At 67.1% G+C, this 54,867-nt stretch carries 56 protein-coding genes, 2 tRNA genes and 1 pseudogene (2 of these 59 running past the window's edge); 18 read left to right on the plus strand and 41 right to left on the minus strand.

Features of this window, described 5'->3' with window-relative positions:
- From ACNTAO_RS01975 to ACNTAO_RS12470, 6 genes are all read right to left on the minus strand, one after another.
- Nucleotides 1-388, minus strand: the 5' portion of a protein-coding gene (locus tag ACNTAO_RS01975) for a ribonucleotide-diphosphate reductase subunit beta (RefSeq protein WP_435160269.1). The gene continues 623 nt to the left of window position 1, outside the view; the window shows 388 of its 1,011 coding nt (coding positions 1-388); its start codon is at nt 386-388; its stop codon lies beyond the left edge, outside the window.
- A gap of 27 nt (nt 389-415) precedes the next feature.
- A complete protein-coding gene (nrdR, locus tag ACNTAO_RS01980) occupies nt 416-904 on the minus strand; it encodes a transcriptional regulator NrdR (protein WP_435160270.1) in 489 nt (162 codons plus the stop codon).
- Between the two features lie 274 nt (nt 905-1,178).
- Nucleotides 1,179-1,352 (minus strand) — tRNA-Trp (locus tag ACNTAO_RS01985).
- A 63-nt stretch (nt 1,353-1,415) separates the two neighbouring features.
- A complete protein-coding gene (locus tag ACNTAO_RS01990) occupies nt 1,416-1,640 on the minus strand; it encodes a DUF5795 family protein (RefSeq protein WP_435160271.1) in 225 nt (74 codons plus the stop codon).
- Nucleotides 1,641-1,734: 94 nt separating this feature from the next.
- On the minus strand, nt 1,735-2,772 hold the full coding sequence (locus ACNTAO_RS01995; protein WP_435160272.1) for a DUF5794 domain-containing protein: 1,038 nt from the start codon (nt 2,770-2,772) through the stop codon (nt 1,735-1,737).
- Complete coding sequence (locus tag ACNTAO_RS12470; protein ID WP_496923235.1) at nt 2,773-3,087, minus strand: DUF8099 family protein; 315 nt, start codon at nt 3,085-3,087, stop codon at nt 2,773-2,775. It lies immediately after the preceding gene.
- A gap of 102 nt (nt 3,088-3,189) precedes the next feature.
- On the opposite strand from ACNTAO_RS12470, the gene guaB reads away from it, so the two are divergent.
- The 3 genes from guaB to ACNTAO_RS02010 all read left to right on the plus strand — a co-directional run bounded on the left by guaB (nt 3,190) and on the right by ACNTAO_RS02010 (nt 7,491).
- Nucleotides 3,190-4,677: an IMP dehydrogenase gene (guaB, locus tag ACNTAO_RS02000; protein WP_435160273.1), complete on the plus strand. Its 1,488-nt coding sequence runs from the start codon at nt 3,190-3,192 to the stop codon at nt 4,675-4,677.
- A gap of 114 nt (nt 4,678-4,791) precedes the next feature.
- Nucleotides 4,792-5,376, plus strand: coding sequence for a HalX domain-containing protein (locus ACNTAO_RS02005; protein ID WP_435160274.1), 585 nt, complete (start codon nt 4,792-4,794; stop codon nt 5,374-5,376).
- A 114-nt stretch (nt 5,377-5,490) separates the two neighbouring features.
- Nucleotides 5,491-7,491 (plus strand): DEAD/DEAH box helicase, encoded by a 2,001-nt coding sequence (locus ACNTAO_RS02010; protein ID WP_435160275.1) that lies wholly within the window; start codon nt 5,491-5,493, stop codon nt 7,489-7,491.
- A gap of 53 nt (nt 7,492-7,544) precedes the next feature.
- On the opposite strand, the gene ACNTAO_RS02015 is transcribed toward ACNTAO_RS02010, so the two are convergent.
- From ACNTAO_RS02015 to ACNTAO_RS02070, 12 genes and pseudogenes are all read right to left on the minus strand, one after another.
- Nucleotides 7,545-8,612 carry a phytoene/squalene synthase family protein gene (locus ACNTAO_RS02015; protein ID WP_435160276.1) on the minus strand — a complete coding sequence of 356 codons (1,068 nt, stop codon included), beginning with the start codon at nt 8,610-8,612 and terminating at the stop codon, nt 7,545-7,547.
- Nucleotides 8,613-8,710: 98 nt separating this feature from the next.
- Entirely contained in the window at nt 8,711-10,288 is a 1,578-nt protein-coding gene (locus ACNTAO_RS02020; protein ID WP_435160277.1) for a PH domain-containing protein, read from the minus strand.
- A complete protein-coding gene (locus tag ACNTAO_RS02025) occupies nt 10,285-10,749 on the minus strand; it encodes a PH domain-containing protein (protein ID WP_435160278.1) in 465 nt (154 codons plus the stop codon). Before ACNTAO_RS02025 ends, ACNTAO_RS02020 begins: the two co-directional genes overlap by 4 nt.
- A 174-nt stretch (nt 10,750-10,923) precedes the next feature.
- Complete coding sequence (locus ACNTAO_RS02030; protein WP_435160279.1) at nt 10,924-11,607, minus strand: YqjF family protein; 684 nt, start codon at nt 11,605-11,607, stop codon at nt 10,924-10,926.
- Between the two features lie 149 nt (nt 11,608-11,756).
- Nucleotides 11,757-12,701, minus strand: a complete 945-nt coding sequence (locus ACNTAO_RS02035) for a cation diffusion facilitator family transporter (RefSeq protein WP_435160280.1) — start codon at nt 12,699-12,701, stop codon at nt 11,757-11,759.
- An 11-nt stretch (nt 12,702-12,712) separates the two neighbouring features.
- Nucleotides 12,713-13,591, minus strand: coding sequence for a DUF7289 family protein (locus tag ACNTAO_RS02040; protein ID WP_435160281.1), 879 nt, complete (start codon nt 13,589-13,591; stop codon nt 12,713-12,715).
- Entirely contained in the window at nt 13,588-14,100 is a 513-nt protein-coding gene (locus ACNTAO_RS02045; RefSeq protein ID WP_435160282.1) for a DUF7266 family protein, read from the minus strand. The genes ACNTAO_RS02040 and ACNTAO_RS02045 overlap by 4 nt, the downstream gene beginning before the upstream one ends.
- Nucleotides 14,084-15,070: a hypothetical protein gene (locus ACNTAO_RS02050; RefSeq protein WP_435160283.1), complete on the minus strand. Its 987-nt coding sequence runs from the start codon at nt 15,068-15,070 to the stop codon at nt 14,084-14,086. The genes ACNTAO_RS02045 and ACNTAO_RS02050 overlap by 17 nt, the downstream gene beginning before the upstream one ends.
- A complete protein-coding gene (locus tag ACNTAO_RS02055) occupies nt 15,058-15,702 on the minus strand; it encodes a DUF7288 family protein (protein WP_435160284.1) in 645 nt (214 codons plus the stop codon). The genes ACNTAO_RS02050 and ACNTAO_RS02055 overlap by 13 nt, the downstream gene beginning before the upstream one ends.
- Before the next feature lie 2 nt (nt 15,703-15,704).
- A complete protein-coding gene (locus tag ACNTAO_RS02060; protein WP_435160285.1) occupies nt 15,705-16,316 on the minus strand; it encodes a DUF7287 family protein in 612 nt (203 codons plus the stop codon).
- The gene (locus ACNTAO_RS02065) at nt 16,313-18,331 is read right to left on the minus strand and encodes a type II secretion system F family protein (protein WP_496923236.1); all 2,019 of its coding nucleotides are present in this window, start codon (nt 18,329-18,331) and stop codon (nt 16,313-16,315) included. Before ACNTAO_RS02065 ends, ACNTAO_RS02060 begins: the two co-directional genes overlap by 4 nt.
- A gap of 25 nt (nt 18,332-18,356) precedes the next feature.
- Nucleotides 18,357-20,564, minus strand: a pseudogene (locus tag ACNTAO_RS02070) (type II/IV secretion system ATPase subunit); the annotation flags it as partial.
- 203 nt (nt 20,565-20,767) lie between these two features.
- On the opposite strand from ACNTAO_RS02070, the gene ACNTAO_RS02075 reads away from it, so the two are divergent.
- Nucleotides 20,768-21,442: a DUF1405 domain-containing protein gene (locus ACNTAO_RS02075; RefSeq protein WP_435160286.1), complete on the plus strand. Its 675-nt coding sequence runs from the start codon at nt 20,768-20,770 to the stop codon at nt 21,440-21,442.
- A 159-nt stretch (nt 21,443-21,601) separates the two neighbouring features.
- Here the strand turns inward: ACNTAO_RS02075 and ACNTAO_RS02080 are convergent.
- Together ACNTAO_RS02080 and ACNTAO_RS02085 are read right to left on the minus strand one after the other, a co-directional pair.
- A tRNA-Arg gene (locus tag ACNTAO_RS02080) sits at nt 21,602-21,674 on the minus strand.
- A gap of 40 nt (nt 21,675-21,714) precedes the next feature.
- Nucleotides 21,715-21,981, minus strand: coding sequence for a Sec-independent protein translocase subunit TatA/TatB (locus ACNTAO_RS02085; RefSeq protein WP_435160287.1), 267 nt, complete (start codon nt 21,979-21,981; stop codon nt 21,715-21,717).
- A 115-nt stretch (nt 21,982-22,096) separates the two neighbouring features.
- Here ACNTAO_RS02085 and ACNTAO_RS02090 point away from each other — a divergent pair, with 115 nt between their 5' ends.
- Nucleotides 22,097-22,561 (plus strand): redoxin domain-containing protein, encoded by a 465-nt coding sequence (locus ACNTAO_RS02090; RefSeq protein ID WP_435160288.1) that lies wholly within the window; start codon nt 22,097-22,099, stop codon nt 22,559-22,561.
- A 308-nt stretch (nt 22,562-22,869) separates the two neighbouring features.
- On the opposite strand, the gene gyrA is transcribed toward ACNTAO_RS02090, so the two are convergent.
- The 3 genes from gyrA to aroC all read right to left on the minus strand — a co-directional run bounded on the left by gyrA (nt 22,870) and on the right by aroC (nt 28,545).
- Complete coding sequence (gene gyrA, locus ACNTAO_RS02095) at nt 22,870-25,335, minus strand: DNA gyrase subunit A (protein WP_435160289.1); 2,466 nt, start codon at nt 25,333-25,335, stop codon at nt 22,870-22,872.
- Nucleotides 25,332-27,248 carry a DNA topoisomerase (ATP-hydrolyzing) subunit B gene (gene gyrB, locus ACNTAO_RS02100; protein ID WP_435160290.1) on the minus strand — a complete coding sequence of 639 codons (1,917 nt, stop codon included), beginning with the start codon at nt 27,246-27,248 and terminating at the stop codon, nt 25,332-25,334. The genes gyrA and gyrB overlap by 4 nt, the downstream gene beginning before the upstream one ends.
- Before the next feature lie 106 nt (nt 27,249-27,354).
- Complete coding sequence (gene aroC, locus ACNTAO_RS02105) at nt 27,355-28,545, minus strand: chorismate synthase (RefSeq protein ID WP_435160291.1); 1,191 nt, start codon at nt 28,543-28,545, stop codon at nt 27,355-27,357.
- A gap of 171 nt (nt 28,546-28,716) precedes the next feature.
- Here aroC and ACNTAO_RS02110 point away from each other — a divergent pair, with 171 nt between their 5' ends.
- The 3 genes from ACNTAO_RS02110 (at nt 28,717) to ACNTAO_RS02120 (ending at nt 30,392) form a co-directional block, all read left to right on the plus strand.
- Complete coding sequence (locus tag ACNTAO_RS02110; protein WP_435160292.1) at nt 28,717-28,938, plus strand: hypothetical protein; 222 nt, start codon at nt 28,717-28,719, stop codon at nt 28,936-28,938.
- 54 nt (nt 28,939-28,992) lie between these two features.
- Nucleotides 28,993-29,562: a hypoxanthine/guanine phosphoribosyltransferase gene (gene hpt, locus ACNTAO_RS02115; RefSeq protein ID WP_435160293.1), complete on the plus strand. Its 570-nt coding sequence runs from the start codon at nt 28,993-28,995 to the stop codon at nt 29,560-29,562.
- Between the two features lie 155 nt (nt 29,563-29,717).
- Nucleotides 29,718-30,392 (plus strand): DJ-1/PfpI family protein, encoded by a 675-nt coding sequence (locus ACNTAO_RS02120; RefSeq protein WP_435160294.1) that lies wholly within the window; start codon nt 29,718-29,720, stop codon nt 30,390-30,392.
- A 15-nt stretch (nt 30,393-30,407) separates the two neighbouring features.
- On the opposite strand, the gene ACNTAO_RS02125 is transcribed toward ACNTAO_RS02120, so the two are convergent.
- Complete coding sequence (locus ACNTAO_RS02125; protein ID WP_435160295.1) at nt 30,408-30,683, minus strand: transcriptional regulator; 276 nt, start codon at nt 30,681-30,683, stop codon at nt 30,408-30,410.
- A gap of 808 nt (nt 30,684-31,491) precedes the next feature.
- Between ACNTAO_RS02125 and ACNTAO_RS02130 the strand changes: the two genes are divergently transcribed.
- Nucleotides 31,492-32,466, plus strand: coding sequence for a nucleotidyltransferase family protein (locus ACNTAO_RS02130; protein ID WP_435160296.1), 975 nt, complete (start codon nt 31,492-31,494; stop codon nt 32,464-32,466).
- 94 nt (nt 32,467-32,560) lie between these two features.
- On the opposite strand, the gene ACNTAO_RS02135 is transcribed toward ACNTAO_RS02130, so the two are convergent.
- The 4 genes from ACNTAO_RS02135 to ACNTAO_RS02150 form a co-directional block, all read right to left on the minus strand.
- Nucleotides 32,561-32,848 (minus strand): DUF8145 family protein, encoded by a 288-nt coding sequence (locus ACNTAO_RS02135; protein WP_435160297.1) that lies wholly within the window; start codon nt 32,846-32,848, stop codon nt 32,561-32,563.
- Between the two features lie 89 nt (nt 32,849-32,937).
- Nucleotides 32,938-34,461: an o-succinylbenzoate--CoA ligase gene (menE, locus tag ACNTAO_RS02140; RefSeq protein ID WP_435160298.1), complete on the minus strand. Its 1,524-nt coding sequence runs from the start codon at nt 34,459-34,461 to the stop codon at nt 32,938-32,940.
- A 30-nt stretch (nt 34,462-34,491) separates the two neighbouring features.
- Nucleotides 34,492-34,926, minus strand: coding sequence for a universal stress protein (locus ACNTAO_RS02145; protein ID WP_435160299.1), 435 nt, complete (start codon nt 34,924-34,926; stop codon nt 34,492-34,494).
- A 140-nt stretch (nt 34,927-35,066) separates the two neighbouring features.
- Nucleotides 35,067-36,020 carry a transcription initiation factor IIB gene (locus ACNTAO_RS02150; RefSeq protein WP_435160300.1) on the minus strand — a complete coding sequence of 318 codons (954 nt, stop codon included), beginning with the start codon at nt 36,018-36,020 and terminating at the stop codon, nt 35,067-35,069.
- Nucleotides 36,021-36,252: 232 nt separating this feature from the next.
- Between ACNTAO_RS02150 and ACNTAO_RS02155 the strand changes: the two genes are divergently transcribed.
- Complete coding sequence (locus ACNTAO_RS02155) at nt 36,253-36,876, plus strand: METTL5 family protein (RefSeq protein WP_435160673.1); 624 nt, start codon at nt 36,253-36,255, stop codon at nt 36,874-36,876.
- A 39-nt stretch (nt 36,877-36,915) separates the two neighbouring features.
- Here ACNTAO_RS02155 and ACNTAO_RS02160 read toward each other — a convergent pair whose 3' ends face one another.
- The 3 genes from ACNTAO_RS02160 to ACNTAO_RS02170 form a co-directional block, all read right to left on the minus strand.
- Complete coding sequence (locus ACNTAO_RS02160) at nt 36,916-38,781, minus strand: rhomboid family intramembrane serine protease (protein ID WP_435160301.1); 1,866 nt, start codon at nt 38,779-38,781, stop codon at nt 36,916-36,918.
- A gap of 67 nt (nt 38,782-38,848) precedes the next feature.
- A complete protein-coding gene (locus ACNTAO_RS02165) occupies nt 38,849-39,127 on the minus strand; it encodes a UPF0058 family protein (RefSeq protein WP_435160302.1) in 279 nt (92 codons plus the stop codon).
- A 73-nt stretch (nt 39,128-39,200) separates the two neighbouring features.
- Nucleotides 39,201-39,416, minus strand: a complete 216-nt coding sequence (locus tag ACNTAO_RS02170; RefSeq protein ID WP_435160303.1) for a DUF7120 family protein — start codon at nt 39,414-39,416, stop codon at nt 39,201-39,203.
- 186 nt (nt 39,417-39,602) lie between these two features.
- On the opposite strand from ACNTAO_RS02170, the gene ACNTAO_RS02175 reads away from it, so the two are divergent.
- Together ACNTAO_RS02175 and ACNTAO_RS02180 are read left to right on the plus strand one after the other, a co-directional pair.
- Nucleotides 39,603-40,214, plus strand: a complete 612-nt coding sequence (locus ACNTAO_RS02175; RefSeq protein WP_435160304.1) for a molybdopterin-dependent oxidoreductase — start codon at nt 39,603-39,605, stop codon at nt 40,212-40,214.
- 68 nt (nt 40,215-40,282) lie between these two features.
- Nucleotides 40,283-41,704, plus strand: a complete 1,422-nt coding sequence (locus ACNTAO_RS02180; protein ID WP_435160305.1) for an isochorismate synthase — start codon at nt 40,283-40,285, stop codon at nt 41,702-41,704.
- 14 nt (nt 41,705-41,718) lie between these two features.
- Here the strand turns inward: ACNTAO_RS02180 and ACNTAO_RS02185 are convergent, their stop codons facing one another.
- Nucleotides 41,719-42,459, minus strand: coding sequence for a proteasome assembly chaperone family protein (locus tag ACNTAO_RS02185; RefSeq protein ID WP_435160306.1), 741 nt, complete (start codon nt 42,457-42,459; stop codon nt 41,719-41,721).
- 90 nt (nt 42,460-42,549) lie between these two features.
- On the opposite strand from ACNTAO_RS02185, the gene ACNTAO_RS02190 reads away from it, so the two are divergent.
- Together ACNTAO_RS02190 and ACNTAO_RS02195 are read left to right on the plus strand one after the other, a co-directional pair.
- Nucleotides 42,550-43,506, plus strand: coding sequence for an RsmB/NOP family class I SAM-dependent RNA methyltransferase (locus tag ACNTAO_RS02190; protein WP_435160307.1), 957 nt, complete (start codon nt 42,550-42,552; stop codon nt 43,504-43,506).
- Nucleotides 43,503-44,030, plus strand: coding sequence for a DUF7122 family protein (locus ACNTAO_RS02195; protein WP_435160308.1), 528 nt, complete (start codon nt 43,503-43,505; stop codon nt 44,028-44,030). The genes ACNTAO_RS02190 and ACNTAO_RS02195 overlap by 4 nt, the downstream gene beginning before the upstream one ends.
- 35 nt (nt 44,031-44,065) lie before the next feature.
- Here the strand turns inward: ACNTAO_RS02195 and ACNTAO_RS02200 are convergent, their stop codons facing one another.
- The 4 genes from ACNTAO_RS02200 to ACNTAO_RS02215 all read right to left on the minus strand — a co-directional run bounded on the left by ACNTAO_RS02200 (nt 44,066) and on the right by ACNTAO_RS02215 (nt 47,943).
- Nucleotides 44,066-44,326 carry a hypothetical protein gene (locus ACNTAO_RS02200; RefSeq protein ID WP_435160309.1) on the minus strand — a complete coding sequence of 87 codons (261 nt, stop codon included), beginning with the start codon at nt 44,324-44,326 and terminating at the stop codon, nt 44,066-44,068.
- Nucleotides 44,327-44,340: 14 nt separating this feature from the next.
- Nucleotides 44,341-44,874, minus strand: coding sequence for a DoxX family membrane protein (locus tag ACNTAO_RS02205; protein WP_435160310.1), 534 nt, complete (start codon nt 44,872-44,874; stop codon nt 44,341-44,343).
- Nucleotides 44,875-45,014: 140 nt separating this feature from the next.
- Entirely contained in the window at nt 45,015-46,520 is a 1,506-nt protein-coding gene (locus ACNTAO_RS02210) for a DUF790 family protein (protein WP_435160311.1), read from the minus strand.
- Nucleotides 46,521-46,581: 61 nt separating this feature from the next.
- A complete protein-coding gene (locus ACNTAO_RS02215; protein ID WP_435160312.1) occupies nt 46,582-47,943 on the minus strand; it encodes a DEAD/DEAH box helicase family protein in 1,362 nt (453 codons plus the stop codon).
- A 49-nt stretch (nt 47,944-47,992) separates the two neighbouring features.
- Here ACNTAO_RS02215 and lipP1 point away from each other — a divergent pair, with 49 nt between their 5' ends.
- Complete coding sequence (lipP1, locus tag ACNTAO_RS02220; RefSeq protein WP_435160313.1) at nt 47,993-48,940, plus strand: LipP1 family hormone-sensitive lipase; 948 nt, start codon at nt 47,993-47,995, stop codon at nt 48,938-48,940.
- A gap of 72 nt (nt 48,941-49,012) precedes the next feature.
- On the opposite strand, the gene mvaD is transcribed toward lipP1, so the two are convergent.
- Entirely contained in the window at nt 49,013-50,011 is a 999-nt protein-coding gene (gene mvaD, locus ACNTAO_RS02225) for a phosphomevalonate decarboxylase MvaD (protein WP_435160314.1), read from the minus strand.
- Between the two features lie 88 nt (nt 50,012-50,099).
- Between mvaD and ACNTAO_RS02230 the strand changes: the two genes are divergently transcribed.
- From ACNTAO_RS02230 to ACNTAO_RS02240, 3 genes are all read left to right on the plus strand, one after another.
- The gene (locus tag ACNTAO_RS02230) at nt 50,100-50,468 is read left to right on the plus strand and encodes a hypothetical protein (protein WP_435160315.1); all 369 of its coding nucleotides are present in this window, start codon (nt 50,100-50,102) and stop codon (nt 50,466-50,468) included.
- Between the two features lie 239 nt (nt 50,469-50,707).
- Complete coding sequence (locus tag ACNTAO_RS02235) at nt 50,708-51,631, plus strand: sulfide-dependent adenosine diphosphate thiazole synthase (RefSeq protein WP_435160316.1); 924 nt, start codon at nt 50,708-50,710, stop codon at nt 51,629-51,631.
- Nucleotides 51,632-51,771: 140 nt separating this feature from the next.
- Nucleotides 51,772-52,104 (plus strand): 2Fe-2S iron-sulfur cluster-binding protein, encoded by a 333-nt coding sequence (locus ACNTAO_RS02240; RefSeq protein ID WP_435160317.1) that lies wholly within the window; start codon nt 51,772-51,774, stop codon nt 52,102-52,104.
- Here the strand turns inward: ACNTAO_RS02240 and ACNTAO_RS02245 are convergent.
- The 4 genes from ACNTAO_RS02245 to ACNTAO_RS02260 all read right to left on the minus strand — a co-directional run.
- A complete protein-coding gene (locus ACNTAO_RS02245) occupies nt 52,101-52,223 on the minus strand; it encodes a hypothetical protein (protein WP_435160318.1) in 123 nt (40 codons plus the stop codon). The genes ACNTAO_RS02240 and ACNTAO_RS02245 overlap by 4 nt on opposite strands.
- A 152-nt stretch (nt 52,224-52,375) precedes the next feature.
- Nucleotides 52,376-53,029: a cytochrome c biogenesis CcdA family protein gene (locus ACNTAO_RS02250; protein ID WP_435160319.1), complete on the minus strand. Its 654-nt coding sequence runs from the start codon at nt 53,027-53,029 to the stop codon at nt 52,376-52,378.
- Nucleotides 53,026-53,694, minus strand: coding sequence for a TlpA family protein disulfide reductase (locus ACNTAO_RS02255; protein WP_435160320.1), 669 nt, complete (start codon nt 53,692-53,694; stop codon nt 53,026-53,028). Before ACNTAO_RS02255 ends, ACNTAO_RS02250 begins: the two co-directional genes overlap by 4 nt.
- A gap of 144 nt (nt 53,695-53,838) precedes the next feature.
- Nucleotides 53,839-54,867, minus strand: the 3' portion of a protein-coding gene (locus ACNTAO_RS02260) for an NAD(P)/FAD-dependent oxidoreductase (protein ID WP_435160321.1). The gene runs 291 nt beyond the window's last position; the window shows 1,029 of its 1,320 coding nt (coding positions 292-1,320); its start codon lies off the right edge, out of view; its stop codon occupies nt 53,839-53,841.

A 54,867-nucleotide genomic window follows, 5' to 3' on the forward strand; every position in this document is an offset into this window, starting at 1 on the left:
CGAAGTCGTCTTCGATGCCAAGTATCTCGAGCAAGTGGCTGTAGGCATCCATATGTCGCACCTCGCTCTCTGCGAAGGTCATCCCGACGTTTCCGACTTCGGCCTTGGGCATTTCTTCGTAGATATCACTCCAGAAGGTTTTCACCTGCACTTCGATCTGTGCGATAGCCAGCATCGTCCGCTTGATGACGGTCTTCTCGGTGGACGTCGTATTGACCTTGAAGTCTTGGACGTCGCCTGAGAAGTTGAACTCCGTATGGACCCAGTAACTGTTCCGTATCGCGTCAGTGTAGTCGCAGAAGTCGCCGTACTCGTACGGTTTCAAGTGCGTGCGCTCTGAGAAGATGTCGGACTCTTCTTCTCCACGTGTGGTTTCGGTCTTACTCATCGTGTGTCTGTTTCGTGTGCGTCTGTCTCATTGTGATCTGTTCGGATCGTCGAAGTCGTCTATCTCTGCATCTAAGACCGCATCGAGCTCTCTGAGGAACTCTTGCGGCTCAGAGAACGCCTTGTACACTGAGACGAACCGGATGTAAGCTACCTGATCGAGCGTGCGGAGGTTCTCGGAGACGAGGTCACCGATCAAACTCGACGCGATAATCCGTTCGCCTTCGTCCTGCAGCTCTGTCTCGACGGTCTCTAGCAGTTCTGTAACCTGCTCGTCTGTTATCGGCCGTTTTTCTACGGCGCGAGCGATGCCAGTACGGAGTTTCTCCTTGTCGTATGGCTCAATGTCTCCGTCCCGCTTTTTCACTTGGAGCGAGTCCCACTCTGGTCGCTCGTACGTGGTAAATCGGAACGAGCACCGACAACATTCGCGCCGCCGCCGCACAGTGTCCCCACTCGCGTTCGAGCCAGTATCGAGGACGCTCGTGCGGTCATTATCGCAGTCTGGGCAGTTCATGCGGGTACTGGTCGGAGTATTCGGCCTATTGCTGCTGTATATGTGGGGTCTCTGAGTCCGCCACGATATATGCCATGTCGGGCCCAGTACTAAATACTACTGGTCCGATTGCACTAGTTCAAATAAATTTGTTATCCGGCCCGTGTGGCACCACCACGGACAGGAGTCGTCTGATCGAGTTTGTCAAACTCGTCGGTCATCTGTGCACCTCCGCGGTGACGGTGCACTGTGCGCGGAACGTGTCAGATAACTCTAAAAAGTGTACGATATGTAATGGGGCCGGAGGGATTTGAACCCCCGATCGACTGATATCTCCGGCGCGCCTCGGAACTCCAGAGGGTCGTCAACACGAGCGATGATCAGTCGCCCGCTCGGTATATCAGTCTGGAGTGTCGTCCCGGGCGCGGCCTCTGGAGTCAGTCGCCATGCCTGGCTTGGCCACAGCCCCGTCGTGTGTCGCGTCTGAACGGTATGGAAACGCGGGTAAATGAATTTCGATCGGGCCTCGTCGTCATTCCCGGTCGTCGTCGCTCCAATCGCACTCTTGACACTTGTAGCCGGTCACGAACTCGGTGACGCTCGGCATGTAGCCGACAGAGATGACGTCCCCACCGCAGTCGGGGCACGCGCGGTCGGCGTCCGTTATCGCCTCTGCTTCGAGAACGTCGCCGCCTTCGATCAGCTCGGCGAGCTTCCCCGGCGTCACCATTCGACCCTGCACGACGCGATTGCTCATACCAGTTGTTCCGGCCGCGGCACCTAAATCCCGTCGGAGCCCGTCTACCGACTCCGGTCGAAGGCGAGCGCCAGACGCGTCGTCTCACCGCAGCTCACATCCACGGCGCTCGGGAGTCGTCGTCGGCAAACGGATCGTCACCGTCGTCGTCTGCCGGCTCACTGGCGGCGCCGACGTGCTCGTCGACGAGCCCACCCGGGTACGGGGTGCCAGCCGGCGCGTCGTCGACGTCAGTGTCTCCGTTTCCGTCGTCGTCGTCTCGCGTGCCACCGTCCTCGTCGTTCCGATCGGGAGCGTCTTCGCCCGTATCGCCGTCGTCGCCGACTCCTTCCGGGTCTCCTCCGTCACCGACGGCCGGAGTGTCGCCACCGGCCGGGCGGGCCGCAGTCGCGTGTTCGGCGTTCGGATCGTACGCGAAGAGCGCAGTGACCGCGAGCACCGCCAGTGCGACCGGTACCTCGGTTTGCATCATCCCGAACGGCCGCAACAGGATCGGCAGTGCGAGCACGCCGAGGGCGACCGACGAGCCGAACCGGAATCGGTCGATGTCGACCCGGCCCCGCAGATGCGGCGACAAGATGGCGACGACGAGTGCGAAGCCGACGCCAACCGCGGCTGCCGCAGTCCCGTTGAGCACGTACTCGGTCGAGGTCTCGATCGCGAACCCGCTCGGGTCGAGGCTCGCGACGAGCCCGAGCCCGATGATCACGGCCGGTCCGGGGAGGTACCGGCCGAACTCGGCACTCGCGGTTCGAGCCGCGATAGAGAGGATCACGAGTCCGGCGAACCGCTCGAAGATGGCGAGCTCCAGTACGCCCCTGAGCGTCGGTGCGAGGGCGGCCTCCACGGCGGCGATCGGGATGATGATCGCCCCGATGGTCAACACCGACACGACCATCTCTCGGCGGCTGCCATCCATCTCGGCGAGGATCACGGCGATCGTCGCCGACCCACCGAAGATGAGGATTCCGGTCTCGAGCACGCCAACCGGTGAGGCCAAGACGCCAGCGACGACGAGCGCGGCGAAGATGCCGTCGACGAGCGGCAGCGCCATCACCGTCGCCAGGAGCTTCGTCGCCCCGCCGACGCGCTGCTCAAGCTGGAGGGCAACCGGGTGTTTCGAGACGCTCATTCAGGGACGATGCCCGTACCCGCGGGGCGCGCGGTGAGACGCGGACGACCGCCGATGGCCGCCGCTGCGGCCACCGACGTCGGCGCCGACGAGGGCCCGACCAGTCCACGGTGTAAACGCGCACGCATTGCCGGGTGTAAAGCGTCCGCCGAACTCGAGCGTCGGCTGACCGGCGATACGGGCGTTTTTGGGACTGTCGGAGTCCATACGGGTATTACCCGTTCCGGTGATGTTAAGTATTGTGTGAGTCTCATCCGCACGACGTTCAGACCAGTGGTCGATCTGCGTCGTCGAACGGCACCCGACGCGAGCCATCGACGGGCACGAACGTGGATATCGGGTCCCCGTAGAGTGAGACACCCACGCACGGATGTGCTGACTCACAACGCTTTTGCCGACGCCCTCACGACGGCTTACATGGCGACGGAACCCGACCCGTTCTCTGCGAAACTCGAGGTCCCCGAGGCGTTGACCTTCGACGACGTACTGCTCCGGCCACGCGAGAGTCGCGTCGAGCCCGACGATGCCGACCTCACGACGACGGTCTCGAAACACGTCGAAATAACCCTCCCGGTGCTCTCGGCGGCGATGGACACGGTCACCGAAAGCGAGATGGCGATAGCGATGGCTCGAGAGGGCGGACTCGGCGTGCTTCACCGAAACATGACCGTCGAAGAGACGGCAGCCGAGGTCGAACGCGTCAAGCGTGCTCACGAGCTGATCATCCGGCGCGACAGCGTCGTCACCGTCGCCCCGGAGAACACGGTCCGGGAGGCAGACGAGCGCATGGAACGCGAAGGCGTCTCGGGAGCGCCCGTCGTCGACGACGACGACGTCGTGCTCGGGATCATCTCTGGGACCGACATTCGACCGTACCTCGAAGTCGGCGAGGAGGACGCCGTCGGCGAGGCAATGACCGACGAAGTCATCACGGCACCAGAGTCCGTCGACGCGCGTGAGGCGCTCGAGTTGATGTACGACCACAAGATCGAACGCGTTCCCGTCGTCGACGACGATGACCACCTCTCCGGGCTCGTGACGATGCAGGGTATCCTCCAGCGACGCGAACACGAGCAGGCCGCCCGCGACGACGCCGGACGGCTGGTCGTCGGCGTCGCCGTCGGACCGTTCGAGGAGGCGCGTGCGGTCGCAGCCGACGAGGCCGGCGCCGACGTCCTCTTCATCGACTGTGCACACGCACACAATCTGAACGTGCTCGAGTCGGCGGAGGCGATCAAGTCGACGGTCGACGCCGACGTCGTCGTCGGTAACGTCGGCACGCGAGAGGCGGCCGAGGCCGCGGTCGGCTTCGCCGACGGACTGAAGGTCGGCATCGGTCCGGGATCGATCTGCACGACGCGCGTCGTGAGCGGCGCGGGAATGCCACAGGTGACCGCCGTCGCAGAGGTCGCCGACGTCGCCGCCGACCACGGCGTACCGGTGATCGCCGACGGCGGAATCCGGTACTCCGGCGACGCGATCAAAGCTATCGCTGCAGGAGCGAACGCAGTGATGCTCGGATCGTACTTCGCAGGAACCGAAGAAGCGCCCGGTCGGGTGATCACCATGCAGGGGAAGAAGTACAAGCAGTATCGCGGGATGGGCTCTGTGGGTGCGATGAAGTCCGGCGGCGGCGACCGCTACCTCAAAGACGACGACGGCGACGAGGAGTTCGTGCCGGAAGGCGTCGAGGCGGCGACGCCGTACACGGGGACACTCGCCTCGGAACTGCACCAACTCGTTGGAGGGATGCGGTCGGGAATGGGGTACGTCGGTGCAGAGACGATCCCCGACGTCCACGACCGCGCCCGGTTCGTCCGTGTCTCGAGTGCCGGACAGACCGAGGGCCACCCGCACGACGTGATGATCACAGACGAGGCACCGAACTACAGTCCGAACGAGTGACGGTCCGTGCCGGCCCGTCACCCGGCTGCCGCCGTGCGGTTGCCCGGAAGGGGTATCTTCATATGTCTCGCGGCCAGTGTGTGAATGTGAGCGAACTCGTCGCTCGGGTGAGGCATGAGTGAATCACAGCCGCTCGTCTTGGTCGTCGAAGACGAACCCGACTTAGCCGATCTGTACGCCGCGTGGTTGGGCGACGAGTATCGGGTTCGGACGGCGTACGGCGGCCACGAGGCGTTGGACGTCCTCGACGACGTCGACGGCACCGTAGACGCCATCCTCTTAGACCGTCGGATGCCGGGGCTCTCCGGTGACGAAGTGCTCGCCGCCGTCAGAGAGCGTGGTGTCGACTGCCGCGTCGCGATGGTCACCGCCGTCGAACCCGACTTCGACATCCTCGAGATGGGGTTCGACGACTATCTCGTCAAGCCGGTCGCGAGCGACACCCTCCGTGAGACGGTCGAGGGGCTGTTACAACGCGGCGAGTACGACACGGGCGTCCAGGACCTCTTCGCGTTGACCTCGAAGAAAGCGATGCTCGAAGCAGAAAAGAGCGCGAGCGAACTCGCCGACAACGAGGAGTATCAGGCACTCACCGAGGAGATCGAGACGCTTCGCGCGGACGTGGACGACTCGCTCGAGGCAGTCGCAGAGACCGACGACTTCGAAGGGCTCTTTCGCGAGTTCGACGTCGACGCCTGATCACGTCACACCGAACGCTGGTCGTGACGCCGAACGTCCCGTCGGTGTCCCGAAATCGACCGGTAGACGTCGCTGGCGACGGCTTAAGTACGATCACGGCGAACGTACACACAGATGCGTCTCACCTCGTTACCGCTCGCCGCGCCCACGGTCGACCACCTCCACGAGCGTGGGATAACCGAGCTCTATCCCCCACAGGCTGCGGCCGTCGAGGCGGGCGTCTGTGAGGGTGAGAGCGTCGTGGCCGCGATGCCGACGGCCTCTGGAAAGACGCTCGTCGCCCAGCTAGCGCTCGTCACGGCCGACGGTCCGGGGTTGTACGTGTGTCCGCTCCGTGCGTTGGCTCGCGAGAAGTACGAGACGTTTGCGTCGCTACCGGACGTCGACGTGGGTATCTCGACGGGTGACTTCGACGCGAGCGCAGAGGAGCTGGCCGGCCACGACCTCGTCGTCGCGACAGCAGAGAAGGTCGACTCGGCGATCCGGAACGGCGCGACGTGGGTCGACGACCTCGCGTGCGTCGTCGTCGACGAGGTCCATCTCCTCGACGCGGAGCGGCGCGGACCGACCCTCGAAGTCACGTTGGCGACGCTTCAGCGGCGCAACCCCGGTGTGCAGGTCGTCGCGCTCTCGGCGACCGTCGACAACCCCGAGGCGATTGCCGACTGGCTCGACGCGACGCTCGTCGAGTCCGACTGGCGGCCAGTGTCACTGCGTACCGGCGTCTGTGTCGGAGACAGCGTCACGTTCGACGACGGCACCGAGACGGCGGTCGACGTCCCTGCGCCGACGGCACGTGCCGAGACGCCCAGTGGAGCCGACTCGACCGAGGATGTCCCCTCGATTGAAGCGGACGCAGCGGTCGACGAGACGTCGATCACCGCCGCACTCGTCGCCGAGACCGTCGCAGCGGGCGGCCAGTGTCTGGCGTTCGTGCGGTCGCGGGCCGAGGCGGCCCAACTCGCAGAGCGGCTCGCAGCAGACGACCTCGCCGAGACGATGGGAATCGAGTCGGTGGCGGCGACGGCCGCAGACGCCGTTCGAGACGTCGACGGCACGGTAACGGGGCGGACGCTCGCCGAGTGCGTGCAGTCGGGCGTCGCGTTTCACCACGCTGGACTCCGCTCGGGACATCGAGCAGCCGTCGAACGGGCCTTCCGGGACCGCGAGATCGCGTGTCTGTGTGCTACTCCGACGCTCGCTGCCGGCGTGAACGTCCCCGCTAGACGCGTCGTCGTCCGCGATCAGCGGCGCTACACGGGGTCGTCGATGGAGTGGCTGCCGACGCTCGAGGTACATCAGATGTGCGGTCGCGCTGGCCGCCCCGGACTCGACCCGCACGGGGAGGCGATCCTCGTCGGAGAGGCGTCGAGCCGTGACGCACTCGTCGACCGGTACGTCGAGGGCGATCCCGAGGCCGTAGAGTCGACGCTCACCGAACCGGCTTCGCTCCGTACTCACGTCCTCTCGGGCATTGCGACCGGGTTCGCAGCGACCGAGGCGGAGATCCTCGACGTCTTCGAGGGGACATTTTACGCCCGCGAGACGGGTGCCGGAGGATTAGCCGACGACGTCGCCGAGGCCGTCGACGACCTCGTCGAGATGGGACTCGTTCGTCGAGCCGGCGGGGTCGACGACTACCGACTGGTCGCCACCTCGATCGGCGAGACGACCTCGAAACAGTACGTCAGACCCGAGACGGGCACTACACTCGTCGACGGGCTCCGAACGGCGAGCCACATGGAGGCGGCGACGACGCTCACGGCCTTCGAGGTGATCTGTGTCACCCCGGACATGCAGGAGACGTACCTCGGCAGCCGTGAGCGGGCGTCGATGTATCGGTTCGCCAGAGCGAACGCGTCACACCTGACGACGAACATGGGCGAGACGGCCGACTTCGAGTCGTGGCTCGAGTCCGTCAAGACCGCCCGCATCCTCGACGAGTGGATCGACGGCGCGACGATCGAAGAGCTGGTCGAATCCTACCGGCTCGGGCCGGGTGACCTCGACTCACGGGTCGAACGCGCCGAGTGGTTGTTGAGCGCGGCCGGCGCGCTCGCGGAGACGATCGACGTGTCGGTTCCGGCGATAGCACGGGCGCGGTCCCGGCTCTGAGGGCATTCGCAGGCGCGCGCACGTACTCGCGTGACACCCGATCGATCGGGGAGTCAGTTGGCCGGCTCGGCCGCTCGGTGGTACGGGGTCCGAGCGATCGTCTCGCGAAGCTCTGCGAGTGACTCGCGGCTGACGTCGCTGGCAACGGCCATCACGGCGAACACCTCCTGGCGTGAGACTTTCACGCCGGCTTCGGTGAGCGCGTCCTCTGGCCGCGACCGGAGCTCTCTGAGCGTTCCGACGGCGAGGAGGTATGGGACCGTCCACGCCTCCATCGTGTTTCCGTGTGTGAGCGGCATACTCTCGAGGTACATCTGTGCGTCGTCGAGGAACGATCGGGCGTACTCGGCCGTGCGGCCGACCACTCGGGCAGCCGAATCCCGGTGTGCCGGGTCGACGACCGACTCTTGATCGACGCCCTCGGCGGCCAACCACTCTGCGGGGAGGTAGACGTTGTTCTCCTCGGTGTAGTCGTCGTAGACGTCCTTCGAGACGTTCACCAGCTGTAAGAGGAGACCGAACTCTTCGGCGGTGTCGCGGAGCCGTGAGACGCGTTCGTCGGCGACGTCGCCGCGCGTGAGGAGGTTCGTGATGAGCGTTCCGACCGTCCCGGCGGCGTAGTAACAGTACTGTTCGAGCTCGTCGCGGTCGTCGATCCGGAGCCCGCCGCAGTGTGCGTGACGGTCGACGAACATGGCCATGCCGTCGACCATCTCCACCACGGGCGGGACGATCGCCGACCGTACCTCGGGAGCGAACTGCTCGAAGGTCGCGACGATCGTCGGCGACTCTGCGACGACGACCCAGTCGTCGGTACGCTCACTCGGCGCGGGGAGCCACTCGTCGACCGCCGACCGGAAGGCAGCGATGTCTGTCTGCTCGTCCGGATCGACCGCGTCGCGGTACGTCTCGAGCAGCGATCGCTGTGTCCCCGGCGGGATGTGTCCCGCGTCTTCGACGGTGTCGGCGACCCGACAGAGGAGGTATCCGAGACAGATGTGTGATGCCATCGGCTCTTCGAGCACGTCGACGGTCAGCGCAAACGTCCGAGACACGCCCTGGACCGCTTCGTGGCACCACTGGAGGTCTGCGTCGGTGGGGCCGTATTCTCGTCCGCTCATTCAGTTACGTCTGTTTACGTCACTACCCATAAAAAAGCCTCGTGGGACGCACCGCAGACCGACGGGTCGGGTGAGACGGTGCGATCGCCGCCACGCCGTCACTCTCGCTCGCGCGCCGCGTCGCCGGAGCCGTCCTCCTCGGGTTCGTTCGCGTCTGATTCGGCGTCCACAGACGCGGACGTCTCTGCAGAGACGGTCTCGGCGTCGACCCACTCGAAGCCGGTCTCTCGTGAGCGACGGTCGTGGAGCGACGCCTGTAACCGCGTCGTGAGCGCGTCGCGGAGGGCGACCGCGTCGTCGGTGTCGACGTCGACCGCCGCGGCGTCGTCGCCGACGAGGGAACTCGTCCCGGCGGTATCGGCGACGACCGAAGCGACGTTCCACCGGCGCTGAAATAGGCTCCGCCGGTCGATCACGTTCTGGATCCGGTAGTACGGAACGGCCTTCACGCTCCGACTCCAGAAGCCGTTTCGCGTCAGGAGGTGATCCTCGCCGAGCCAGTACCCGCGGTGCCGCCACTGTAGGTGCGCTGCCGGTGGCACCGCGAGCAGCAGCAGGGCCGCCGCGTACCAGGGGGCGTCCACGCTGGAGAGCCGGTCAACGCCGAACGCGACGCTGGTGAGCACGCTCACGACGATCAGATACCGGATACCGTAGCGCCACCGAACCCGTCGCGGTGGACGGGCGAACGTCGGGTCACCGAACGACTCTACCTCTCGAGCCAGGTCGTACACCCGGTCGCGTCTCGCGATCGGGATCGCCGCCTGGTTCCCGTTCTCACCGCCTTGCCCCGGCGCGTACCCGGCCGTCTCGATGGTGAGCGTCGCGTAGCCGAGTGCACGCTTCGCCGGATTGTCGGTGACGGTGAGCGTCTGGACCTTCTCGACCGGAATCGAGCCGCTGTATCGGCGAAACAGGCCGCGTTCGTACCGGAGTTCGTCGCCGGCCCGCGAGAGCCGGAAACCGTAGTAGTTCGAAAACGACACCGCCGCACCGAGCACCCAGGAGACGACGACCAGCCCGCCGACCCCGGCGACCACCACCCCGCTGAGTGCCACCGCCGAGGCGTCTGGCAGGAGCCCGGAGATCACGGGCACAGAGCCCGAGCCGACGAACACGAGGAGTCCGATGAGCCGGCCGTCGAACGACAGCGCTCCGACGAGCGCGAGCTCGCGGGGAGAGAGTTCGAACAACAGCTCCTCGTCGGGCGCCGGCGACGCCGCGGTCTCTGTGCCGTCTGCCGACGCAGTATCGCGTTTCAGCCGCTGTACCTCGCGCTGGAGGCTCGTGGCGGCCTCGGGGGTGACGAACCGAATCGCCCCCTCCGTCTCCGAGCCACCCGCCGTCTCGAGGTCGACGGCGGCGACGCCGATAGCCCGTTGGAGGACGCTGCGGCTCACGTCGACGTTCTGTATCCGGCGATACGGGATCTCGCGCTCTCGTCTCGAGATCACCCCCGACCGAATGTCGAGCGTGTCGGCGGTCAACTCGTACTCGAACCGCCGATAGTACGCGACCTCGTAGGCGACCGCGGCCGCGAGTACGGCTGCGGCGAGACCGATCGCCGGCAGTACGCCGAATCGAGCAGAGTCGTTCACGACGAAGACGATCACGAGGACCACACCAGACACCTTCTGCAGGGCTCGGTACGGGATCGACTGGGGTGCGAGTTTCACACCGCGTCCTCCCCCTCTGCGCGTATCGCGAGTCGTTTCAGCTCCTCCCGGAGGTCGCTCGCACCGGCCGGCGTGAGCCCCGGGATTCGCACGTCGGCACCGCGCGACCCGGCCGTGTACACCACACAGGAGGCCAAGCCGGCGGTACGCTCAACGGGGCCACGGCGCGAGTCGACGTGCTGGATCCGGACGAGCGGAACCGTGGTCCTGACCTGCGTGATCACACCCCGGTCGAGATACAGGGCGTCCTCGCGAATCTCGTAGCGCCACCGCCGGTACCGCGCGATCGCGTGTCCAGTGCCGAGCGTGAGGAGGACGCCGCCGACGGCGATCGGGGCCCACGACGGGAGGAACTCCAGGTACGCGGCACCCCCGACCGGTGCCGAGAGCACGACTGCGACGAGCACCGCGCGAAGGATCCAAACGACCCGCACGCGCGGGTGGAGTCGTTGTGTCGTCATCGACGCCCCTCTGATGCGTGTCCGGATCGCATGTGAATTCGTTAGGCGTGGCCCGATATAAGATCCCGCGGAACGGACGACCGACTCCGGTGTCTCGTGTCGTCGCTCACGGCGGCACGCGGGTGGTGACCGACGGGGTCGTCGGCGCTCGGATCGCGCCGACGACCCCGTCGGTCACACGGCGCGGAGACGGTCAGCGGTCACCTCGATCGGCTCGGCGTAGTGCGCGACCGGCTCGCCGCTCGGCACGTCGAAGCCGTTCGCTTCGAAAAGAGAGTTCGTCCTGACGGTCGCCGTGGCCGGCCGGAGCGTCCACGGCTCGTGTGCTATCTCGCCGCGATACAGCCGCCGCCCAGCCGTGTAAAACCGGTAGTTCTCAAGTAAGAACGCCGGGAGCGAGCCCGACACTGGCGTGAACGAGTCACCGGTCGGCTCGTACGTCGCGTCGAACGTCGCCCGGCTGGCGTCTCCGTGCGTCCGGTCGCTGGTGATCGTGACTGCATCCCCGTCGCGGTCGACGCGCATCTGTGCCCGGTAGTACGGCAGTGAAAAGAGGCGTCTCGCGATCCCTACGCCGACCGCGTCGGCCGCGTCAAGGCTGTAGAAGTAGACGCCGGGACCTGCCGGACCCGTCACGTACGTTCGTAGGTTGAGCTCGGGAAACGACCGGCCGATCGGCGACCCTCGCGGCCGGATCGACTCCATGACGAACGGCACGACCCCGAGGTAGGCGTCGCCGTCGTGGGTCGCAACCGCGAGGCCATCTGGCAGTGTCTCCGCGACCACAGACGGGTCGACGGGCCAGTGTAAGAACAGTCCGTCACGCCAGGTCATCTCCAGCCAGCGACGACCGAACATACGCGACGTAGCGCTCCGAGGGGTATAATCCGCACGGCTTCACCGGTCTCATCGGGCCTCGGTGTGTCGACGGCGCCGTCGCATCGGACGATCTCGTTTCTCTACCGGCTCGCGTCGACGGCGCCGTCGCATCGGACGATCTCGTTTCTCTACCGGCTCGCGTCGTCGGTCGGCGCTCGCTCGGACGGGGGCGTCTCTCCGGCCTCTTTCCACTCGCCGACGCCCGACGGGTCGAGGTGGACGTGGACGTCACCGACTCCGACCAGCGACTGCAGGCGGGTGACGAGTTCGGTCTCTATCTCGTGGGCTCGTCGAAGGGTCATCTCGCCGTCGACCTCCGTGTGGACCTCCACCTCGAGGTCGGTCCCGTCGTAAAACACCTTCAGGTCGTGAACGCCGACGACCGCCGGGTGGGCCCGAAGGGTCTCGACGACCCGGTCACGGTCTGCTGGCGGCGGTGCACCGCCGACGAGGTACGTCACGTTCTCGCGGGCGATCTCGACGCCCTGGTAGACGACGACGAGACTCACGAGCGCCCCAGCCAGCGGGTCGAGCACCGGAAGGTCGAAGAGGACGCCCGTGACACCGACGACCGCGGCCACGCTGGTGTAGATGTCGTTGAGACAGTCGGCAGCGAGCGCGTCGAGTGCGGTCGAGCCGAGGTCGGTGTTCACCCGGCGAGTATACCAGTAGAGGAGGTACATATCTGCCATCGAGAACGCCAGCGCGACGAAGAGGAGCCCGCTGAACTGCACGTCGCTGCCGAACCGAAGTCCCTCCACCGAGCTCCAGAGGAGGTTGACGCCCAAGACCACGATCACGGCGCCGACGAACAGCGCGGTCAGGGGTTCGATCCGCTGGTGGCCGTGTGGGTGTTCGGCGTCCGGATCGTCGTACTGAGTCCCACCCCACACCAACACCACCACGCTCGCGACGAGGTCTGCGACGGAGTGAGCCGCGTCCGCCAACAGCGCCACGCTCCCGAAGGCGAGTCCGGCAGCTCCCTCGGCGGCGATCTTCACCGCGTTGCCGAGCACGTTCACCCCTGCGGCGCGTCTGAATCGCCGCTTCTCGTCGGAGACCGGTGCTGTCATCGTACGAGTACTCACCCGTCACCGGTGTTAAGTGGCACGTCCGTTGACGCCGGTGGAATCGTCGGTCCGCCGCCGACGGCGGAGTCGACGGCGACCTCGACGACGATCACCCGAACCGATACGTCGTCGTCCCGATCGAGTGTCGCCACCACTTCTGTAGGCGTCGTCGCCGACTCGTCGACGGTGACGCCGTCGACCGCATCCAGTGCGTCCGCCCACGCTTCCGCACGAGGGGACTCGACGCGAAGCCGAACGGCGGTGTGGGCGGCGACCGCTGGGAGCTCAAGTCGACGACGGTCGACGACCGACGTCCGCACTCGAACCGTTCCAGAACGAGCGATAGCGGCCGCTTCAGCAGCGGATCGCACGACGACGACGGAGACGACGGTTCGGTTTGCCGGCCCACCTAGCGTGGCGATCGGTGGGCGGTCACGTGGGGCCGACCCGACGCTGTCCGTCCGAAATCGGAGTCCCGACTCGTAGCCGCTGACAGCGCCGTCGTAACGGTACACGACGGACCCGACTCGACGCGTCACGTGCGTCTGAATCCGCCGACCCGCCGCGTCGACCGCTGCTACCGTGACCGTCGTCGTGGGTTCGACGGCGAGCTCGCCGCCGCCGAGTCGCATCAGGGTCTCTCCCTGCTGCGCTTCAGACCGCTCGATCGCGCCCATCTGCTCGTCGAAGGCCGCGACCGCCCGCTCGCCACCAGTGGCGTGTACGCGGTCGCGTCTATCCTCGAGCGCCGGCGAGCCGACGGCGAGGATCGGAAGCGTCGTTCCGACGATCAGCGCGAACACCAGCACGTAGCCGACTACGTCGCTGACTCCCCGCATGCCGAGTGCCTTCGGCGGTGGCACCGTCGACTCGCCGACGCGCTCGTCGATCATCGCTCGACCACCACGAGTCTGCCCGCCGCCGGATCGAGGGTGTCGGGCCGATACGCTACCACGACCCGTCCGCCACGAACGCTTCGTTCGGCCACCGACGTCCGTGAGCGGTGTGCGACGCTGACCGTTACCGCTGGGCGGCGGCTCTGTACGACGACCGCGTCGGCCGTCACGGTGACCGTGTACGCGGAGCCACCGACGCTCCTCGGCAGACCGATCGTCGTCTCGACGCCGAGTGAGACGGATCGGGGGTGGAGTCCAGTCCCGACACGATCTGCTTCTGCGATCCGAGCGAGCCGGTCCGTTCGTTCGAGTGCGGCCGCCGTCGTCTCCCCGATCACGGTGAGCTGGTCTGTCACTACTCGGTCGGTGTAGGTGGTCGTGACCCCGCCAAGACTGATCGTGAGGGCGGCGAGGAGGAGCGCGCTCACCGCGAGTGCGGCGACGTAGTCGACCACCGTGCTCGCCGCCCTGTCGCCGCTGACGGCCGACTCACACACGGGGCTCACCCGGAGCTACCCGAACGGTCGTCTCGAAACGGTGTGTCTCGCTCGCGTAGCCGACGACGACCGTCGCATCGTACACACCCGGTGAGACACCGCTGTGGTCGGCGGTCGGCGGCGATTCGGGTGTCCTCGCCGTTTGCACGACCATCGTCAGTGTTCCCTCGGCGGCGTCCGCATTCTCGACGCCAATCCGGTACGTTCGCGCGTCCGCGAGCGACGCCGCCGGCCACAGGTCGGGGCATCGGACCGTCCCGAGTCGCTCTTCGCTCAGGGCCAGTCGAAGTTCCTCGCGCTCGCTCACGTCGGAGACGGCACACACCACCCGCGGCGTCTCCGCGTCGGTTCCCGCCGCGACGACGACGTCTCCGGCCGTTCGATAGACGTACACCGCGTTCGTCGTCGTCTGCGTCTCGAAGACGACGCGAAAGGCCTGTTCGATCGCGTCGTGTCTCGTCGTCCGCTCGAGTCGCGTTGGATCGACGACGAGCACGACCCGTCGCGATCGGTCGACGTCGGCGGCGACGGTGTACGCACCCGCCCCGCTCGCGTTCACGAGCGATCCGTCCATGCCGCCGGTCGATACGATCCATCCGGGCGTCGTCCGTGCGACGTTCGACCCGAGGTACGCTACCGACCCGCTCTCTGTGGCGATTTCAGACAGGTCGTCGTTGAGGGTCGTGAGCCCGTCGACGGCGGCCACGCGTGCCGACCGAGTCGTCTCGTGGCTGGCTCGATTCACCGTCTCGAGGATCCGCTCCGTGCCGTCGACGGCCATCGCTCGGTACCGACCGGCATCGTCGCCAGGCGACGGCTCGTTGGTCGTCTCGACGACCGTGTACGCCGCCGCGTTCACCAGTGCCACGAGCGTGAGGAGCATCGCGGCGACGACGACGGCGGTCACCGCGAGCAGCTGTGCACGCGCCGGTCTAGACCCGGCCGAGGAGACGCCGACGGGTCGTGTCACGAACGCCATACGACGAGTTCCACCTCCACAGCCGCGTACACCGCTCCGTCATCGGACGGTGGCACGTAAAATCGCTCACCCGAACTGGCGTCGAGCGCGTCGAGCCGTCTGTCTTCGACGCCCGGTGCGGTCAGCGACGCGTTCTTCGGTATCGTCACGACACGACTCGCGGCCACCGCGCTCGCGTGCGGGACACCCGATTCCACGATCGGCTGGCGCACGACTGTTGGACGCCCAGCCGTGTGCTCGGTGTGGTACACTACCGACAGGGTGAAGCCGAGCCCCCGACGCACGAGGGTACGTTCGAGGGTCCGTCCGAACGCGGTCGGCAGCCGCGTCGCGTCGCCAGAAGGGTGATCGGCGGCAGTGCTGGCGAAGGTGCCTGCGACCGGGTCCCAGTACAACACCGTCTCGAGGAGCGCACCGGTGGCCGCACCCGTCTCGAGCAGGTCGACCGCACTCGTCCGGTAGAGCGGGTCGTCGTCGACGGCCGCGGACGAGGCGGGCACTGCCGTGGGGGGCGTCACCTGCATCGCCGCGCCGATCGCCGAGACGACGATCAGCGCCGCCAGCGCGACCTCGATCGTGTGTGCCTGTCCCCGACCGTCCGCACCGAACCCGCCGCGTGTTCGCGACTGCACGCTCACCACACCCACACCGTGAGGACGTACGCCTCTCCGTCGATAGTGACGACGCGACTCGAGGCGGCCGCGCCGGTTCGCGACGAGTCGGTCGAGCGGGTGCTGGACTCGGTCGTCGCAGATCGGGTCAGCCGACCGGCGACGTGACCGTGTGACGTCTCGACGCCGAAGACGATCGCTCTGTCGATCCCAGGCCGGTCGCCGGGGTCGTAGACGGCGATGCGGACGCCGTCGACGCCGAACGAGCCGTTCAACTCGACTCGGGTGAACGGACAGCCAGCGCCGGCAGCCAGTCGTTCGTCCGCGGTGAAGAACGCGACACTGCAGACCGGCGAGAGGGTCCCCGGCTCGGGAGATGCGTGGGCGACAGCCGACGTGCCGGTCCCGTCTGTAGGCTCCCCAAGCAGGTCGACGACCCAGGCGGCCACTCGGTCGGCGGTGATCTGGTCGGCAGCGGCTCCCGCGTCGCTCGTCGACTGTGGCGTCTGCGCTACGAGCGGCACCACCGCGCCGACCGCGAGGCCAAACACTAACAGGAGGAGTCCGGCGGCGACGACGAAGTCCACCTGCGTCTGTGCCCGCCGACGCCGGGCAGGTGTAGGGTCGATAGTCATCCGACGACACTCCACACTCCCAGGGTGATCGCGCCGTACGCGAGGACGAACGGGATGCCGGCCCGAAACGTTCCGGAACGCAAGTACCCACTCACCACCCCCGAGACGACCGCCTGTACCGTCGCCGCGTGGAAGAACGCGAGCGAGAGCGTGGCCGGGGCGATGCCGACGCCTCCATCGGCACCGCCCACCAGGCCCGCCGATGCGGCTCCACTCCCCGAGGAGAGTCCGCCAAGGGCGCCGACGAGTTGTGTCTGTAACACGGCCATCACGCCGAGCATCGTGAGGTACGTCACCCCGATGACGGTTACCTGCATTCGCGTGCGCGACCGTCGTTCGCGCTCGAGGTCGTCGTGTATCTCGACGGTCTCGGCCGCCGTCGTCAACACGGCGGCGATCCGTGACGACGCCGCTCGGGCGTCGGCGATCAGGGTGACTGCTCGGGCGAGTCTCGGCTCGGCGTACGCGTTGTTGAACTCGACGAGTGCCGTGCGGAGGCGCATTCCGTGGACGACCTTCGCGTGAACGGTGCCCAGCTCGCTCGCGAGTGGGTCAGCGGATCCCGATGCGACGGTCTGGAGCGACTCGAGCAGCGTCTGTCCCGTCTCGTTCGCGGCTGCGAGCGTCCGAAGCGTCTCTGCGAGCCGGTCGGTGACGCCTCGAGTCGTCCGCCGATTCCACTCGGTGAAGACGCCGAGCGGCCCTAACACGACGGCGGCGGGGGTGTACACCCAGACGGCCGTCGAGCGAACCGGCCGATCGAGCCACCCGGCCGGCGCGACCGGTGCGTGTCCGGAGATAGCCGCTGCGGCCAAGAGTCCCACCGCGACTGGGATCGTGATCAGCAGCGAGTAGCGTGGACGCGTGCGCAGGAGGTCGTGCGGGGCCTCGAGCACCGATACGATGCGATGTCTGCGCGTCCTCGCAGCGATCCGTTCGAACAGCGCGTTGCCCTCGACGGCCGATCCTCTGAGCGACTCGGCGTCTGCCGTCCGATCGGACCCGTCGCGCGTCGTCTGTGGCGCATCGAGAAGGCCGTCGACGGGCTCGTCTGGCGTCACCGCCGCCACGAGCACGATGAACCCGATGCCAGACAGCGGAATCAGGACGTACACCGTCAAGAAGACGAGGCCCGTCGTGGGCTCCCCCATCGTCGCCACGACGACGAGGACGACGATCAGGAGGAGCGGAAAGACGGAGAGCGTCACGTACAGCTCTCCGAACAGCTCGAGCGTCTCGAGCCGACGCTCTCGGTCGCGCTCGTCTCGCCGGCGGTAGCGTTCGGTTCGGTCTCGCAGGAAGGGTTCGATACGTCCCCCCGCGTCAACGACGGCGACCAAGTCCTCGATGAACGTCGACAGCGTCTCCGACGGAGTCGCTTCCGCTCGCCGTCGGAGCGCACTCCGGTAGTCTGTCCCGGCGTAACGCATCTCCGAGATGACCCGCTGAAACTCCACGGAAACCGCACCGTAGGCGTCCTCGGCACCCGCGAGCGCCTCGAGTACGGCGAGCTGATCGAGCCCGCCCGTCGAGAGCGCGTGCGCATACGCGACCGCATCCGGGAGCAGTCGGTCGATGTCTCGTCCTCGGTGGGCCGCGCGCACGTGCGGCCGGAGCAGCCACCCGCCGGCGCTCCCAACTCCGCCGATCACGCCGGTACACGCGCCAGTCACCCCTGCGGCGACGGCCGTACCGAACACTCCGTACCCGAACACCGCACCCACGAGCGTGAGGAGCACGCCAACGATGGTGCCGATACCGACCGCCCGTGTTAGATACTCGACAGCCGTCCGACTGGCGTGCACCCCCGCGAGCGCGCGGTCGACGCTGTCGACGACCGCGTCGTTCGGATCGAGCCATCGACACAGCGGTGGCGTCGAGCGACGGCCGACGTGGTCGACCCACCGAGCGACGCATCCCGCGTCGACGCCGTGCTCGAGTCGATCGAGAACGCCAGGGTCTCGATCTGTATCTCCCGACCGGGGGGAGAGACCGGACCTCGTGTCCTCACTCATCGACCTCACCGTCCACCTCGATCCCGTCCGTCCCGTCCGGTCGTGTGACGTCGGCCGGAGCGCCGGCACCGGCGTCGGTCCGTGGGCGTGCAGGGCCGGACGACGACGGGTCCAAACCGGTCGTGTATCGCGCTCCCGGCTCCGTGTGCGACGTCGCTTCGGCTCTCGAAGGCGACAGATTCGCCGCCGCGAGCACGGCGTTAGCCGTGTCACGGACCGCCTCGGTCGGCGACGGCCGTGGGGTCATCGCCTCGGCCGTCGCGTCGACGTCCACGTGAATCGACTCCATCGTCCGGAGCCCGTCGAGTGACTCCTCGAGCGTTTCGCTGGCTATCGACGAGAGGACCGTCGCTGGATCACGCATCGTCGCCTGAAACGTCGCCGCGACGGCCGCGTAGTCGGTGATCCCTCGCGTGAGGAGGTACGCCAATACGATTCGACGGCGGTCGAGGGCCGTCTCGAGTCGGTGACGACTCCACCCACGTTCGCGTCGTATCTGATCGAGCACGCTCGATTCGGCCGGCTGCTCGAACGCGTCCGCGTCGGCCCGCCACCGGTACACGTCTTTGACGGTTATCTCGTCGTTCTCGGGGTCGTATCGGGTTACCTCCGTGATGGAAGCGTTTCGTCTCACCCGGCGGCCGCCAAGGCGGGTCGAGCGCTGGATGCACACGACGTCGAGTGCGGTGAACATGCTCTTCGAGACGTTTATCGGATCGGTGGTGAAGCGCCTGATGACCTCGTCGACGCTGTCGGCGTGGAACGTGGTGTACGTGGTGTGACCGGTCGACATCACCTGAAACGCCGTTCGTCCCTCCTCACCTCGCACTTCACCGACGACGATGTACTCCGGCCGCTGGCGAAGCGCCGCCTCGAGCAGGTCGAACTCGTCTATCGCGTCGCCGTCGTCCGGAGCGAACGCCGGTCGAGTCACCGACGCGATCCAGTTGCGCTGTGGGAGTTCGACTTCACGGGTGTCTTCGATAGAGACGATCTTCGCGTCCGAGGGGATGAACAACGAGATCGCGTTCAGACAGGTGGTCTTTCCAGAGGCGGTCCCGCCGGCGAAGATGGCGTTCTTGTCGTTTTCGACACACAGCCACAAGAACGCCATTTGGTCGAGCGAGAACGTCCCCCAGCTGAGGAGGTCGACCGGCGTGTACGGGACGTCGGCGAACTGTCGGATCGTGTAGTTCGTCCCGTGGTCTGCGACCGTGTGGCCCAAGGTGAGCTGTGCACGTGAGCCGTCCGGGAGGGTCGCGTCTACCTGTGGGCGCCGCGTCGAGATGCCGCTTCCCGCCTCCTGTGCGAGCCGCCTGACGAAGTCGTCGAGTTCCTCGCGGTCGTGGTGGACGTTCGTGATGAGCTGTTCGTACTCGGCGTGGTGAACGAAGACGGGTTCGCCGTAGCCGTCACAGGAGATGTCCTCGACTCGAACGTCGTGTGTGATCGGGTCGATGGCACCGTACCCGACGAACGCACACCGCACGTGGTACTGCAGCGTCGACACCTGTGCAGCCGTGAGCGTCGCCGAACTCGCCGACTCCGTCGCTCGGCTCGGTCCGTCAACATCCGTGTGAGACGAGCCTGTCCGTCGAACTCGCCGCGTTTCGGTAAGCCCGCGTCGCTCGTCCGTGCTTGGCGCGTCCGTCTTTCCAGTAAGACGAGTGAAATACTCCCACAGTCGCGTCGAGACGCGTGTCATCGCCGCCGTCACCGTGGCGGCCGCGTTGGTGGCCCACCTCGTCGAACGACCGGCAACGCTACCGGCCTCCGGTGTGTCGGATTCGACACTGGCTCTCGACTCGTCGCGTGGGTAGAGGCCGTACCGATCGAGCAGCGTTCGGTACTCGTCGATGACGACGGCGGCACGGGCAGCGTGCGACTCGAGGCCGTGGTCGTCGTCGTACGGGATCGACGAACGGAGCTCCGTCGTGAGAAATTCGAGGAGGTCGGCCTCAACCGGCGTCAGCTGCGGCTGGACCACGTAGTACTTCAGTTCGTTCTCCGCCGTCGACCGGAACACGACCACGAACGCGTACGGCTCGTCGACCCAGTACCGGTCTACTTCTCGTAGGTGCGCCTTCGCTGCGGTCGGGACGGCCTGTTCGAGGTCGTATCGCGTTACCGGCGTCTCCGTGCCGGCCACGGTGGTGAAGAACGCGTCCTCGTCGAGCGTCGGGTCGACGTCGACGGTTCGTTCGTCGACCACGCTGGCCAGCGCTGCACTCGCCTGTGTCGCGTGCTCGAGGGCCGTAGACAGCGCGTACGGCTTCCCTGAGAGGACCGCCCCCGACTCGGACGGTGTAGTCCCGGCTTCGGCCGTCTCCGAGGTCATATCGGGCTTGGGCTCGGCTTCCGGTATAAACCTCCGCGAGGACGGTGTGCCCGTCCGCAGCCGGTGCGGCTTTATTCGTGCCGGTGTACTGCTCGTTCGTGAGACGCCTCCGCCGTCTCGGGGACCCTCGCGTGCGCCGACGGGTTCGCGACGCCGCTGCGGCCGAGTTGCTCGGCCGACCACGGAGTCTCGCGGCCGTCGCGACACTCACAGCGGCGATGGTGCTCGTGGGCGTGGCGTACTACGCCGACACGCTCTCGTCCGTTCCGACGGCTCTCTGGCCACTGTACGCGGACTCGGCGGTGGCGACGACGCTGTGTCTCGTCTCGCTCGTGACGCTTGCACCGGCCGTCGTGTCCGGCGTGCCACTCTCCTCGGCGTCGACGAGCCGGCCGCTGGCGTACCTCTACACGCTCTCGTTCGTGTGGCTGGTCCAGTTCGGCGTGTGGCCGCTCGTGTCGCTCAATCTCGCGTTCGATGCGTACGTCTCGGCTCCCGCCGCGTGGGTGTACTACTGGGGTGTCCTCGGCACACACCTCCTCTTCGTCGGCGTCGCGCTCTTGTTCCCAGCGTTCGGCCGGACCACGCCCGGTGCCCTCGGCCTCGCGCTGTGTCTCGGTGTCGCCAACGTCGTCGTCGACTACGGTCTGGGGTACCACCCACCGCTGCTGTACGAGCCGGGAGCGACTCTCGCGGGTGCGACACTCGCTATCGCCGTGTTCGCCGTGTGGCTCGCGAGTCGCTCGTTTCGTCGACTGGACGCGACGACGTGACGGTTGACACGACACCCAGGGGTCGGTGCGACGAGGTCGGCCCGAGCAAAAGGAGTGTATCGTCGACCGTGCCTGTGTGTGCGCAGTGGGCTAGACGTGCGCGACGGGATCCACGCGAACATAGGTCAGTCGTGCCCGTGACCGAGCGAAGCGAAAGAACGGGCGCGACGGGATTCGAACCCGCGATCGAGAGGTTAGGAACCTCCCGCCCTGTCCGCTAGGCCACGCGCCCAACCGGGACGTCGGCGGGGGCCGGGTGAAGCCGCTGGACGCTACGCGCTCGGTTCGGTCTCGCTCTCGAGTTCGTCGTTCTCTTCGACCGTGTCGGCCGTCGCGTCCGTCGTCTCACCGTCTTGCATCTGCTTGAGCTCGTCTTCGACCTCTTCACGGCCCTTCTTGAACTCGCCCATTGCCTGGCCGGTCGACCGGGCTAGCTTCGGGATCTTGTTGGCACCGAACAACAACACCAACACGAGCAGGATGATGAGGAGCTCCGGACCCGCCGGAATGCCGCCGATTAGTGGGATCGCAGTTGCCATCTCTACCCGTCCGTAACCCTGTTGCGATTATAGTCTTTTTGCCTTCCTGGGGTCCGACTCCCGAAGATTCGTTCACACCAGCCCGTATATATCCCCTCGGGGCGATACGTGCGGTATGGTCGACGTAGGAGACGACGCCCCGCCGTTCGCTGCCACGCTCGTAACCGACGACATCGAGCCGTTCACGCTGCAGGACTACCTCGGAGAGGGGCCGGTGGTGCTGGCGTTCTTCCCGGCAGCCTTCTCGCGCACGTGCACCGACGAGATGCGTACGCTTCGTGACGACGTGGACGCGTTCCCGGCCGACGCCACCGTCTTCGGCATCAGCACCGACCTCCCGCACGCACTTTACGCGTACCGCGAGGAGTACGACCTCCCGTTCGGCCTCGTCGCCGACCCAGACCACGAGGCTATCGATACGTACGACGTGGTCGAATCGTTCGACCGCTACGGCGTCGACACCGTGGCTCGTCGCGCCGTCTTCGTGATCGACGCCACAGGCGTGGTCGAGTTCCGCTGGCTCGCCGACGATCCGGGCCAAGAGCCCGACTACGCGGCAGTTGCCGAGGCGGTCCGGTAGCCGACGTCGCAGTATCGGTGAACGGTGGGCCGAAGAGACCGATCGAACGCGTACGGAGAATCGAGGAGAAAGCCTCGCGCTTCAGCGCGGGGAGAGTGTCGAGGACGCGTGTATCGAGCCAGTAAAAACTGGACTCGACGGCGTTGAACGTCCAGACGAGTCGCCGTGCGTGGACTGTCAGGCCGTGTCGTCGCTCGGACCACCCCTGAAGAGGTGGGCGTCCGCTCGCCACGTGTCAGTTCATATGGCCCCAGCGACGTCACCGCGCTATCGGCTCACGCGTCGTCGGTCGTCGCTCTGTCGTCGGCTCACGCGTCGTCGGCATACGCCGACTCGGGGACGATGTCGACGGCAGCGACCTCGTCGTCCGGCTCGAGGTTCATCACGATGACGCCCATCGTGTTGCGACTCACCGTAGAGATCTCTTCGATGCGCGTGCGAACGATCTGTCCGTCGCCGCTCATCGCGACGAGGTGGTCGCCGTGTGTGACCGCTTCGATAGCGACCACGCTTCCGTTTCGCGATCCGGTCTTGATGTCGACGAGGCCCTTCCCGTTTCGCGACTGCGGTCGGTACTCGTCGAGGTCGGACCGCTTGCCGTAGCCGTTCTCCGTCACGGTGAGCACCCAGTTGTGTCGGTCTTCGTCGATCGCCGCGACGCCGGCGACGGCGTCGCCGGGTTCGAGGTCCATGCCGATGACCCCACGGGCCGTGCGACCCATCGGTCTGACGTCCGACTCGTCGAATCGGATCGCCATGCCGTCTCGACTTCCGATCACGATGTGGCGGGTGCCGTCGGTCACCTCCACGTCGACGAGCTCGTCGCCGTCTTCGAGCCGAATCGCCCGGATACCGGTCGATTGGATGTTCTCGAAGGCCTCGACGCTCGTTCGTTTGATGTACCCGTCGCGGGTCACCATCGTGAGGAACTCGTCGTCGTCGAGGTCGGCCGTGTTCACCACCGCCTCGATCTCCTCTCCGTCGTCGAGGTCGAGGAGATTTACCGCTGACTTCCCGCGGGCAGTCCGCGAGAGCTCGGGGATCTCGTACGTCTTCAGTCGATATATCTGTCCGTGATTCGTCACCACGAGCAGATAGTCGTGTGAGTTTGCGACGAACACCGACGAGACGCGGTCACCGCGTTTGAGGTCGGCGCCGATGACCCCCTTTCCGCCGCGGTTTTGTGCTCGGAACGTCTCCAGTGGCATTCGTTTGATGTAGTCGTCCTCGCTCATCGTGACGACGTACTCGGCCTCGGGAATCAGGTCCTCGTGGGTGACCGTCCCGGTGTCCTCGATGAAGCTCGTCCGGCGCTCGTCGTCGTACGCCGACTTGATCGACTCGAGTTCGTCGACGATGACGGCGTCGAGTTCGTCGGCGTCCTGGAGGATCGTCTCGAGCCGCTCGATCCGGTCGACGACGCCCGCGTACTCCGACTCGATCTCACGCGTTTCGAGGGAGGTCAACGACCCGAGCTGCATCCGGACGATGTGTTCGGCCTGCGCCTCGGAGAAACCGTAGTCGTGCTCGAGTGCAGCTCTCGCGGCCGATCGGTCGTCCGAGTCTTGGATCGTCTCGACGACGTCGTCGACGTTCTCGAGCGCCTTCAGCCGTCCCTCGAGGATGTGTGCGCGGTCTTCACGCTCTGTGAGCTCGTGGCGAGACCGTCGACGAACCACCTCTCGGCGGTGGTCGACGTAGTGTTCGAGCGTCTCTTTCAGATCCAGCACCTGTGGCGAGCCGTCGACGAGCGCGAGGTTGATCACCCCGAAGGTCCGCTCGAGATGGCTCTCTAACAGCTGGTTCTTCACGACGTCGGCGACCGCGTCGCGGGTGAGGTCGACGACGATGCGGATGCCGTCTCGGTCCGACTCGTCGCGGAGGTCGCGGATCCCCTCGATCGTACCGTCGGTTACGTCCTCGGCGATCCGTTCGACGAGCCGCGACTTGTTCTGTTGGAACGGGAGCTCGGTGATCACGATCCGTCCCTCTTCCTCGTCCACCTCGAACTCGGCGCGGACCCGAATCCGTCCGCGGCCCGTCTTGTACGCCTCGTGAACGGCGTTTCGGCCGACGATGTTCGCTCCCGTCGGGAAGTCCGGTCCCTTCACGTGATCCATCAGGTCCTCGACGGTCGCGCCGGGATTCTCGATCAGCTCGACGGTCGCGTCGATCACCTCCCCGAGGTTGTGTGGCGGGACGTTCGTCGACATACCGACGGCGATCCCCGAGGAGCCGTTCACGAGCAGGTTCGGGAACGCGGCCGGCAACACCGCGGGCTCTTCGAGCCGGTCGTCGTAGTTCGACTCGAAGTCGACGGTGTCGCGTTCGATGTCGGCCAACAGCTCCTCGGCTATCGGCGACATCCGGGCCTCGGTGTATCGCATCGCTGCCGGGGGGTCGCCGTCGACGGAGCCGAAGTTCCCCTGTCCGTCGACGAGCGGATACCGCATCGAGAAGTCCTGTGCCATCCGCGCGAGCGTGTCGTAGATGGCGCTATCGCCGTGTGGGTGGTAATCACCCATCGTCTCGCCGACGATCGACGACGACTTTCGATGGGCGGCGCCGCTCGTGACGCCCGCCTCGTGCATCGCGTAGAGGATCCGCCGGTGGACGGGTTTTAATCCGTCACGGACGTCCGGGAGCGCACGACCCGCGATGACCGACATCGCGTAGTCGATGTACGACTGCTCCATTTCGTCTTCGATGCGTGCATTCGTCACCTGTGCGGCGCGGACGTCTCCAGGGTCTGTTGGCGGTGTCTCAGAGCTCATATGTCCACCCACTCCGCTTCGGTCGCGTGCTCTTTGATGAACTGCTTTCGGGGCTCCACGGCGTCGCCCATCAGTACGCTGAACATTCGGTCGGCTGCGGCCGCGTCGTCGACGGTGATTCGTTTGAGGATCCGATTCTCCGGGTCCATCGTCGTCTCCCACAGCTGTTCCGGGTTCATCTCGCCGAGTCCCTTGAATCGCTGCACCTGATCCGGCGATCCGTCACACTCCGACGCCACGATCGCATCGCGCTCGTCTTCGGTCATCGCGTCGTACGTCTCTCCACCGTTTCGTACGCGGTACAGTGGGGGCTGTGCGGCGTACACGTAGCCGGCCTCGAGAAGCGGCTTCATGTGTCGGTACAAGAGCGTGAGCAACAGCGTTCGGATGTGAGCGCCGTCGACGTCGGCGTCGGTCATGACGATCAGCTTGTTGTACCGTGCCTCTTCGACGTCGAACTCCTCGCCCACGCCCGCGCCGATCGCGGTGATGAGCGCGCGGATCTCGTCGTTCTCGAGGATGCGATCGAGCCGGTGTTTCTCGACGTTCAGTATCTTTCCTTTGAGCGGCAAGATCGCCTGGTTCTCCCGATTGCGTCCCTGTTTGGCGCTTCCGCCGGCGCTGTCTCCCTCCACGATGAAGAGTTCGGATTCGGCCGGGTCACGGGTCTGGCAGTCGGCGAGTTTGCCGGGCAGTGCCGTCGACTCTAGTGCCGACTTGCGACGGGTCAGCTCTTCGGCTTTCTTGGCTGCCTTCCGAGCCCGCGCGGCCTCGGCCGCCTTGTGGACGATCGTACGCGCCGTGTCCGGATTCTCCTCTAAGAACGTCCCGAGCTTTTCGTGGGTCGCCGACTCGACGACGCCGCGAACCTCGCTGTTTCCGAGCTTCGTCTTGGTCTGTCCTTCGAACTGCGGGTCCGGGTGTTTGACCGACACCACGGCCGTCAGTCCCTCGCGGACGTCCTCGCCGGTCAGGTTCGCGTCGAGGTCGTCGACGAGTCCGTGTTCGTTGGCGTAGTCGTTGACGACGCGGGTGAGTGCGGTCTTGAATCCGGTGAGGTGTGTCCCCCCCTCCCGGGTGTTGATGTTGTTCGCGAAGGCGTGTACGGAACCCTGTAGCTCTTCGGTCGCCTGGAGTGCGACCTCGACGTGTACGCCGTCGGCTTCGTCGGCGAAGTAAATGACCTCGTCGTGGATCGGCGTGCGGGTCTCGTTGAGGTACCCGACGAACTCGCGGATGCCACCGTCGTAACGAAACGACTCTTCGGTTCCCGCACGCTCGTCGGTTAGGGTGATCTCGACGCCAGAGTTGAGAAAGGCCAGCTCGCGGAGGCGGTTCGCAAGCGTCGACGCGGTGAACGTCGTCGTCTCGAATATCTCCTCGTCGGGCCAAAAGCGAATCTCGGTGCCGGTCTCCTCGTCGGGCGCCAACTCGCGGACCCGTTCGAAGCCGTTCGGCTCCGGCTCGCCGCGGCTGAACGCGTGCCGGTAGACGCCGCCGTCACGTCGGACTTCGACTTCGAGCCGCGCAGAGAGGGCGTTGACCACGCTGACGCCGACGCCGTGGAGCCCTCCAGACACCTGGTACGACTTCGAGTCGAACTTCCCACCGGCGTGTAACACCGTCATGATCACCTCGAGGGCGGGACGGTCGTACTTCTCGTGGGTGTCGACCGGGATACCGCGGCCGTCGTCGTGGACGGTGACGGAGCCGTCGTCGTGGACGGTGACCTCGATCGCCGCACAGTACCCCGCGAGCGCCTCGTCGATGGCGTTGTCGACGACTTCGTAAACGAGATGGTGGAGCCCGCGGTCGTCCGTAGATCCGATGTACATCGCCGGACGCTTGCGGACGGCCTGCAGGCCCTCTAAGACCTGTATCTGGCCCGCTCCATATTCGGTCTCCTCTGGCATAGAACGTATCAAATGTAGTCCGCGATGGGTTATAAACCCGACGCACGCGCGCGGGCGTGACAATACCGAATGGTCGGTGCAACTGCTATTCGACAGGGCCGTGTGCTCACTCCGTGTTTCGCGGATTACTCGGGTGGTACGCGGTGTCGTATGCACCGGGGTTCGCGTCGATCCGATCGGGGTTGATGCGTCCGGCGAGCAACATAAAATCGAGCACTGTACAGTGTAACATCGCTTCGACCACCGGCACTGCCCGGGGTGGAAGGACGGGGTCGTGGCGGCCCACGACTTGGACTTCCTTCTCTTCGCCCGTCTCCCAGTCGGCCGACCGCTGCTTCTTCGGGATCGACGTCGGTGCGTGCCACGTCGCCTCGCCGTAGATCGGCTCGCCGGTGGTGATACCACCCTGGAGTCCGCCGTGGTCGTTCCCGACCGGAACCGGATCGCCCTCCTCGCTCACCACGTGGTCGAACGACTCGCCGTCGTCGAACGTCCAGTCCTCGTTTCGGTCGCTGCCGGCGACGTCGGACACCGCTCTGCCGAGTCCGTACTCCACCGCGGTCGTCGCGGGGATGGAGAACAGCGCCTGTCCGAGGCGAGCGGGGAAGCTATCGAACCGTGGCGCTCCGAGCCCACGGGGTACGCCCCGGCACTCGAAGTAGATCGAGCCGCCTATCGAGTCACCGCGCTCTTGATACGTCTCGATAAGCGACTGCATCTCGGCGGCCGCCTCGGGGTCTGCACAGCGCACGTCGTTCTCTTCGGACCGTTCGAGCAGCTGCTCGAAGCTCACCTCGTCGGCGCGAACGTCACCGATCTGGTTGACGTGGGCTTTGATCTGCACGTCGTACTCGGACGCCTCGAGCACCTGTTCTGCGACTGCACCAGCGGCGACCCAGTTCACCGTCTCGCGCGCCGACGAGCGGCCGCCGCCGCCCCAGTTGCGGGTGCCGAACTTCGCGGAGTACGTGTAATCGCCGTGTGACGGTCGCGGCGCGGTGACGTACGGCTCGTACTTTCCAGAGCGGGCGTCTTTGTTCTGGATCACCATCCCGATCGGGGTGCCGGTGGTGTAGCCGTCTTGCACCCCGGAGTTCACCGTCACCTCGTCGGGCTCGCCGCGTGAGGTCGTTATCATCGACTGGCCCGGCTTTCGTCGATCGAGCTGTGCCTGGATGGCCGCTTCGTCCAGTTCGACGCCAGCGGGGACGCCGGAGACGGTGACACCCATGGCGTCGCCGTGACTCTCGCCGTAGGTCGTCAGCTGAAAGAGTCGGCCGAACCGATTCCCGTTCATACGAGTGCGTGGGTCCGAGGGCATATAGTGGTTGCAATCTGGTGGCGGACCGATGCGATTTGGCGACGGGCGACTGCGATTCGGTGGTGGATTGACGTGATCACGCGGCGCGTCGCTCGCGCATCCGACGGAACCGACGGCGGTTTACTGCTGCCCGTCGTCTCGTTGGTCATGCGCGAGTGGCTCACATCGGACCTCGGCGTCTACCTCCTCTCCGGGCTCTTCTCGCTCGTCGTCTTCCTTGGAGCCCTCGGTGTCCTCTCGGTCTCTCTCCCGGACGGACTCGGTCGACGACGAACCGCCGGCCTCGTCGTCGGGTACCTCCTCTTCGTCGTCGTCTACACGATTGCGTGGTACATCTACGCCGGTATCGACGCCCGCGAGCAGATCTGAGGCGGCCCGACGCGCAACCGCCACGCTTTATTAATGGCACCGAGTACCCGCGACATGGACCAGTTGCGGCAGTCGCTCCTCGACGCGCCGATCATCGAGAAAGGCGAGTACCAGTACTTCGTCCACCCGATAAGCGACGGCGTCCCGATGCTTGAGCCGGAGCTCCTCCGTGAGATCGTCATCCGGATCATCCGGAAGGCCGAACTCGAGAACGTCGACAAGATCGTCACTCCCGCCGCCATGGGGATCCACATCTCGACCGCGCTCTCGCTCATGACCGACATCCCGCTCGTCGTGATCCGCAAGCGGCAGTACGGACTCGACGGCGAGGTTCCGTTGTTTCAAGAGACCGGGTACTCCGAGTCGGAGATGTACATCAACGACGTCGAGTCGGGCGACCGGGTCCTCGTGCTCGACGACGTGCTCTCTACGGGGGGGACGATGAAGGCGATCTTGGACGCACTCACCGACGAGGTCGGTGCCGACGTCGTCGACGTCGTTGCAGTCATCAAGAAGGCCGGCGAGAACGAGCTCGACGCTACCGACTACGACGTGAAGACGCTCATCAACGTCTCCGTCGACGACGGCGAAGTCGTCGTCGCCGACGCCCTCGGCGACGGATAGGGGCAGACGTCGCGGTAGGTGGGAGGCGCGTCGATGGCTAGGGGCGTCGCGCGGCTGGGACGTCTCGTGGCTGCGGCCGTCGCGTGGCTGGGACGTCGCGTATGGCGCACCGAACGCAGGAGGCTTTTGCGTCGCCGGACCGACGATCGAGACACATGTCGCGTGCGTTGTTCGTCGTGAGCGAGGAGGGGTACTGGGCCGAAGAGTGTATCGAGCCGTTGACGACGCTCGAAGACGCCGGCGTCGAGGTGACGGTCGTGACGCCGTCGGGTTCCGCCCCGGTCGTCGACGAGCGGTCGCTCGATCCCGACGACGTCGGCGAGGAGGCCGCCGATCGCTTTCGTGACGTCCACGAGAGCCACCCGGTGCTGCGCGATCCGGAGCCGATCGCGACGGTCGAGGCCGCCAACTACGACGCGGTCGTCTTCCCCGGTGGACACGGTACGGTGTGGGACGTCACACAGGACCGACACGCGCGGCAGCTGCTGCTCGATACGGTCGCCGGCGACGAGGGCGTCGCGCTCGTCGTCTGTCACGCGGTCGGAATCCTGGCGTTCACCCGAGAGGCCGACGGGAGCCACCTCGTCGAGGGGCGGTCCGTGACCGGATTTCCGAACGCCTGGGAGGAGGGCATCGTCGACGAGTACGACCGCCTCCCGGACGGTCGCAAGCTCCCGTACTGGGTCGAAGACGAGGTACGACTGGCGGGTGGCGAGTGGGACGCCGAGCTCGACGCCGACACGAGCGTCACCGTCGACGGCGACCTGATCACGGCTCGGGGACCGCCGTCTTCGGCGGCCGCCGCGGCGACGCTGCTCGAACGGCTGTGAGTCCGGTGGCCGTGGCTATCGGATCACGAACGTCGGCTCGGCCACCCGTTCACAGCGACACGCTGGACAGCGCGAGGGGGCGTTCATCGGGTCGTCGAAGCCGTCGAAGCCGCAGTCGCGACACGTCGGTGGTGAGACGAGCACCGACTCGTCGCCGTCGACCGACCGAGCGACGTGTTCAAGGTGTTCGTACACCGTCGACGGCGGAAGCGACAGCGCCGCGCCGAGTTCGGCAGCCGTCGCCGGACTCGCTCTGAGTTGGTCGGCGATCTGCTGGCGGGTCGTCTCCATACCCGCTCGTCGTGACCGACCGAGTTAATCACAACGGCCAGCTATCACACCTGATCGGTGGTGTGCTCACCGTGTGCTCAGATACGAATCAAGACGAGCAACCACGTGCGGCACATCGGCACACCGAGACACTACTGACAAACTCAGTTGTGGCGCGCGCCTCGCAGGCCGCCGAAGGCGGGCTCGCGAGCGCGCGCGAGGGATGAGCGAGGGAGCGACGCGACCGAGCGAATCGGCTGGGGAGGGTGTGGCCAATTGGTGTCCGGGTGCCGTGGAGTCGTCTCGGTCACAACACTACCGCGCACGTACGAGGGCGAATCGGCCCGGGAGGGTGTGGCTGAAAGAGGTGTCCGGGTGTCGCACGGTCGTGTCGGTTGCACTCACACCGCTATATACGTATTGGGGAGGGGGTGGCTGTAAGGAGTGTCCGTGCGTCGTGCAGTCGTGTGATTCCTGTGTGCGCGACCGACGAGGCATACACACGTCGCCACGGTGCACCCTCGCCGCCGTGAGCCGATGACTACCACCCAACAGGCTCCGGACACTACGTTTGACCACGTCCTCCCCAGCCGATTCGCTCGGTCGCGTCGCTTCCTCGCTCATCCCTCGCACGCGCTCACGGACACGCCTCCGGCGGCCCGTGAGGCGCGCGCCATAGCTGATTGACATCCTCCCGGCGCTGAAGCGCGAGGCTTCCTCCCCGATTCCCCGTGAGGGAGTTGAACACATTGTGTCGTACCGCACACAGACACGACAGCCGACTGAGTCGAACACAAGAAGTATGACGGGGGCCCGTGAGGGTGGTGGTATGAAAGCAGTGGTACTTGCCGGCGGGTACGCCACCCGACTGTGGCCGATCACGAAAGACCGCCCCAAGATGTTCCTCCCGGTGGGTGAACAGACCGTGATCGACGCAATCTTCGCCGACCTCGAGGCCGACGACCGCATCGACGAGGTGTTGGTCTCGACGAACGAACGATTCGCCGAGACGTTCGAGTCGTACATCACCGAAAGCGACTTCGAGAAACCCACGCTCTCGATCGAAGAGACCGTCGAAGAAGACGAGAAGTTCGGCGTCGTCGGCGCGCTCGCCCAACTCGTCGACAGAGAGGGCGTCGACGACGACCTCGTCGTCGTCGCCGGCGACAACCTGATCAGCTTCGACATCGCCGAGTTCGCCGACTTCTTCGAGACGAAGGGGACGCCGACGCTGGCGGCGTACGACGTCGGCTCGCTCGAGCGCGCGACGTCGTACGGACTCGTCGAACTCGACGGCGACCGCGTCGTCAACTTTCAGGAGAAGCCGGACGACCCCAAGAGCACGCTAGTCTCGATCGCGTGTTACGGGTTCCCCGCGGAGACGCTTTCAGACCTCGAGACGTACCTCGCTGACGACAACAACCCGGACGAGCCCGGCTGGTTCCTCCAGTGGCTGCAGTCGCGCGAGGCCGTCCACGCGTTCACCTTCGACGGCGCGTGGTACGACATCGGCACCGCAGAGAGCTACCTCGACACCGTCGAGTACGCGCTCGACGGGGAGCCGCTGATCGCCGACGATGCCACCGTCGAGAACGCCGACCTCGGCGACGTCGTCCACGTCATGTCGGGCGCAGAAGTCACCGACACCACGCTCGAACGCGCCGTCGTCTTCCCGAACGCGACGATCACCGACAGCGAGGTGCGAAACGCCGTCGTCGACGAACACGCCGTCGTAGAGTCACTCGACATCGCTGGCGCCCTCATCGGGGCGTACACCTCGATCACCGACGGCGAGGACTTCTGAGACCCCGTCTCGACCGTCTTACGTCCTCTAGTGCCGTTTCAGGCGTGAACACGCAGGCTCGGCGACCCAGACTCGAACGCTCTGGTTCGAACAGTTAGGACCGGTCGGACGGCTCCACGGCGTCCGTCGGTCCGTCGGCCGCGTCGACCACGTCCCGGCTCATCGCGTCGGCTCGCGGTGCGTCCCTCGTCGACGTCTCGTGAGTGTGATGATAACAGTCGAGCGCCGGGGCACCCTCGGCGGTCGCCGGGTGAAAACACACGCGCCGGTAGCGCTCGTTGTCGAGGAGGTTGACGAGGAAGCCGTCGGCGTGTCGCGACACCGACTCGTACTCGTCGCCGCAGGCCGGACACGTCGCCGGCGGATCGTCTGGAACGAACATGTGAATGCGTCTGACGAGCCGTTGTACTGGCCCCGTGGACAAAACTCACTCGGCGGTCGTGTTCGAGGTCCAACACACTGGCACCGACCTCACAGCTCGTGTCCGTCGGCGAGGAGTCGCTCACGGACGGCGTCGCGGTCGACCGTTCCCGAGACGGTTCGTGGGATCGCCTCGGCGTACGTGACCGTCTTCGGTCGTTTGAAGCCGGCGAGTCGCTCTCGAACGAACGCGCGTATCGACTCGTCGTCGAGCGAGTCGGCGGCTCCGTCGGCTGCGAGGAGTGCCGCGACCCGTTCGCCCCACTCGTCGTCGTCGAGTCCGACGACGGCGGCTGCTGCCACGTCCGGGTGTGCGGTGAGCACCGCCGCCACCTCGCCCGGATCGACGTTCTCTCCGCCGGAGAGGATGCGGTCGTCGAGACGGCCGAGTACCGTCAGCGACCCCGTCTCGTCGAGACGCCCGACGTCACCGGTGTGGAAGCCGTGTGGCCCGAACGGCCCCCCACGCTCGTCGTCGATCAGGTACCCAGGCGTGATCGTCGGTCCGCTGACGACGATCTCTCCGGCGTCGCCCCGTTCGACGGGATCGCCCTCCCCGTCGACGATCGTCACGGTCGTGCCAACCAGCGGGCGTCCGACGGTCCCCGGTCGCTCACGGGTGAGCGCCGGCGTCGCAGTCGTCACCTGCGAGGCCGCCTCGGTCATCCCGTAGGTCGGATACACCGGCACGGCGCGCTCGTGACACCGCTCGATCAGCGTCTCGCTCGCCGGTGCGCCACCGAGCAGCACGACGCGCAGCGAGTCGGCTAGTGTGTCGTGATCCGCGAGCATGCGGCGGAGCATCGTCGGGACGAGCGAAACGAGGGTGACGTCGTGACGCTCGAGGTCGGCGACGACACCGTCGGCGTCGAACCCAGCCCGGAGCACGACCGTCGTCCCGTACAGTGCCGAGCGGTACACCGGGGCGAGCCCGCCCATGTGGTGTACCGACAGGGTCACGAGCCACCGATCGGCCGGGTCGAGCCCCAACCGGAACGCCGAGGCGACCGCCGACGAGAAGACGTTCCCGGCGGTGAGCGGCACCGGTTTCGGCGCCCCGGTCGTCCCGGAGGTGAACAACACACACAGCGGGTCGGTGAGTGACCACTCGTGTGGCTGCCGGACGCTCGACTCGCGGGTCGTACTCCCCTCCTCCGCTCGATCCGGGGCCGCGTCGTCTGCGGCCGCACTGGACGGCTCGTTGAGGGTGTAAAGCGGGAGCGTGTCGACCGCGGCGGTGGCTCGCGCTCGCGTCGCGTCGGTACACGCGGCCGCGTCGAGCTCGACACGGGCCAGTCGGTCGCGGGCCTCGCGGTCGGTCAGCGTCTCACCGATAGGCACGAACACGGCCCCGAGTCGCAGTGCTGCGTGGACGAGCACGAGGGTTCCGACCGTCGATTCGGTGAACACGCCGAGTCGGTCGCCGGCACTCACGCCCCGGGTCGCGAGTCGGTCGGCCACCGCCGTGACCCGATCGTCGAGCGACCGGTAGCTCCAGCGGGCGCCGTCTGCAGCCCGGATTAGCGCCGGCCGATCCGGCGTTATGACGGCCCTGTGTGCGACGGGGTCGTGCATCAACGCGCGGTTCGTCGGTCCGCCGGTCGCTCACGCATCGTCCGACTGTCGGACCGTAAGCACTGGAACGTCGGCAGTCCTGACAACTCGCTCCGTCACGCTCCCGAGGAGGTATCGGTCGAGCCCCTTCCGGCCGTGCGTCCCCATCACGATCATGTCGATGCCGTTCTCGTCGGTGTAGTCGAGGATCGACCGGTATGCGGTGCCGCTCGTCACCGTCGAGTCGACGTCGACGCCGGCGTCCGCGGCGGCCGCAGTGACGCGCTCTGTCGCCGACTCGCCCTCCTCTTCGAGCGCTTCGACGACGATCTCCGAGCCCGCCTCGAGCGTCGAGTAGGCGGTTCCGTCGACGACGTAGAGGGCGTGAAGCGTGGCGTCGTACTGTGCGGCGAGGTCGATGGCGTGGTCTATTGCGGCGTCCGAGGCTGGACTCCCGTCGGTCGGCACGAGGATGTCGTCGTACATCACGCCGAGATGTACGCTCGGTGGCAAATAAAAACCGATCCTCTGTGCCCGGATCCCGGGGTGCGCCCCGGTTGGAGTCGGGTGCGCCCCGGTTGGAGTCGGGCCCGCCCCGATGGGCAGCGGCCACGCGACGGATCACGTCACCGGAATCCCATCGCTTCGATCTGTTCTTGATACCGATTCCGGATGGTGACCTCGGTGACCTGGGCGACGTCTGCGACCTCACGCTGGGTTTTCTTCTCGTTACACAAGAGCGAGGCGGCGTAGATCGCAGCGGCCGCGAATCCGGTCGGGGACTTCCCCGAGAGCAGTCCCTGTTCGGCCGAGACGTCGATGATCTCCGTCGCCTTCGACTGCACCTCCTCTGAGAGCTGCAACGAGGAGGCGAATCGCGGCACGAACTGCTTCGGGTCGACCGGCTTGAGCTCCAGGCCGAGCTCCTGTGAGATGTACCGATACGTCCGACCGATCTCTTTTTGTGGCACGCGCGACACCTCCGCGACCTCGTCGAGTGAGCGGGGGATACCCTCCTGTCTGCAGGCGGCGTACAGCGCGGCGGTCGAGACGCCCTCGATAGAGCGGCCGCGAATCAGGTCCTCGTCGAGCGCGCGGCGGTAGATGACCGAAGCGACCTCGCGAACCGATCGGGGCACGCCGAGCGCGCTCGCCATGCGGTCGACCTCGGAGAGCGCGAACTGAAGGTTGCGTTCGCCGGCATCCTTCGTACGAATTCGTTCCTGCCACTTGCGCAGCCGGTGCATCTGTGACCGCTTGTTCGAGGAGATAGAGCGACCGTAGGCGTCTTTATCCTTCCAGTCGATGGTCGTCGTCAACCCCTTGTCGTGCATCGTCTCCGTGATCGGCGCGCCGACGCGCGACTTCGACTGCCGCTCCGAGTGGTTGAACGCCCGCCACTCGGGTCCACGGTCTATCGTTTGTTCGTCGAGCACGAGTCCACAGTCTTCACAGATCAGCTCCTGGTCGGCGTCGGTGACGATCTCACTCGACTCACACTCCGGGCACGTTATCGCCGCTTCGTCCGATTCCTGCTCCGTATTCCGCTCCTGCTGGCGCTGCCGGCTCGGACGTTCCATATAAGCGTTCTGGTTACTCCCCTATTTAAGACTTGTCCGAAAATATCGAACATCTGGTGCGTCGCGTGCCGCTCGCGAAGCGCTTTTGTGCCACTGCCGGGTGCTGGTGATATGTTCGGCTTCACCACTCCGTCCCGTTTCGACCGGTCGCGTCCCGTCGACTCCGGCCGGGTCCATGTTCTTCTTCGGCCCGTACGGAACAGCAACGGCCGCCTCGGACTCGGTCGGTGAGATGCCCACGAAGCGATCGCTGGCGGCGAAGCTCGGCGTCGTCGCCGGCTTCGACTCCCCGCGTGCAGCCCTCGAACAGTACCACACGCCGCCCGAACTCGCCGCCCACGTCGTCCACCTGGCGGACCTCCACGGCGACGTGGACGGGCGCACCGTCGTCGACCTCGGCACCGGCACGGGGATGCTCGCACTCGGGGCCGCCCTCCGTGGACCGGCCCGCGTGATCGGCCTCGAACTCGACCGCGCCGCCCTCGAGACGGCTCGCACGAACGAGCGCCGCGTCGCTGCTAGCGCACCGATCCACTGGGTCCACGCCGACGCGACGCGGTCGCCGGTCGCGCCGGCCGAGCCGGTCACGCTCGTGATGAACCCGCCGTTCGGCGCACAGAACAGCAATCGTCACGCCGACCGCCGGTTTCTCGAGACGGCGAGCGACCTCGCTGCGGTCTCGTACTCCGTGCACAACGCCGGCAGCGAGTCGTTCGTCGATGCGTTCGTTGCCGACCACGGCGGCGGCGTGACCCACGCGTTCGCGGCCACGCTCGACGTCGACGCGCAGTTCGCCCACCACACCGAGGAGACGCGCGCGCTCGACGTCGAGGTGTTCCGGATCGAGTGGGCGTGAATCCGGTCTCTCCCGGACGCAGGAACTGTCACAGACCGGTCAGCGACCACGTCGTCCCTCGTACTGCTCTCTCTCGGCGACCCGCACCCGTGTGTCGCCACGGACGGCGTGTATCACGCCGCCGGTGCGACTGAACGTCACGCCACGAAGCGTCACCGACTCGCTCGGGTCCGGGACCGTCGCCCGCTCGGTCGACCCCTCGTGGTCGACGCGGAGTTCGAACCCTCGGTCGGTCGCTGCGATCGAGACGGTTCGACCGTCGACGCGCGCCTCCGCGCTGGCCGGATCGCTCACGAAGAGCGTCGACCGCTCGCGTTCGTGGGCGGCCACGACGCGGTAGGTCGGATCACCGCCCAGTGTGACCCACCCGGACCGCCGAATCGACACTGTCTCGCGCCACCCCGTCCCGCCGACGGCGACCCGTCGTTCGCCCCAGTAGGCGAGTGCCCCCCTCGAGACGGCGGTCGTCCAGATCGCCCGGTCGGGGTTCGCGACGATCACTCCAGAGGTCTGCACCGCAGTCGTTCGGCCGAACGCCTCGACGTCGACGACGCTCACGACCCGGTCGTCGACGTCTTCGGCGTACGTCACCTCGTACCCGTCGACCTCGATCGGGTCGCCGGGGAGGTCGCCGTCGGCGACCGTCACGAGGTTCGGCACGATGCCCGGCCCCGCGAGCCCGCCCAGCGTCGCGACGAGCAGCAGCGTGCCGACAGCGACGGGCGTCGCCGACGCGAGCCGTCCCCGGAGCGTCTCGGGCGCAGCGGCTGCGCGGTCCGGCCAGAGTGGCTCGTCGTGGCCGGTCGCTGCGACGGCGACGATCGCCGCGAGCACGACGACCGACCCGAGACCGATCGCGCGGTACAGCTCGTACTGCTCATTGCCGAGGTACCAGTACACCGCCCACAGACGCCGGGAGGCACCGAAGAACGACACGGCGAGGAACACGACGATCGCGGGGTGCCGAACGGGACCGAACCCGGGATCCGTCCCGCGCCTGCGCCCACCAGGTTCGTGCTCGCTCCCATCGAGGGTCTCGACGTCGTCCTCGCCGGTGCGTCGCGAGCGCCGCAGCCACACCGCGGCGAGCACGCCGGCGACGAGCCCCAGTGCGTGTCCTTGTATCGCCACGTTCGCCCAGCCCGGCGGTCCGAACGAGGGCGTCGCCTCCGCGAACTCGACCGGGGCCCGGAGCGTCTCGTACCCGACGTACGCGAGTGTCACGCCCGAGAGCGACGCGAGCGTGCCGACCGGGTACCACACCAGCGCGAAGCCCCAGAGCGCGAAGACGACTCCAGAGAACCCGATCACGGGTCCCAAGACGAACAGCGCAGAGAGCACGCCGAACCCGACCGTAGCGAGCGGGAAGACGACGACCGCCCGGGCGAGCGGCGACGTACGAAGCGTCGCGTGAACCCTCGCGACCCACGAGGTGCCCGTCGCTTCCCGTTCGGGTGTGGTCGAGTCGGATGCGGTCGAGTTGGCGGTCGAGTCGGGTGCGGTCGAGTTGGCGGTCGCCCGCGGCGGATAGTGACCGAACGCGTGCTCTGCGAGCGTCCCCGCGACGATTGCCGACACCACGTTTCCGACGAGGTGGTCCCGGCTCGCGTGCGCGAACGACGACCAGAGGAGCCCCTCGGGGGCGGCGTACGACCACGCTCTGAACGGGATCACGACGGGATTCGACGGTGCTTCGATCCCGCGCTGGACGAACAAGTAGACGGCACAGACGAACGCGACGACCACCAGCGTTCCCCACGGCACGCCGTAGACGAGGCGCGAGCGCAGCCGATCGAGTGGCGTCGCGGGCCGGTCGAGCGCGGTGACCGCCGCGAGCGCGACCAGCGACGCGACGGCGGCGAACACCAGGTGGACGGCGTGAGCGGGCTCGCCCTCCGCGATCATAGTGCACGATGGGTTCGACGGATAATGAATACGCGGGTCAGCTCGACATACCGGCCGGCGGGTCAGCTCAGATCTTGTTCTCGGCGTCGTCGGCGAGTTCTTTCATTCGCTTGCCGACGCGGCCGGCCGGCGAGAACTCGTCTTCGCTCATGGCGTTCGCCAGCGCGTTCCCGAGGACGAACACCGCGTGTTTGTGCTCGCTCTTCGATTTGTGTACGTGTGAGGGGTCGACCTCGAGCTCGTCGTACGGGTCGAAGAGGTCGCTGTCGACGCTCTCGTGGGCTCTGAAGTGCTCCATGATCGTCACCATCTGCTCGTGGAGCTCGAGCAGCTCGTCTTTGTGCATGGAAGCACGTACGGGTGCGCGCCGCTAAAAGCGTTGTTGCGGCGGTCCGCGCCCTCGACGCCGGCCAGTTCGGTCAGAAGACGTACTCGTCTTCGTGCCCCATCATCCCCTCGCCTTCGAAGCCACCCGACTCCTCGTCGTCGATCGGTCCGCTCGTTTTGTACGCCTTGATACCCGTCGAGAGCAGCTCTTCGACGGCCTCCTCGCGGTTGAGAAACTCGCCTCGCTCGACCATCTGTGTGATCTGCATCTCGAGGTGTTCCGGCACAGTCATCTTCACCCGTGGCATTCTTTCGTGGGCGACTAACAGCATGGGGGATATAAATGTAGCGTCGAAGGCCGGTAAAGTGGAACATCTTGGTCGTACTTCAAAAACAAAATGTGCCGTAGTCGAAACGGTGGTGTGAACGTACCGAATACCGGTCGCACGACGGCGAGCGGTAAGCCTACGTCGCCGGGGAGCGTATCGATCACTATGACAGACTCTCAGGGTGCCGCCGTCGAGGACCACACCGACCTCTACCGCGAGTACGGTGCGGACCGGGTTCCACCGGGACAGCGCGAGACGGACACGTTTCCGGTGCTCTCGAAGAGTGGCACGCCATCGTGGGGGCCAGACGACGCACTCGAGGTGTGGGGGGCCGTCGACGAGCCGCTCACGCTGTCGCTCGAGGCGGTCCGCTCGCTCCCCGCGGTCACCCAGCGACAGGACTTCCACTGCGTCACCGGCTGGAGCAAACTCGACTGTCGGTTCACCGGCGTTCGGTTCGCCGAACTCACAGAGCGTGCCGGCGTCGACGACGACGCCGTACACGTGGTGTTTCACGCCCTCGACGGCTATACGACCGACCTGCCGCTGTCCGAGTGCACCCGCGAAAGCGTCCTGCTCGCGTACGGGTACGACGGCGACGACCTCCCGGCGGACCACGGTGGACCGCTCCGCGTCGTCACCCCACACAAGTACGCGTACAAGGGTGCAAAGTGGGTATCCGGCGTCGAATTCTGCACCGAACCCAAACGCGGGTACTGGGAGAAGCGCGGCTACAGCGACACCGCGAATCCCTGGAACGAAGAGCGATACAGCTGAGCAGCCGCCGCCGACGCCGGGATCCGGAGTTGACACCCTTAAGAGCCCTCGGCCCGGATCTGTCGTACATGGAACCGGCGCGCTCGACGTCGTCGCCGACGCTCGTCAGCCGCACGATCGCGGTCGAGGAGCCGGCGTTCGTCCCGACGTTCGACGCGCTACCGGCCCCGCGGACGACGTGGAGTGCACCGGACGACGCGCTCGTCGTCGGTGGAGGCACGGCGGCAACGCTCACCGCCAGTGGACCCGATCGGTTCACCGCCGTGCGGACGGCGGCCGAGAGGCTTTTTCGGACGGGCGACGTCCACGCGGGGACCGAAGCGGCCCGCCCTCGGCTGTTCGGTGGGTTCGCGTTTCACGCCGGAGCGTGCGCCACCGATCCGTGGACGACGTTTCCGGAGGCCCGATTCGTGCTGCCACGCGTCCAGGTCACCGTCGCCGACAACGGAACGTGGCTCACCGTCACTGACGTCGGTGAGGAGGCGGCACCCGCAGCCGTAGAGCGTCGGCTCGAAGCGGAGCGAGCACGGCTCGCCGGAGGCGTCTCCGACGGCTCCGTCCCCGACCGACCGGGGATTCGTGCTGGCCGACGCACGACGAGTAGAGCCGAGTGGCGCGAGAGCGTCACCGCCGCGACCGACCGGATTCGAGCGGGCGCGCTTCGGAAGGTCGTGCTCGCACAGGCGATGGAGACACAGCTGTCGGCCGACCTCCCCCGTGCGGCGACGCTCGCACGGCTCGCCGAGACGTACCCGGCCTGCCTCCGCTACGGCTTCGAGACCACGGGCGGCGAGAGCCTCTTTTTCGGTGCGACCCCCGAGCGACTCGTCTCGCTACGAGGGCGAACGGTCGAGACGGACGCCCTCGCGGGGACGACGGGACGGGGAGAGACCCCGGCCGAAGACGAGTGGCTCGCCGAGGAACTCCTCGCTGACCCGAAGAACGGGCACGAACACGAGCTCGTCGCCGAGACGATCCGCGAGCAGCTCGACCCGTACGCGGCGTCCATCGCCACCGGCGAGCGACGCGTGCGGCGGTTGGCGACGGTCCAACACCTCCACACGCCGATTACGGCCGAGTTGGCGGCCGACGGCCACGTCCTCGACCTCGTCGAGGCGCTCCATCCGACGCCGGCCGTCGGCGGGCTCCCCCCTGAACGCGCCCTCGAGACCATCCGCGACACGGAGCCGTTCGACCGCGGCTGGTACGCCGCACCTGTCGGCTGGATCGACGCCGCGGGTAACGGGACGTTCGCCGTCGCGATCCGATCGGCGGTCGCGAGTGAGCGACTCGCGACGCTCTTTGCGGGCGTCGGCGTCGTCGCCGACTCCGAACCGAACCGCGAGTGGGACGAGGTCCAGCTCAAGTACCGGCCGATACTCGACGAACTCGACCGCGATGCGGCCGCAGGCGGCGAGCTATTCGAGGGCCCGACGTCGTCGACGTCGGCAGGTGCAGGCGACCGGTCGTCCGGTGTGCACACCGACTGAGACCGCAGCGACAGTCACTGATACATCTTCAGCGGCTCGGCCTGTGTGCTCTCTTCGGTCGCCTGTCGCATGCGTTCTGCGAGCGCCTGTTTCGCGTTTCGGATCTCCGAGGCCTGCTCGACGAGCCCGTCCGTCGACGTCTCCGTGCCCGCGATCGGGTCGATGCCGTCGACGATCAGCCGACGGGCGGCCTCCGGGTCCGGGAACTGCGGGTCCGACTCGACGACGAGCCCGACGGCGTCCCGGTCCTGTTCGAGCGCCTCCGCCAGCATCGCCCCGGTCGGACCGGAGACGAGACCCGTTTCCGGCGGATCGGCGATCGACGCCCGTGTGAGGGCGTCGGCTCCGTCGCCCGTCGCCACGCCGTACAACGCGGGCGGCTCGTCGCCCTTCTCGCGACCGAGGCCGGTGAGGTAGATCGGAAACGCGCCGTGGTCGTCGAACCACTCCTCGAGACAGCCGGCTAACTCGTCGGCGGCCGTCGGCGTCACCGGGACGTCGCTGCGGAGCGCCAAGAGATCCCGTTCCATGTCGGCGTAGAGCCTGACGGGCGTCGAGAGCGACGTATCCGACTCGTGGTACACCGCCACCGGGGGGATGCGCTCGCCGTAGACGTTCGCGTAGTGGGTCATTCCGTAGGTGTCGATGAGGTGATCGGTCGCGATCTTCCCCACCAACCCGACGCCGGGGAACCCTTCGATCAGCGTCGGCGCGTCCAGTGAGACGTCCTCGTCGACGACCGAGATGGTTGCCATAGCTACAGGGTGTGCCGCCGTCGTCATTAAGCCGTGGGGGAGACGCCTCCGTCCCGAAACCGACTAACCCGGTGGGAGTGTACGGCGGCTATGAATCCACTCGAGCGGTACGAACCGCTCGTCGACGACCCGAGGGCGTTCCGGGCCGCCTGTGAGCAGCCGCTCCCCTCGGTCGTTCGCACGAACACCCTCCTCGTCTCGCCTGACCGGGTTCGTGAGGCGTTCGACGAGAGCGGCGTTCCGTACGAGCCCGTCGACTGGCACGAGGGGCTGTTCCGGCTTCCCGAGGGAAACCCCGGCCGCACCTGGCCGCACGTCCACGGCTGGACACACGGACAAGAGGAGGTGTCGACGCTCCCCGGCATCGCACTCGACGCACAGCCCGGTGACCGCGTCTTCGACGCCTGTGCGGCCCCCGGAAGCAAGACGACGCAGGTGGCCGCCGCGATGGACGACACCGGCACCCTCGTCGCCAACGACAACAACCTCGGCCGGCTGTCGGCGCTTCGACACAACGCCGAGCGCCTCGGCGTGACGAACACCATCGTGACGAACCAGGACGCCCGCAACTTCTCGACGAAGCCGCTCGCGTTCGACGCCTTCGACCGAGCGCTCGTCGACGCGCCGTGTTCGTGTGAGGGGACGTGTCGGAAGAACCCGGACGTGGTCGACGAGTGGACGCTCGACCACGTCCACGGCGTCGCGGGCATCCAGAAGGGCATCCTCACGCGCGCGGTGCAGGCGACCCGTCCCGGCGGCACCGTCGTCTACTCGACGTGTACGTTCGCGCCCGAAGAGAACGAAGCGGTGCTCGACCACGTGCTCGCCGCCGAGGCGTGTGAGCTCGTCTCCGTCGATCTCCCGCTCGAGACGGCTCCGGGCGTGACCGAGTGGGAAGACGAGACGTACGACCCAAGCGTCAGGCGCGCACACCGGATCTACCCGCACCACAACGACACCGGCGGGTTCTTCTGTGCGGTGCTCCGCGTCGGCGGTGCCGACGAGGGACGCGGTGGGGCCGACCGCGACGCGGAGGTGGCCTCGTGACCGACGGAGCCAACGACGGGAGTCGGTTCGACAGACTCCCCGCGACGCCGGCCGACCGCGAGGTTCCCGGTCGGGCCAGCCGCGAGGAGGTGCTCGACTGGTGGGAGACCCGCTTCGGGATCGGACGCGAGGTCCTCGGCGGCTACTCGTTCTGGGAGAAGGGCGCCGGGAAGGTGTGGGTGTTCAACGGCGAGGCGTCGGACCCGAGTCGGATCGAAGCGATCGGGACGACGTTCTTGCGGACCAGACAGGAGCACTGGAAGCCGACGACCCGTGCCGTGAGCCGGTTCGGCCGCCACGCCACGCATAACGTGGTGAAACTCGACGGCGAGCGCGCGAGCCGGTTCGTCGCCGGCGAGGACCAGCCGCTTCCTGCATGGGATGGCGACTGGGGGTACCTCATCGTCGCGCACCGGATCGCGGGTGGCGTCGAGCCGATCGGCGTCGGGCTCTACCTCCACGACGAGCTCCGATCGGTCGTTCCGAAGGGGAGCCGCGCCGACCTTCCGGTCGTCGAGCACTGACCGCGTCGGTGATCGTCCGTCGGCGCGCCCGCGGCTCACACCGACGTATCTGTGGCTGGGGGACGCGTGACGACGCTGACGACCGCGTACGTCCCCCACAGGAGCAGTCCGAGCAGGATGACGTACGAGCGGAGGTGTATCGGTACCAGCGCCTCGTGGACGATCTGTCCCTCGCCGGTGACCGGATGGGGTGCGCCAGCGACGATCTCCAGCAACCCGATCCCGACCGTACCTATCAGGAGGAGGCCGCCGCCCCCGTACAGTGCGATCCGTTCGAGTGTGGTGAGTTGTGTCATTGGTTTGGTCTCCGTTAGCCGATCAGGTACCGTAGCCGCGGGTGGTCGGTGACGATCGACGTCTCTGCGAGGTAGGCGTCGACACCGAGTACGCGTCCGGCGCCGAGCGTCGCGATCATCGCGAAGATGAGCAGCCCGAGCAGGTCACCGGTGATCACGCCGTGTGCCCAGCCACCGGTCTCACCGTTGATGAAATAAAAGAACATCATCAAAAACGCGCCGAAGAACGCGGCGAGCTTGGTGAGCGCACCCACCAACAGGCCGAGCCCGATCAGCACCTGGCCGACGGGTACCATGACGTTGGTAAACGCCAGCAGGGCACCGTCGGCAAACAGCGTCACCACCGGTCCGAGACTCGTCTGTGCGGCTGCACCGCCGACGAACCAGCTCGCGTCAAACGGCCACGCGAGGAACTTATCGAGCCCTGCGTGGAGGAACCACCAGCCGACGACGAGCCGCAGTACGACGAGCCAGTACGCCAGCCGTGACTCTGCGACTGGGAACGCGACGGGTCGTCCGAGCAACCGCGTATGAATGTCTGTGACCATGATTCGACAGCTGAAGCTCCACCGTGTGATAATAAATAATGCGGTCGAGATTGTCACAGGACAACAACGGCGAACGCGCGTGGCGATACCAGGCGGTCAGACCGTGTTTCAACGACGCTTCATAACGTCCTGTCGACGCCTCACTCCCGCTCCCTGACGGTTCCCCCACCGAGCCCCTCCCACTCGACGCGGTAGCCGAGCCACGAGAGCGTCGCGCTGACGTCGTCGATCCCGTGTTCGGCGAGTCGTGACTCGACCGTCGACAACGACATCCCCACCTCGACTGCCGACTCGAGCCGATCGAGCACGGCCGGTCGAACGAGTGTCCGCCCGACGCGCACGTGATCGGGAAATGAGACCGTCTCCAGTGCGTCCTCGCTCACCTCGTGTCGATCCGCGAGCGTCTCGAGGTCGACGACGTCGTCGTCGGGCGACAGCGCGTCGGGAAGCGTCTCGGCCGCCGCCTCGACGAGTGGCGTCTCGTACTCCTGGAGGACGTCGACGACGTCTTTGACCCGCACGGTGTCCGTGTACGGTATCACCCGGTGTTCGTGGGCGGCAATCTCCTCGCCGACACCGAGACTCTTGTCGACGGCGACGATGAGGTCGACGGCTTTGAGCTCCGCGAGCTGCTCGAGTTTCTTCTCGACGTACTCCGGCGTCCAGAATCCCATCACCTCGAAGTAGTACGTGACGTCTGCGTGGGCGTACTCGAACGAGAAGTCGGGGATCATCACCCGACTGCCGGTCGCGAGCGGGGCGGGCTCGCGAACCAGCGACCAGTCGAGGTCAAGCGCCCGAAACCGTCCGGCGAAGTCGGCTTCGACCCCGCTGTCGAACGACGGCTCCACCACGGGGTCGACGTCCGGCACCGAGACGTCGGCGTCGGTGAGCGTCAGCTCGCGCGTCGTCCCCCGGTCGTCGATCGTCGCCTTGAGCCGCCACTCGGCGGTACCCGCGACGGTCCGGAGCAGTCGGGCGAACGCGGTGCCGTACCGCCGGGTCCGCCGAAACAACGCGTCCGGGCCGGTGACGAGAAGCTCGCGGTCGCCGTCGTCGGTCACGCGGAGCTCGTACATGAGCCGGAGCCGCTTTACCGCGCTCACGAGCCGCTTCGGGTCGACCGACCGCACTCGCACCTCGGTGGCGTCGAACAGCGCGGTCTGTGCGAGCGAGAGGTTGTACTGTTCGAACAGCGCGTCGGGGTCGAATCGGACGCTCCCGTCGACGAGGACCTCGTTCGACTCGCGGTCCGCGTAGAGGTCCGCGTCGACGACGTCCGGCTCGACGCCCAACCGCGCCGCCGCTCTGTCGACCGCCCGTGCTCGCTCCGACGCCCCGGTGACGCCGACGGTCTCGGCCGCCTCGAAGGCGGCTCGCCGGACGCGCTCGGGCGGCACGGTCGCCTGCGGCTCGAAGGTGCACTCCCGCTCGACCAGCGCGGCGAGTCCACGGACGAGTTTGTAGTCGTCTGCGTCCGCCTCCAGCGTCTCGAGTCTGTCGGCGAGGGTCGCTCGTCGGTCGCCGACGGCCGCCTCGAACGCCCCGAGGACCCGCGCGGCGAGCGGCCGATGGGACCGGTCGACGAACGCGGGACGGTAGCCGCCACCGGCTCGCGAGACGCGAAGGTGGTCCTTCCGTAACACGGGCACCGATAGACGCTGCCCGGGTTAATACTCGACGACGGCAGGTCTCGCCCCCGGGTGCTCACCGTCGCCGGCGCGCCACCCGCTCTTCGGCCGTCTCCGTCGACACGACCTCGTAGAGCACGGCCCGTCCGCCGTCCGACTTCGGACGGAGGATCCGCCCCAGCCGCTGGGTGAACTCGCGCTCGCTGCCCGATCCGGAGAGGAGGACCGCGACGTTGGCGTCGGGGACGTCGACGCCCTCGTCGAGGACGTTCGCGGCGACCACGCGGGTGTACGTGCCGTCGCGGAACCGTTCGAGGATCGTTTGCCGCTCTGTCGCTCCGGTCTCTGCTGTGATAGCTGGGATCAAAAACCGCTCGGAGATTCGATACACCAGCTCCGTGTGAGCCGTAAAGACGATCACGCGGTCGTCGTGGTGACGGTCGAGGAGGTCGGCGAGTCGCTCGAGTTTCTGCTCGGCGTTCATCATGATCGACCTCGCGGCCGACTTCGCCAGCAGGGCCTCGCGAGCCCGCGGATCGGTCCCCGAGCGCATCACCAGCTTTCGGTAGTCCTCGCCGCTGGAGAAGGTGATCCCGGCCTCTCGAACGTACTTGAGGAACGTCTCTTGGTTCTCGTCGTACCGCTCGCGCTCTGCGGGCGTGAGCGACACCTCGATCCGACGGACGTCGTACGGCGCGAGGTGGTCGCCGGCGAGGTCGTCGGCGTCGAGCGCGTAGACCCGGTCCCCGACGAGGTCCGTGACCGCCTTGTGGGCGCCGTCGGGTCGCTCGAAGGTCGCCGTGAGCCCGAGGCGAGCCGGCGCGGCGAGTAGTCGGGCGACGTCGCGATATCCCTCCCCGCCGAGGTGGTGGACCTCGTCGAAGACGACGAAGCCGAAGGCGTCACCCACCGAGGCCGCCTTGCGGTACGCCGAGTCGTACGTCGACACCGTGATTGCCGCTCGCCGCTGCTCGCCGCCGCCAAATCGCCCGATCGGCACGTCGAACTCCGCGTCCAGCTCTTGCTGCCACTGCTCGAGGAGGTCGATCGTCGGGACGACGACGAGCGTCGGAACGCCTTCGTCGACTATCGCGCGGATCGCGACGACCGTCTTGCCGGCACCGGTCGGGAGCTCCACGACTCCCCGCTCGTCCGCGTCGTGCCAGGCGGCGAGTGCCGCCCGCTGGTACGCACGGAGCTCGTACGCGGTCGAGAGGTCGAGCTCGTCCGTGGGCTGTCGGTCCCACGACGAGACGCGGTCGTCGACCGCGACGCCGGCGACCGTCAGGGCTCGTCGGATCGCAGCATACTGGTGCGCTGGGGCTCGGCTCGTCTCAGACCGCGGATCCGCTTCGACCCCCGGCAGCGGCGGGAGCGACGGCTCGTCCGTCGCCTCGACGCGTATCGTGCCGGCCTCGTACGAGAGGCGGACGGTCATCAAGTGACGTTATCGACCGACTGATAAAGCGTCACCGCCTGTCGGGACCATGCGCGCAGCCGAACTCGACGCCGAACTCGCGGCGGTCGTCGACGAGCTCGAGGCGCTCGGGCTCCCGCCGTGGCACACGCTGTCCGTCGCGGCCGCGAGGCGACTCGAAGACGACGTGTTCTCGGGGCCGCCCGAACCGCCCGTCGCGGTCGTGCGCGACACGGCGTTTGCGGGACCACACGGAGACGTCCCCGTTCGCGTGTACCGACCGGAACGAGCGACGGACCCGGACGCAGACCCGACGCGATTGCTCGTCTACGTGCACGGCGGGGGGTGGACGCTCGGCACGCTCGACTCAGTCGACGGCCCCTGTCGAGAGCTCGCGACGCGGACCGAGGCCGTCGTCGTCTCCGTGGACTACCGGCTCGCACCGGAGCACCCGTTCCCGGTCGCCGTCGAGGAGGCCGCCGCGGCGGTCGAGTGGGCCGCGACGGTCGCTCCAGCCCTCGGTGCCGACCCAAGTCGAATCGGCGTCGCCGGCACCAGCGCCGGTGGGACCCTCGCCGTGGCGGCCGGACTACACGTCCGCGAGTTCGGCGGCCCCGCCCTCGCCGGTCAGTTCCTCCTCTACCCGATCGCGGGCCACGACTTCGAGACGGAGGCCTACGAGGAGAACGCCGACGGGCCGCTGCTCACCCGCGCCGATATGCGGTGGTTCTACGAGCAGTACCTGCGGAGTCCCGTCGACGCACACAACCCGTTCGCCGTGCCGCTCGCGGCGAACGACCTCGGCGGGCTCCCACCGGCGACCGTCGTCACCGCCGGCTTCGACCCGCTCCGCGACGACGGCGTCGCGCTCACCGACCGACTCGAGGCGGCGGGGACGCCGACGACACACCGGCACTACCCGGCGATGGCGCACGGCTTCTGTAGCCTCACCGACCGCGTCACGGTCGCTGACGAGGCGATGGCGGCCGTCGCCACCGACGTCCGCGAGCGGTTGTGAGCGACACCGGAGCGACAGCCAAGAGCCTCGGTCGACCCACGCGTCGACACCACATCCGGATCGACCTGGGCTTCAAAAGAGCGCCGCACTCGCGTCGAGGACGTGTGCCGGTCCGCCGACCTCCCAGACGTCGGTGTCGACGCCGACGTCGGCGACCCGCGACTCCACGGTGTCGACGTGTTCGGTGCGCGTGTTGACGTACACCGACGCGCCGGTGTCGGTCGAGAAGTAGACCGGCACGCCCTCCTCGCGGAGCGCGCGAACCGCGTTGAACACGGCAATCGTCTCGGGCTGCCAGTACACCCAGCCGGCGGGCCCCGTCATCGTCGTCGCCGTCAGCGACAGCGAGTCGTGTTCTGCGGTCCCGTAGATGCGGTCGAAGTCGCCGGCACGGAGCGCGTCGCGCATCTCGACGAGCTGGTCTTGGACGTGGGCGGTACGCGCCTGCATCATGTGGCTTGCGGCCGCCTCGCGGTGGGCCGCTTCGGTCTCCTTGTACGCGGGGACGTGGGCGGCGACGATCCGGAGGTCCGATTCGGGGTCGAAGCCGTCGTCGCCGACGCCGACGTCGAGCCGCGTCGACCGGCAATCGGCGTCGTTCAGCCCCGCCGTGAGGACCGAGTACGCGCCGGTCACGGAGCGCGCCGCCGACGAGGAGCCACGGCGGGCGACCGTCGAGACGTCCGAACGCGACAGCTCGAGGCCGGCCGCCTCGGTCAGCGCCAGGGCGGCGGCGGCGAAGCCCGACGACGACGACCCGAAGCCGATGTTCGGGGGAAACGAGTTCCGACTCTCGAGTCTGACCGCGTGGTCTATCCCGGCGAGCTCTCGCACGTGGTCGACGACCGCGTCGATGCGCTCTGCGGCGCGTCCCTCGACCGGCTCGCCGCCGATGACGTAGGTGTCCTCGCGACCGTCCGGTTCCCACTCGACGGTCGTCGTCGTCGCGGTGGGTGCGGTACAGAGGCTGATGCTGTCGTGGTACGGGAGGCGGAGCGAGGCGTCGCGCATTCCGTGGTACTTGACGAGTCCCTGTATCGGGTGGGCGCGAGCGGTGGCCTTACGGGTCATACTTCGGGAGGCGGTCGGCGGGGGATTAGTCGTTGCGATGGGCGGAGCAGGCCGGAACGCACTTGCAAGTGGCGGTACATCTTTCGATATGTCGAGTGAGACGGTGACCATCGAGGTGAAGACGTGGGAGTTTCGCGACCGCGAGCTCCCGCGGGTCCCACCGGCCGGATGGGCCGAGACGACCGACGACCTTCGAGCGGCGGTGTGTGCTGCGATCGAGTGTCGCGTCGACGGCATCGACTCCATAGCGCCGTTCTCGGGGCCCGCACGTGAGCGCGAGCGGTTCGACGCCGTCGTCACGACGGACGCCGTCGCGAGCGAGTACGTTCGCATCTGTGCGTCTCGCTCGTCACCGCCCCCCGACGCCGACGACGATCGGGACGATACCGACCGGTCGGACGAGTTCGAGACGCGGACCGAACAGTTCGACCTTGACGAGGCGCTCGAACGGCTGTGAACGCGCGCTGATACTCCCCAGCCCAGTCTGCTCGCTGGGGGCTGTTACTCGGCACGAGCCACGAGTCGTCGAGAGAGAACTCGACGCCCTCTCGGACCCGTATCAGTGATCGACGTCCTCCCCGCTGGCTGCTGAGAATCGATGAGTATTCGCTCGCAGTCGTGCGTTTCTACGGATCTCGACGCGAGGCGGTAGCCATCGGAAGCCTTTACTACCACTGTATGATATAACCTGGTGATATGCATGGCTTCGACCAGTTCAGCGACGTTGGAGAAGCAGCGGTCACCCGCGCAATCGGACAGGAGTGGTCAGAGGAGTTCATGGACTTCTCAGATACGGAGGTCATCGTCGTCGGTGGCGGTCCATCGGGGTTGATGGCCGCGACGGAGCTCTCCGAGCGCGGCGTCGAGGTGATGATCGTCGAGAAGAACAACTATCTGGGCGGCGGGTTCTGGCTCGGCGGCTTCCTCATGAACAAGGTCACGGTACGTGATCCGGCACAGGAGATTCTCACCGACCTCGACGTGGAGTACACACAGTCACGGGACAGCGAGGGGCTCTACGTCGCCAACGGGCCAGAAGCGTGCTCGGGCCTGATCAAGGCCGCGTGCGACGCCGGCGCGAAGATACAGAACATGACCGAGTTCACGGACATCGTCATCCGCGAGGACCACCGCGTCGGCGGCATCGTGATGAACTGGACGCCGGTCCACGCGCTTCCCCGCGAGATCACCTGCGTCGATCCCATCGCCGTCGAGGCGGACCTCGTCGTCGACGCGACGGGCCACGACGCGATGGCGGTGAAGAAACTCGACGAACGCGGCGTGCTGGACGCCGACGGCATCGAAGAGGGCGACACCGGCATGGACCAGACGAGCGACGACACGTACGGTGCACCCGGCCACGACTCGCCGGGCCACGACTCCATGTGGGTCACAGAGAGCGAGGACGCAGTGGTCGAGAACACCGGTCTCGCCCACGACGGCCTCGTCGTCACCGGTATGGCGACGGCGACGACCCACGGCCTTCCACGGATGGGGCCCACCTTCGGTGCGATGCTCGTCTCCGGGAAGGAGGCCGCGCAGGTCGCACTGGACGAACTCGGCGTCAGCGCCCCCGACGTGGAACTCTCGACCGGGAGTCCTGCGCCTGCTGACGACTGATCCGATACGGCCGATGCCGTCGCTGAGGCGGTCGAACGAGCGCACTCGACCGGTCGGCCGGCTCGACCGCCGAGTTCACCGCACCACCACTCTTCGGGCGATGACAACGCTTTATACGTGCCCGGCGGGTAGTCGCCACTATGACCGAGTACACCGTCGAGTTCGTCGGCACCGGCGAGACGATCGAGGTCGCCGACACCCAGACGATCCTCAACGCCTGTCTCGAGGCGGGGATCGCCCAGGAGTACTCCTGTCGCGTCGGCATGTGTCTCGCCTGCTCGGCCGAGATACTCGAGGGCGACGTCACGCAGCCGGCCGCCCGCGGACTCAGCGACGAGGAGGCAGACGACTACGCGCTCACCTGCATGGCACGCCCGCAGTCCGACCTCGAACTCGTCCGTGGTCGGTACCCGCCGAGCCTCGAGTCGCCCGGGGAGGCGAGCGGGGCGGCCCCGGCCGCAGACGACGACTAGTCCCGATCGGGTCGCGTCTGCGGCACGATACCGTCGTCCGCGTCGATCGCACTGGATCCGTCGTCGGCCGGTACACGCGTCGTCACCGCCACCGGTGCGTCGTTTGACTGGTCGTTCATCGCGTCGGTAGTCGTGGAGGCGAACGTAAAACTTTTTTGCCGATATGTGCGTGTATCACGCAACGAATTCGGAAGTATCTGTACGGTCCGATCCGTTTGTGTACAGTCACTACCGTATCGTTGGTATTGTCGCGACCGACCGACAGACGCCGTCACCCAAACGCGACCCACAGCTGTCCGGCACCGGCGGCCGCGACGAGGAGGCCCGACACCCGCACGATCCTGTCAACGCGCCCGGCAAAGACGTCGGCAGCGATCCGGTGGCCGTACGCCGCGGCGGTCGTGACGCCGAGCAGGAGCGCGCCGAACGTCGTCGCGTATCCGCCCGTCACGAAGGCGGCCTCCACCGGCGACACCGACAGCGATCGGACGACGAGCGCGACGAACAGCGGTGCCACACAGGCCGTCGCGGCGACCGCGTACCCGGCACCGAACAGCCCGAAGCCGAGCACCGTCGCCCGTCTGCGGGGGAGCGGTACCGACACCGGGCGTTCGTACCCGCGATACACGCCGAGTCCGATCGCGACGAGTACGGCACCGACGACCGCCTCGAGCGCCGGTACGACGGCCGTCAGTGACTGACCGACGACGACCGTCACGGAAGCGACGAGGGCGAAGGCGGTGAACGCGCCCATCGTCGCGGCGAGCCCGCGGAGGAGGACGCCACCGGGCGGGGGACGGCCGTCACCCGTCGCCGCGACGTAGTAGCCGACGTATCCGGGCACGAGGGCGTACGCACACGGCGAGAAGAACGCGGCGACCCCGGCACCCGCCGCGAACCCGATCAGCGAGGTCGTGCCGGTCACGCGTCCGTCCCCGTGGTCGCGGTGACCGCGGCCTCGAGCTCCGCGACCGTGTGCAGGCCGCCCGCTGCCCAGCCGAGACGACCCGCCGCGTCGAAGACGGCCGTGTACGGGACGCGCGTGGCACCGACCTGCGCTGCCAACACGAGCTCCGGATCGAGCGCGACCGGCCAGTGTCCGCCGACCGAACGCGACGGGTCGATCGCGAACTGTCCGGGCCGGCGTTCGCCGGCGAACCACCGGGCGACGAAGTCGCGCGTCACGGTCGTTCCGACCTGCTCGGTCGTCACCGACACGAGTTGCACGTCGGCCGGCAACCGCTCGGCGAGGCCCGCGAGGGTGGAGAGGTGACGAGCGCAGTCGCTACACCACGTCGCGAAGAAGTCGACGACGGCTGGCGACCCGGGGGGTGGAAGCGTCACCGTCCCGGCGTCACGTCCCGGAGCCGCTATGGTCTCGAGGGTCGTCGGTGACAGCGGGTCGTTGGCTCCGGTTCCGCGTCGCCGACGGGCGACGACCGCCCCGCCCCCGACCACGCCGAGCGATGCAACTCCAGCGAGTACGTCGCGGCGGTTCACCGCCAACTCCTCACTGGTGGAGGCCGACTCGTTCCCGTGCGGGGTCGATCCGTCTTTGGTCGGAGCCGGCCCGTCTGCGGTCTCGGCCACGTTGGCGTCTGGGAGAGCGTGCTACGTGCGATAACAGAACTTGCTCGTGGAGAAACGTAATTCCTCCTAGCGGGGTGGTACATACGACCATAGAGGGCTCGGGACCGACACGTCGAGTCGTCACAGCGGGCTCACGCGGGTCGCTCAGCCGAGGTGCGTGCTCGCCGCCGCCGCGGCCTGCCGACCACTCTCGAGTGCGCCCTGGATCGCCGACCACTCGGTGTACTCGCCGGCGAGCACGACCGGTCCCTCAGGGTCGTCGGGAGCCGGCAGGTCCTCGTAAATCCCCGGCGGCTGGGCGAACTGCGCGAAGGGGATCCGGTCGACGGCGACCGTCTCGAGCCCCTCGAAGCCGCGCTCCGGGTACCAGGCGGCGAGGGCGTCTCGGACGTCACGGCGGAGCGCGTCGTCCTCGCGGTCGAGCGGTGCGTCGCCGAGGAACGTCGCACAGAGCAGCGGCCTGTCGTCGGTGCTGTACGCCGGTGCGACCTCCGACATCGGTACCACCGCGTTCGGCGAGTCGGACGCGGCGTTGAGCAGGATCCGTCGCCCGGTCTCGAACCTCGTGCCGGCGGGGAGAGCGTACCAGCCGGTGGTCGTGGGCACTCCTGTCGTCGGAATCGACGAGCAGTCGGTGAGTCGTCTGGCCTCCGGCGGGGTCGTCGCGACGACGACCGTCGACGCGTCGAGCGCCGAGTCGTCCGCGAGCGTCACCCGAGCACCCGTCTTCGGCCCCCGAGAGCGCAGGCGGAGCCGACCGCCGGACGCCGCGGCCGACTCGACGTGTGCGACCGACTCGCCGGTCCGGAGCGTCACCCCGGCGTCGCGGGCGCGGGTCTCGAGTTGGCCGGCGATCGCCGCCATCCCGGCCGCAGGGACCGCTATCGACCCGCGGCTCATCGCCCGGAACGTGTACTCGAACACCTGCTTCGAGGTCGACAGCGACCGGTCGAGGGTGATCCCGCCGTAGAAGGGCTCGACGAAGTGCTCGACGTACGCACGCGAGAAACCCCACTCCTCGAGGTACTCGCGGATCGACGCGTCTGGTCCGGTAAAGAACGTCTCTTCGTCTCGCTTCGAGAGGTCATACCGGAGCGCGAGGGTTCGCAGCTTGTCCGAGAACGGCACCTCGTGGTTGAGCGCCGACTCGAGCGCGGCAGTGGGGTCGCGCAG

Source organism: Halorubrum zhoui (genome assembly GCF_051194155.1).
Taxonomy (GTDB): Archaea; Halobacteriota; Halobacteria; order Halobacteriales; family Haloferacaceae; genus Halorubrum.

Excerpts from the sequence above, each read along its gene's own strand:
- nrdR (WP_435160270.1), bottom strand. The coding sequence starts at position 904 with ATGAACTGCCCAGACTGCGATAATGACCGCACGAGCGTCCTCGATACT.
- ACNTAO_RS01990 (WP_435160271.1), bottom strand. The coding sequence starts at position 1,640 with ATGAGCAATCGCGTCGTGCAGGGTCGAATGGTGACGCCGGGGAAGCTC.
- ACNTAO_RS01995 (WP_435160272.1), bottom strand. The coding sequence starts at position 2,772 with ATGAGCGTCTCGAAACACCCGGTTGCCCTCCAGCTTGAGCAGCGCGTC.
- ACNTAO_RS12470 (WP_496923235.1), bottom strand. The coding sequence starts at position 3,087 with ATGGCTCGCGTCGGGTGCCGTTCGACGACGCAGATCGACCACTGGTCT.
- guaB (WP_435160273.1), top strand. The coding sequence starts at position 3,190 with ATGGCGACGGAACCCGACCCGTTCTCTGCGAAACTCGAGGTCCCCGAG.
- ACNTAO_RS02005 (WP_435160274.1), top strand. The coding sequence starts at position 4,792 with ATGAGTGAATCACAGCCGCTCGTCTTGGTCGTCGAAGACGAACCCGAC.
- ACNTAO_RS02010 (WP_435160275.1), top strand. The coding sequence starts at position 5,491 with ATGCGTCTCACCTCGTTACCGCTCGCCGCGCCCACGGTCGACCACCTC.
- ACNTAO_RS02015 (WP_435160276.1), bottom strand. The coding sequence starts at position 8,612 with ATGAGCGGACGAGAATACGGCCCCACCGACGCAGACCTCCAGTGGTGC.
- ACNTAO_RS02025 (WP_435160278.1), bottom strand. The coding sequence starts at position 10,749 with ATGACGACACAACGACTCCACCCGCGCGTGCGGGTCGTTTGGATCCTT.
- ACNTAO_RS02030 (WP_435160279.1), bottom strand. The coding sequence starts at position 11,607 with ATGTTCGGTCGTCGCTGGCTGGAGATGACCTGGCGTGACGGACTGTTC.
- ACNTAO_RS02035 (WP_435160280.1), bottom strand. The coding sequence starts at position 12,701 with ATGACAGCACCGGTCTCCGACGAGAAGCGGCGATTCAGACGCGCCGCA.
- ACNTAO_RS02040 (WP_435160281.1), bottom strand. The coding sequence starts at position 13,591 with ATGATCGACGAGCGCGTCGGCGAGTCGACGGTGCCACCGCCGAAGGCA.
- ACNTAO_RS02050 (WP_435160283.1), bottom strand. The coding sequence starts at position 15,070 with ATGGCGTTCGTGACACGACCCGTCGGCGTCTCCTCGGCCGGGTCTAGA.
- ACNTAO_RS02060 (WP_435160285.1), bottom strand. The coding sequence starts at position 16,316 with ATGACTATCGACCCTACACCTGCCCGGCGTCGGCGGGCACAGACGCAG.
- ACNTAO_RS02065 (WP_496923236.1), bottom strand. The coding sequence starts at position 18,331 with ATGAGTGAGGACACGAGGTCCGGTCTCTCCCCCCGGTCGGGAGATACA.
- ACNTAO_RS02085 (WP_435160287.1), bottom strand. The coding sequence starts at position 21,981 with ATGGCAACTGCGATCCCACTAATCGGCGGCATTCCGGCGGGTCCGGAG.
- ACNTAO_RS02090 (WP_435160288.1), top strand. The coding sequence starts at position 22,097 with ATGGTCGACGTAGGAGACGACGCCCCGCCGTTCGCTGCCACGCTCGTA.
- gyrA (WP_435160289.1), bottom strand. The coding sequence starts at position 25,335 with ATGAGCTCTGAGACACCGCCAACAGACCCTGGAGACGTCCGCGCCGCA.
- gyrB (WP_435160290.1), bottom strand. The coding sequence starts at position 27,248 with ATGCCAGAGGAGACCGAATATGGAGCGGGCCAGATACAGGTCTTAGAG.
- aroC (WP_435160291.1), bottom strand. The coding sequence starts at position 28,545 with ATGAACGGGAATCGGTTCGGCCGACTCTTTCAGCTGACGACCTACGGC.
- ACNTAO_RS02110 (WP_435160292.1), top strand. The coding sequence starts at position 28,717 with ATGCGCGAGTGGCTCACATCGGACCTCGGCGTCTACCTCCTCTCCGGG.
- hpt (WP_435160293.1), top strand. The coding sequence starts at position 28,993 with ATGGACCAGTTGCGGCAGTCGCTCCTCGACGCGCCGATCATCGAGAAA.
- ACNTAO_RS02120 (WP_435160294.1), top strand. The coding sequence starts at position 29,718 with ATGTCGCGTGCGTTGTTCGTCGTGAGCGAGGAGGGGTACTGGGCCGAA.
- ACNTAO_RS02125 (WP_435160295.1), bottom strand. The coding sequence starts at position 30,683 with ATGGAGACGACCCGCCAGCAGATCGCCGACCAACTCAGAGCGAGTCCG.
- ACNTAO_RS02130 (WP_435160296.1), top strand. The coding sequence starts at position 31,492 with ATGAAAGCAGTGGTACTTGCCGGCGGGTACGCCACCCGACTGTGGCCG.
- ACNTAO_RS02135 (WP_435160297.1), bottom strand. The coding sequence starts at position 32,848 with ATGTTCGTTCCAGACGATCCGCCGGCGACGTGTCCGGCCTGCGGCGAC.
- menE (WP_435160298.1), bottom strand. The coding sequence starts at position 34,461 with ATGCACGACCCCGTCGCACACAGGGCCGTCATAACGCCGGATCGGCCG.
- ACNTAO_RS02145 (WP_435160299.1), bottom strand. The coding sequence starts at position 34,926 with ATGTACGACGACATCCTCGTGCCGACCGACGGGAGTCCAGCCTCGGAC.
- ACNTAO_RS02150 (WP_435160300.1), bottom strand. The coding sequence starts at position 36,020 with ATGGAACGTCCGAGCCGGCAGCGCCAGCAGGAGCGGAATACGGAGCAG.
- ACNTAO_RS02155 (WP_435160673.1), top strand. The coding sequence starts at position 36,253 with ATGCCCACGAAGCGATCGCTGGCGGCGAAGCTCGGCGTCGTCGCCGGC.
- ACNTAO_RS02160 (WP_435160301.1), bottom strand. The coding sequence starts at position 38,781 with ATGATCGCGGAGGGCGAGCCCGCTCACGCCGTCCACCTGGTGTTCGCC.
- ACNTAO_RS02165 (WP_435160302.1), bottom strand. The coding sequence starts at position 39,127 with ATGCACAAAGACGAGCTGCTCGAGCTCCACGAGCAGATGGTGACGATC.
- ACNTAO_RS02170 (WP_435160303.1), bottom strand. The coding sequence starts at position 39,416 with ATGCCACGGGTGAAGATGACTGTGCCGGAACACCTCGAGATGCAGATC.
- ACNTAO_RS02175 (WP_435160304.1), top strand. The coding sequence starts at position 39,603 with ATGACAGACTCTCAGGGTGCCGCCGTCGAGGACCACACCGACCTCTAC.
- ACNTAO_RS02180 (WP_435160305.1), top strand. The coding sequence starts at position 40,283 with ATGGAACCGGCGCGCTCGACGTCGTCGCCGACGCTCGTCAGCCGCACG.
- ACNTAO_RS02185 (WP_435160306.1), bottom strand. The coding sequence starts at position 42,459 with ATGGCAACCATCTCGGTCGTCGACGAGGACGTCTCACTGGACGCGCCG.
- ACNTAO_RS02190 (WP_435160307.1), top strand. The coding sequence starts at position 42,550 with ATGAATCCACTCGAGCGGTACGAACCGCTCGTCGACGACCCGAGGGCG.
- ACNTAO_RS02200 (WP_435160309.1), bottom strand. The coding sequence starts at position 44,326 with ATGACACAACTCACCACACTCGAACGGATCGCACTGTACGGGGGCGGC.
- ACNTAO_RS02205 (WP_435160310.1), bottom strand. The coding sequence starts at position 44,874 with ATGGTCACAGACATTCATACGCGGTTGCTCGGACGACCCGTCGCGTTC.
- ACNTAO_RS02215 (WP_435160312.1), bottom strand. The coding sequence starts at position 47,943 with ATGACCGTCCGCCTCTCGTACGAGGCCGGCACGATACGCGTCGAGGCG.
- lipP1 (WP_435160313.1), top strand. The coding sequence starts at position 47,993 with ATGCGCGCAGCCGAACTCGACGCCGAACTCGCGGCGGTCGTCGACGAG.
- mvaD (WP_435160314.1), bottom strand. The coding sequence starts at position 50,011 with ATGACCCGTAAGGCCACCGCTCGCGCCCACCCGATACAGGGACTCGTC.
- ACNTAO_RS02230 (WP_435160315.1), top strand. The coding sequence starts at position 50,100 with ATGTCGAGTGAGACGGTGACCATCGAGGTGAAGACGTGGGAGTTTCGC.
- ACNTAO_RS02235 (WP_435160316.1), top strand. The coding sequence starts at position 50,708 with ATGCATGGCTTCGACCAGTTCAGCGACGTTGGAGAAGCAGCGGTCACC.
- ACNTAO_RS02240 (WP_435160317.1), top strand. The coding sequence starts at position 51,772 with ATGACCGAGTACACCGTCGAGTTCGTCGGCACCGGCGAGACGATCGAG.
- ACNTAO_RS02245 (WP_435160318.1), bottom strand. The coding sequence starts at position 52,223 with ATGAACGACCAGTCAAACGACGCACCGGTGGCGGTGACGACGCGTGTA.